The organism is Nocardia sp. JMUB6875 (assembly GCF_041154655.1).
Lineage (GTDB): Bacteria > Actinomycetota > Actinomycetes > Mycobacteriales > Mycobacteriaceae > Nocardia.
In genome coordinates this window covers 1-44,550 of the sequence record NZ_BAAFGR010000052.1, presented here as the reverse complement: position 1 = coordinate 44,550, position 44,550 = coordinate 1, and the positions used below count along the sequence as shown (strand labels likewise).

46 protein-coding genes and 2 pseudogenes are annotated in these 44,550 nt (G+C 66.5%); 25 read left to right on the top strand and 23 right to left on the bottom strand.

The genetic code is table 11. The annotated features are described in order from the left end of the window. Window positions 1-100: 100 nt before the first annotated feature. Window positions 101-331: a DUF3039 domain-containing protein gene (locus ACAM49_RS15805; protein WP_369636258.1), complete on the top strand. Its 231-nt coding sequence runs from the start codon at window positions 101-103 to the stop codon at window positions 329-331. Window positions 332-860: 529 nt separating this feature from the next. Here the strand turns inward: ACAM49_RS15805 and ACAM49_RS15800 are convergent. Beyond that, complete coding sequence (locus ACAM49_RS15800) at window positions 861-1,226, bottom strand: hypothetical protein (protein ID WP_369636256.1); 366 nt, start codon at window positions 1,224-1,226, stop codon at window positions 861-863. A 204-nt stretch (window positions 1,227-1,430) separates the two neighbouring features. Here ACAM49_RS15800 and ACAM49_RS15795 point away from each other — a divergent pair, with 204 nt between their 5' ends. Continuing rightward, window positions 1,431-1,838 (top strand): hypothetical protein, encoded by a 408-nt coding sequence (locus ACAM49_RS15795; protein ID WP_369636255.1) that lies wholly within the window; start codon window positions 1,431-1,433, stop codon window positions 1,836-1,838. Between the two features lie 47 nt (window positions 1,839-1,885). On the opposite strand, the gene ACAM49_RS15790 is transcribed toward ACAM49_RS15795, so the two are convergent. After that, window positions 1,886-2,368 carry a pyridoxamine 5'-phosphate oxidase family protein gene (locus ACAM49_RS15790; RefSeq protein WP_369636254.1) on the bottom strand — a complete coding sequence of 161 codons (483 nt, stop codon included), beginning with the start codon at window positions 2,366-2,368 and terminating at the stop codon, window positions 1,886-1,888. Between the two features lie 340 nt (window positions 2,369-2,708). Beyond that, complete coding sequence (locus ACAM49_RS15785; RefSeq protein ID WP_369636253.1) at window positions 2,709-3,512, bottom strand: transglutaminase family protein; 804 nt, start codon at window positions 3,510-3,512, stop codon at window positions 2,709-2,711. Window positions 3,513-3,761: 249 nt separating this feature from the next. Here ACAM49_RS15785 and ACAM49_RS15780 point away from each other — a divergent pair, with 249 nt between their 5' ends. Continuing rightward, on the top strand, window positions 3,762-4,151 hold the full coding sequence (locus tag ACAM49_RS15780) for a DUF5994 family protein (RefSeq protein ID WP_369636252.1): 390 nt from the start codon (window positions 3,762-3,764) through the stop codon (window positions 4,149-4,151). A gap of 52 nt (window positions 4,152-4,203) precedes the next feature. Here ACAM49_RS15780 and ACAM49_RS15775 read toward each other — a convergent pair whose 3' ends face one another. Further along, window positions 4,204-4,653 carry a DUF5994 family protein gene (locus ACAM49_RS15775; RefSeq protein ID WP_369636257.1) on the bottom strand — a complete coding sequence of 150 codons (450 nt, stop codon included), beginning with the start codon at window positions 4,651-4,653 and terminating at the stop codon, window positions 4,204-4,206. A 309-nt stretch (window positions 4,654-4,962) separates the two neighbouring features. Between ACAM49_RS15775 and ACAM49_RS15770 the strand changes: the two genes are divergently transcribed. The 4 genes and pseudogenes from ACAM49_RS15770 to ACAM49_RS15755 form a co-directional block, all read left to right on the top strand. Next, window positions 4,963-5,691, top strand: a complete 729-nt coding sequence (locus tag ACAM49_RS15770) for a TetR/AcrR family transcriptional regulator C-terminal domain-containing protein (protein WP_369636251.1) — start codon at window positions 4,963-4,965, stop codon at window positions 5,689-5,691. 282 nt (window positions 5,692-5,973) lie between these two features. Then, complete coding sequence (locus ACAM49_RS15765) at window positions 5,974-6,699, top strand: GAF and ANTAR domain-containing protein (RefSeq protein WP_369636250.1); 726 nt, start codon at window positions 5,974-5,976, stop codon at window positions 6,697-6,699. 42 nt (window positions 6,700-6,741) lie between these two features. Continuing rightward, window positions 6,742-7,476 (top strand): GAF and ANTAR domain-containing protein, encoded by a 735-nt coding sequence (locus ACAM49_RS15760; RefSeq protein ID WP_369636249.1) that lies wholly within the window; start codon window positions 6,742-6,744, stop codon window positions 7,474-7,476. Window positions 7,477-7,680: 204 nt separating this feature from the next. Further along, window positions 7,681-8,661 (top strand): annotated as a pseudogene (locus ACAM49_RS15755) (RNA polymerase sigma factor); the annotation flags it as partial. A gap of 75 nt (window positions 8,662-8,736) precedes the next feature. Here ACAM49_RS15755 and ACAM49_RS15750 read toward each other — a convergent pair. Both ACAM49_RS15750 and ACAM49_RS15745 read right to left on the bottom strand, forming a co-directional pair. Then, entirely contained in the window at window positions 8,737-8,880 is a 144-nt protein-coding gene (locus ACAM49_RS15750; RefSeq protein ID WP_369636248.1) for a hypothetical protein, read from the bottom strand. A gap of 769 nt (window positions 8,881-9,649) precedes the next feature. Beyond that, complete coding sequence (locus tag ACAM49_RS15745; RefSeq protein ID WP_040808910.1) at window positions 9,650-9,853, bottom strand: cold-shock protein; 204 nt, start codon at window positions 9,851-9,853, stop codon at window positions 9,650-9,652. Between the two features lie 1,134 nt (window positions 9,854-10,987). Here ACAM49_RS15745 and ACAM49_RS15740 point away from each other — a divergent pair. Further along, window positions 10,988-12,745 (top strand): ABC transporter ATP-binding protein, encoded by a 1,758-nt coding sequence (locus tag ACAM49_RS15740; protein WP_369636247.1) that lies wholly within the window; start codon window positions 10,988-10,990, stop codon window positions 12,743-12,745. A gap of 258 nt (window positions 12,746-13,003) precedes the next feature. Here the strand turns inward: ACAM49_RS15740 and ACAM49_RS15735 are convergent, their stop codons facing one another. Both ACAM49_RS15735 and ACAM49_RS15730 read right to left on the bottom strand, forming a co-directional pair. Beyond that, the gene (locus tag ACAM49_RS15735) at window positions 13,004-14,245 is read right to left on the bottom strand and encodes a DUF418 domain-containing protein (protein WP_369636246.1); all 1,242 of its coding nucleotides are present in this window, start codon (window positions 14,243-14,245) and stop codon (window positions 13,004-13,006) included. A 104-nt stretch (window positions 14,246-14,349) separates the two neighbouring features. After that, window positions 14,350-15,540 (bottom strand): DUF418 domain-containing protein, encoded by a 1,191-nt coding sequence (locus ACAM49_RS15730; RefSeq protein ID WP_369636245.1) that lies wholly within the window; start codon window positions 15,538-15,540, stop codon window positions 14,350-14,352. Window positions 15,541-15,933: 393 nt separating this feature from the next. On the opposite strand from ACAM49_RS15730, the gene ACAM49_RS15725 reads away from it, so the two are divergent. The 5 genes from ACAM49_RS15725 to ACAM49_RS15705 all read left to right on the top strand — a co-directional run bounded on the left by ACAM49_RS15725 (window position 15,934) and on the right by ACAM49_RS15705 (window position 20,553). Continuing rightward, entirely contained in the window at window positions 15,934-17,028 is a 1,095-nt protein-coding gene (locus ACAM49_RS15725; RefSeq protein WP_369636244.1) for a sensor histidine kinase, read from the top strand. Window positions 17,029-17,179: 151 nt separating this feature from the next. Next, the gene (locus ACAM49_RS15720) at window positions 17,180-17,809 is read left to right on the top strand and encodes an MspA family porin (protein ID WP_369636243.1); all 630 of its coding nucleotides are present in this window, start codon (window positions 17,180-17,182) and stop codon (window positions 17,807-17,809) included. Between the two features lie 79 nt (window positions 17,810-17,888). Beyond that, the gene (locus ACAM49_RS15715; RefSeq protein ID WP_369636242.1) at window positions 17,889-18,557 is read left to right on the top strand and encodes a response regulator; all 669 of its coding nucleotides are present in this window, start codon (window positions 17,889-17,891) and stop codon (window positions 18,555-18,557) included. Then, the gene (locus tag ACAM49_RS15710; protein WP_369636241.1) at window positions 18,557-19,651 is read left to right on the top strand and encodes a sensor histidine kinase; all 1,095 of its coding nucleotides are present in this window, start codon (window positions 18,557-18,559) and stop codon (window positions 19,649-19,651) included. Before ACAM49_RS15715 ends, ACAM49_RS15710 begins: the two co-directional genes overlap by 1 nt. Window positions 19,652-19,845: 194 nt before the next feature. Then, entirely contained in the window at window positions 19,846-20,553 is a 708-nt protein-coding gene (locus ACAM49_RS15705; protein WP_369636240.1) for a DUF998 domain-containing protein, read from the top strand. On the opposite strand, the gene ACAM49_RS15700 is transcribed toward ACAM49_RS15705, so the two are convergent. From ACAM49_RS15700 to ACAM49_RS15685, 4 genes are read right to left on the bottom strand one after another with little or no spacing between them, the layout of a single operon-like run. Further along, entirely contained in the window at window positions 20,543-21,043 is a 501-nt protein-coding gene (locus tag ACAM49_RS15700) for a hypothetical protein (RefSeq protein ID WP_369636239.1), read from the bottom strand. The genes ACAM49_RS15705 and ACAM49_RS15700 overlap by 11 nt on opposite strands. 18 nt (window positions 21,044-21,061) lie before the next feature. Then, complete coding sequence (locus ACAM49_RS15695; RefSeq protein ID WP_369636238.1) at window positions 21,062-22,273, bottom strand: DUF418 domain-containing protein; 1,212 nt, start codon at window positions 22,271-22,273, stop codon at window positions 21,062-21,064. Window positions 22,274-22,310: 37 nt separating this feature from the next. Beyond that, window positions 22,311-22,655 (bottom strand): hypothetical protein, encoded by a 345-nt coding sequence (locus ACAM49_RS15690; RefSeq protein ID WP_369636237.1) that lies wholly within the window; start codon window positions 22,653-22,655, stop codon window positions 22,311-22,313. A gap of 43 nt (window positions 22,656-22,698) precedes the next feature. Further along, a complete protein-coding gene (locus ACAM49_RS15685; protein ID WP_369636236.1) occupies window positions 22,699-23,286 on the bottom strand; it encodes a DUF2076 domain-containing protein in 588 nt (195 codons plus the stop codon). A 291-nt stretch (window positions 23,287-23,577) separates the two neighbouring features. Between ACAM49_RS15685 and ACAM49_RS15680 the strand changes: the two genes are divergently transcribed. Beyond that, a complete protein-coding gene (locus ACAM49_RS15680; RefSeq protein WP_369636235.1) occupies window positions 23,578-23,799 on the top strand; it encodes a hypothetical protein in 222 nt (73 codons plus the stop codon). A 708-nt stretch (window positions 23,800-24,507) separates the two neighbouring features. Here ACAM49_RS15680 and ACAM49_RS15675 read toward each other — a convergent pair. Together ACAM49_RS15675 and ACAM49_RS15670 are read right to left on the bottom strand one after the other, a co-directional pair. After that, entirely contained in the window at window positions 24,508-25,176 is a 669-nt protein-coding gene (locus ACAM49_RS15675) for an MspA family porin (RefSeq protein ID WP_369636234.1), read from the bottom strand. A 62-nt stretch (window positions 25,177-25,238) separates the two neighbouring features. Next, a complete protein-coding gene (locus tag ACAM49_RS15670; protein WP_369636233.1) occupies window positions 25,239-25,907 on the bottom strand; it encodes an MspA family porin in 669 nt (222 codons plus the stop codon). A 454-nt stretch (window positions 25,908-26,361) separates the two neighbouring features. Here ACAM49_RS15670 and ACAM49_RS15665 point away from each other — a divergent pair, with 454 nt between their 5' ends. After that, on the top strand, window positions 26,362-26,499 hold the full coding sequence (locus tag ACAM49_RS15665) for a hypothetical protein (RefSeq protein ID WP_369636232.1): 138 nt from the start codon (window positions 26,362-26,364) through the stop codon (window positions 26,497-26,499). A 192-nt stretch (window positions 26,500-26,691) separates the two neighbouring features. On the opposite strand, the gene ACAM49_RS15660 is transcribed toward ACAM49_RS15665, so the two are convergent. From ACAM49_RS15660 to ACAM49_RS15650, 3 genes are all read right to left on the bottom strand, one after another. Next, window positions 26,692-27,228, bottom strand: coding sequence for an LppA family lipoprotein (locus tag ACAM49_RS15660; protein WP_369636231.1), 537 nt, complete (start codon window positions 27,226-27,228; stop codon window positions 26,692-26,694). Between the two features lie 74 nt (window positions 27,229-27,302). Beyond that, window positions 27,303-29,075 (bottom strand): alpha/beta hydrolase, encoded by a 1,773-nt coding sequence (locus ACAM49_RS15655; RefSeq protein WP_369636230.1) that lies wholly within the window; start codon window positions 29,073-29,075, stop codon window positions 27,303-27,305. After that, window positions 29,072-29,389 carry a hypothetical protein gene (locus ACAM49_RS15650; RefSeq protein ID WP_369636229.1) on the bottom strand — a complete coding sequence of 106 codons (318 nt, stop codon included), beginning with the start codon at window positions 29,387-29,389 and terminating at the stop codon, window positions 29,072-29,074. Before ACAM49_RS15650 ends, ACAM49_RS15655 begins: the two co-directional genes overlap by 4 nt. A gap of 96 nt (window positions 29,390-29,485) precedes the next feature. Here ACAM49_RS15650 and ACAM49_RS15645 point away from each other — a divergent pair, with 96 nt between their 5' ends. After that, window positions 29,486-29,821, top strand: coding sequence for a hypothetical protein (locus ACAM49_RS15645; protein ID WP_369636228.1), 336 nt, complete (start codon window positions 29,486-29,488; stop codon window positions 29,819-29,821). A gap of 71 nt (window positions 29,822-29,892) precedes the next feature. Here the strand turns inward: ACAM49_RS15645 and ACAM49_RS15640 are convergent, their stop codons facing one another. Further along, window positions 29,893-30,552, bottom strand: a complete 660-nt coding sequence (locus tag ACAM49_RS15640) for a TetR/AcrR family transcriptional regulator (protein ID WP_369636227.1) — start codon at window positions 30,550-30,552, stop codon at window positions 29,893-29,895. Window positions 30,553-30,686: 134 nt separating this feature from the next. Between ACAM49_RS15640 and ACAM49_RS15635 the strand changes: the two genes are divergently transcribed. The 5 genes and pseudogenes from ACAM49_RS15635 to ACAM49_RS15615 all read left to right on the top strand — a co-directional run bounded on the left by ACAM49_RS15635 (window position 30,687) and on the right by ACAM49_RS15615 (window position 38,609). After that, window positions 30,687-31,820 (top strand): VOC family protein, encoded by a 1,134-nt coding sequence (locus ACAM49_RS15635; protein WP_369636226.1) that lies wholly within the window; start codon window positions 30,687-30,689, stop codon window positions 31,818-31,820. Then, window positions 31,817-32,755, top strand: a complete 939-nt coding sequence (locus tag ACAM49_RS15630; protein ID WP_369636225.1) for a fumarylacetoacetate hydrolase family protein — start codon at window positions 31,817-31,819, stop codon at window positions 32,753-32,755. Before ACAM49_RS15635 ends, ACAM49_RS15630 begins: the two co-directional genes overlap by 4 nt. Next, a pseudogene (locus tag ACAM49_RS15625) lies at window positions 32,752-34,666 on the top strand (acyl-CoA synthetase). Before ACAM49_RS15630 ends, ACAM49_RS15625 begins: the two are co-directional and overlap by 4 nt. A gap of 61 nt (window positions 34,667-34,727) precedes the next feature. Continuing rightward, the gene (locus ACAM49_RS15620) at window positions 34,728-36,287 is read left to right on the top strand and encodes a bifunctional 3-(3-hydroxy-phenyl)propionate/3-hydroxycinnamic acid hydroxylase (protein ID WP_369636224.1); all 1,560 of its coding nucleotides are present in this window, start codon (window positions 34,728-34,730) and stop codon (window positions 36,285-36,287) included. 108 nt (window positions 36,288-36,395) lie between these two features. Then, entirely contained in the window at window positions 36,396-38,609 is a 2,214-nt protein-coding gene (locus ACAM49_RS15615; protein ID WP_369636223.1) for an MMPL family transporter, read from the top strand. Between the two features lie 27 nt (window positions 38,610-38,636). Here ACAM49_RS15615 and ACAM49_RS15610 read toward each other — a convergent pair whose 3' ends face one another. The 4 genes from ACAM49_RS15610 to ACAM49_RS15595 all read right to left on the bottom strand — a co-directional run bounded on the left by ACAM49_RS15610 (window position 38,637) and on the right by ACAM49_RS15595 (window position 39,904). After that, window positions 38,637-38,933 (bottom strand): hypothetical protein, encoded by a 297-nt coding sequence (locus tag ACAM49_RS15610; protein ID WP_369636222.1) that lies wholly within the window; start codon window positions 38,931-38,933, stop codon window positions 38,637-38,639. 165 nt (window positions 38,934-39,098) lie between these two features. Then, window positions 39,099-39,470 (bottom strand): hypothetical protein, encoded by a 372-nt coding sequence (locus ACAM49_RS15605; protein WP_369636221.1) that lies wholly within the window; start codon window positions 39,468-39,470, stop codon window positions 39,099-39,101. Then, a complete protein-coding gene (locus tag ACAM49_RS15600; protein ID WP_369636220.1) occupies window positions 39,467-39,724 on the bottom strand; it encodes a helix-turn-helix domain-containing protein in 258 nt (85 codons plus the stop codon). The genes ACAM49_RS15605 and ACAM49_RS15600 overlap by 4 nt, the downstream gene beginning before the upstream one ends. Window positions 39,725-39,727: 3 nt before the next feature. After that, the gene (locus ACAM49_RS15595; protein ID WP_369636219.1) at window positions 39,728-39,904 is read right to left on the bottom strand and encodes a hypothetical protein; all 177 of its coding nucleotides are present in this window, start codon (window positions 39,902-39,904) and stop codon (window positions 39,728-39,730) included. A 193-nt stretch (window positions 39,905-40,097) separates the two neighbouring features. Between ACAM49_RS15595 and ACAM49_RS15590 the strand changes: the two genes are divergently transcribed. The 4 genes from ACAM49_RS15590 to ACAM49_RS15575 all read left to right on the top strand — a co-directional run bounded on the left by ACAM49_RS15590 (window position 40,098) and on the right by ACAM49_RS15575 (window position 43,502). Then, window positions 40,098-41,285, top strand: coding sequence for a helix-turn-helix domain-containing protein (locus ACAM49_RS15590; protein ID WP_369636218.1), 1,188 nt, complete (start codon window positions 40,098-40,100; stop codon window positions 41,283-41,285). Window positions 41,286-41,467: 182 nt separating this feature from the next. Then, window positions 41,468-43,048, top strand: a complete 1,581-nt coding sequence (locus ACAM49_RS15585; RefSeq protein ID WP_369636217.1) for a YncE family protein — start codon at window positions 41,468-41,470, stop codon at window positions 43,046-43,048. Window positions 43,049-43,233: 185 nt separating this feature from the next. After that, window positions 43,234-43,356, top strand: a complete 123-nt coding sequence (locus ACAM49_RS15580; RefSeq protein ID WP_369636216.1) for a hypothetical protein — start codon at window positions 43,234-43,236, stop codon at window positions 43,354-43,356. Then, complete coding sequence (locus ACAM49_RS15575; protein ID WP_369636215.1) at window positions 43,353-43,502, top strand: hypothetical protein; 150 nt, start codon at window positions 43,353-43,355, stop codon at window positions 43,500-43,502. The genes ACAM49_RS15580 and ACAM49_RS15575 overlap by 4 nt, the downstream gene beginning before the upstream one ends. A 195-nt stretch (window positions 43,503-43,697) precedes the next feature. Here the strand turns inward: ACAM49_RS15575 and ACAM49_RS15570 are convergent, their stop codons facing one another. Further along, a complete protein-coding gene (locus ACAM49_RS15570) occupies window positions 43,698-44,198 on the bottom strand; it encodes a hypothetical protein (RefSeq protein WP_369636214.1) in 501 nt (166 codons plus the stop codon). Window positions 44,199-44,550: the final 352 nt, after the last annotated feature.

Here is a 44,550-nt window from a genome sequence, read left to right as displayed (position 1 = left end):
GTCTTCCACTACGCAGCGTCGGATGCACACGCCCGCCCTCGTCGAGCCCCGCCCCGACCTTCCGCTGAGCGCCCGACCCGACCCTGGCATCATGGATCAGGTGAGCGCAGACACCCTGGTACGTCCCGACGAGACCGTGGACGAGTCGACCGACAACGACACTCCCAAGGTCTTCCACTACGTCAAGAAGAACAAGATCGCCGAGAGCGCCGTCATGGGCACCCACGTCGTAGCCCTCTGCGGCGAGGTCTTCCCGGTGACCCGCTCCGCCAAGCCCGGCTCCCCGGTCTGCCCGGACTGCAAGCGGATCTACGAGATGATGAAGAAGTGATGCTCTAGGACCAGGCATTTTGGCTGCTCTGTGGGCGTTTTATGGCTGTGAAGTGCCACTTTGGGTGCAACTTTCAGCCGGTTCGAGAGTGGCCCGTTGGTGTTGAGTCCTTCTTCATCGGTGGGTGGATGACTAAGGAATGACTGTTTCTGCTGGTCAGGATGCTTGTGCACTGCTGGGTGGGTCGCAAAGTGTCAGTTTGGTGCTGTTTTGACGGGTCGGCGGCCCCGACTGTGGTCGACCAGCCTTCCGCTCACCTGCGGATGGCTGCGACGACGCCTTCACCGTCGTAGGCCCCGACAACGATCGCCTCGACACCGATGGTGTGAGGACCAGCCGACAGAGGCGGAAACTCGTGATCGGTCACCCGTCTGCGGGATTCGCGGCGCGCCGGACCGAGCACCTACCCCCTCAACATGGGCGCAGCGTTGGCGGCGACCTTCCGGGCCAGGTTGCAGCCGAGTTTTGTTCTGGCCGTGGCGGAATCATGGCATGGCCGGTGGCCTGGAGGCAGGAGTGACGGCGGTCGTCAGTGGGGTACGGACCGGATCGTGAGGGGCCCGCGGCGCGTCGCGGAGGACATGAGCCAATTGCTGGCGATGGCGAGCATGCTGGTATTGGCGCTACGGAGGTCGGTTTCCAGTGTGGCGACCAGCTCGCGCACATCGACGGTGGCCGAATCGACTTGCAGCAGTGTGGATTTGGTGTCCTCGAGAATGCCACGTAGCCGGTCGAGGCGCTGCAGTACGTCCAGCAGGTTTCGTACGAGATCATCTCCGAGCGTCAGAAAGGTCGTCACACCGACGTCATCGTCGGTGAGTTCGCTTACGGTGACTGCCCGCGCCATGCTCGGCCGTGCCCGCCATGGGGCGCCGGTCTCGTTGGGGGTGCTCATCTTCCATCTCCGGGGGTCGGGGGAGTGGACAGACAGCGAACCTTGTGGAGCAGCGTCATGGCGACGCTCCCGTCTGACCGCGTGACCGGTCGGGTTAGCTGGGTGAGGGGCGTCGCCGGATTGGCGGCGTGAAGGCAATCACCACTGTGTCCACGCTATACCCGGTGTCACCCTCAGCGGTGTAGGCGCAAACACTTCGTGCCAATGATTTTCATCTACGATGGGATGAATAGCTTCACCGCTGCCGAACCCAGTCCACACATCTACGGGCCGTCTTCCCCAGTGGCCGCCGAGAAGGGCAGACGGGTAATGGGCTGCTGGCATACCACCGACGCTGTGGTCGTGACTATTTCCGCGGCGGCGATCACGGAAACGGGATTGGATTGGGCCACCGCCGTGACGACCTTACCCAGCCTCGATTCGCCCGACATGCATGCCTGGATCGCCGGCCATCATGACCCCGCAGGCGAACTCCACTGCGCTGTTGTCACCCCCAATGATCGACATCCCGATGGGCTACTTCCCTTGCCGCACAGGCAGATCTGCGTTCCCCCGCATGAGTACGCCGCATTCACGACGATGCTGGCCGACCGGTCATGCGAAGCTACCTGACCTTCCGTGGAATCACTTCGTCCGGGTCCGGGCGGCGGGCAAGCTGCTCATTGTGATGGCCAGTGATCGGGGGCTGGGAGGTATTCGACGCCGGTGATGACTTCGGGGTGTATGCAGAGGACCTTTTCCTGGCCGCCGGGCAGTCGTGGCTGCAGCAGTTGGTGATAGTGCGCGAGTTGGTTTGGGTCGGTGATCTGTTCGGCGGTGCCGGTGACGATCACACACCAGCCCTGTTGGGAGTCGGGGTCGAGGGAATCGGCCTCGTAGGCGACGACTTGCTGATACTGCGGAATGCCGACGCCCGCACCGGTGCCGACAATGATCATTTCCTCGTCGATGAGATGGTTGACCGGCCGGATGGCCGGTAATGCGTACCGCGAGTACGCGATCCGGCCGAACCTGGCCTGCGCCAGCAGTCGCAGGCATTCGGCGTCGGGCAGCGCACGCGCCTCCAACGGCTCCGGCTCTCTCACCCCGGACCTGCGCACCATCAGATTGCTGTTGGATTCGGGCTCAGGCTTGTAGATCATCGTGGACGCCCTCCGATAGTCACGAAATCGTGACGTGCGGCTGATGGCGTCGGGGTTCCCTACCTTCCGGGGCAGCAAACCACAACCACGCCCTTCGGTCCATTTCGTCCGGAAGCGCACGGACAGAGCGAGATTCGTAGCGCATCACTCATCTATCGGCGGCGGCTGGGGTTGGGCTTACAAAGGTGGTCGGGCAGCGAATCGCCGACCGGGCCAGTTGGCGTGGGTGACGCGATGACACAGGGCGTCGGCGTCGGCGACGACGGGTCTGGTGCCGCCGTTGGCGAGCCTTTTCGGCGTCCAGGTTCCGCTGAGCTGGGCGGTCGGCCGGTGGTTGAGCTCAGTTGATCGTGGTCGGTTGCCCGATGTCGTCGGTCGGGAGAGGGCCGTCCACGGTTGCGCTGACCCAAACGGTGTTGAGGTTGATGTCGCCTCCACGATGGGAGAGGAAGGCGATGTCGGAGGCGTCGCGGCCGGTGGCGATGCGGACGAGGGTCGAGCGTGGGGCGAGCATGGTCGGATCGAATGCTTGCCAGGTTCCGTCCACCCACGCTTCGGTCACCGAATGGAAGTCCATGGGGAAGCAGCCGGGCGCGTACACCGAGGCGACCCGGGCCGGTATCCCCACGGCCCGCACGAGTGCGACCGCCAGATGCGAGTAATCACGGCACACCCCGGTGCCGGACAACAATGTCTCCACGGCGCCGTCGACGGGGGTGCTGCTGCCCGCGACATAGCGGATGCGGCGGGCGACCCACGATGAGATCCGGGCGGGCATGGCAGGATCATTTATCCCGCAACCGAATTCGGATGAGGCGAAGCCGAGCAGCCGGTCCGACTCGGCGAATCGGCTAGGCCGCAGATATGCCGTGCGGTCGTAGTCCGAGGCATCTTGCGGCGGTGCCGTGCCCAGGACGGTGGCGCGATAATCCACCAGCAGATTGCCCGCGCCGGAATCGAATACGTGGATTCGGCTGCCGTGGGGGCCGTTGACCTCGCGGGGCATGATCGCTTGTCCGTCGAGCGTGAGGACCATCGATTCGGCCAGGTCGATCCCTGGCTGCCAGGCGACGGCGATCTGCAGCTCGAGCGTTGCGGGGGACAGGACTGCGACGTCGAGATGGGCGGAGACGTCACGCTTCATCCCCTGATCCTCGCAGAATACGCAGCAGTCCAGGGTATCCGGGAGATCCCGCTGTGTTGAGGGCACGCAAGTGTAGGCTGGCATCCGCGGAGCGAACCTCATGTCGGGTCATTCGGGTCGGCGGTGGCTCCGCGGAATCGGGGCGAATACGGGACCCGAGACGGGAGCGTCGACGGTGACGCGACAGGATTCGGCAACTTTCTCTCCGGTTTTCGCGCGACGGTGCACGCACGGGCGCGGTACGTCCTCGTGATCGTCGCTTCCGCCCCGATGCCCGCCGCCGCGCAATGCCCGCCGCGGCTGCTGCTGCGCGCGAACGATGCCGGGGCCGGACCCATCGAGGGCGCCTGGTGGCCGCGAACCGCGGATCCCATGACCGAGCTGCACGAGGTGATCGAGGCGATCGGTCCGGTGCTGGGGCAGCTGGTTCGGGTCGGATTCGATTGGGCTGCTGTGGGATCGGCCTTCGACGCCCTCGGTGCGTACCGAGACCCCGGCGGGTGCGTGGGCGGCATCATGCACCTGCTCGGATCGCGGGGCACACGGATAGCTCTGCTCGTGGTCGCGGCGGATACCGAGCCCACTCTTGCCGCGACCCATATGCGTTGGGCAGCAGGGCAACCGCTGCCCAACGATTAGTTGGCCTGCGCGGTGTTCACGACGGGACCGATGAGTCCAGGTCCGGGCCGAGTCAGTTGGGGGTTGTGGTGCGATCGGCCCAGCGGCGCGCGGCCGTCCGCCGCTCCGTGCGTTCGCGCCGGCACCGATTACCGGTTCGCAACAGGTCGTTCACCGTCGGTGTGCCGTTGGTCGTGGCGGCGGCGGTTATCGCCGAGCACGCATCGGTCGCGGAGGTCTCGGGTGGTACCACCAGGACTACGAGCCTGTGGCCACGCAATCCGCTCAGTTCGACGGTGTGTGCGGGAGAGTACCCGCGCCAATCGAGCCGTACCGGCTTTCCGGCCACGCTGAGCGCACGGGTCGGCGTGTCCCAATCGGTCAGGTAGTACGCGACCCGCAGGACCGGCCCGAAGTGCGCAGCGACAGTGGTGATCAGGCCGGGAAGCTCGGTCATGAGGTCATTGGAATAGGGCCACCAGCCGCCGTCTACGTAACCGGTTTTCGGAGCCCACCGCTTCATCAGCACTCGCGGCATCGGCATCCTCCGCGCGGGTTGGGCGTCGAGGCCGGCGCGGGTCGAGTGCGGTGTGGGTATCGGTTGCGTCGTCATGATGCGCGGTTTGTCCTGTCTCGGCCGTCAGCGGCCGGATCTCCGGGCAGGTTGCGCCTACGCTGACCGAACGAGACGTTGACCTACACTGTAGACATCCTACTCGCGCCTCATGACGACCGGACGCGCAAACAGGCGACGGGTGCGGCCGCCCGTCAACGCTGTAGCTCTGCACTCGGGCGACCATTGGGGATCTCATTCGGACGGAGGGCATTCGGAATGGCCGAACAGCCTGCCAATCACAGAAATTCGCGATCGGCGAACCGGCGGTCAGGGCCCGGCGCACGCCGGGACGCGCCGATCACCCGGGCGGTGGTGCTGAATACCGCCCTCGAGATCGTCGATCGAGACGGGGTCGACGGGTTGTCGATGCGGCGGCTGGCCGAGGCGGTCGGGCGGGATCCGATGGTGATCTATCGGCATGTGTCGAACAAGGCGGCGGTGCTGGACGGAGTGGCCGAGATCGTCTTCGATCGACTATCCGTCGACACTGCCGCCGCGGACTGGGCCGCGCAATTGCGGGTGGTCGCCCGCGAATTCCGCGAGCTGGCGCTGGCGCATCCCCGAGTGGTGCCGCTGTTGGTGACGCGGCCGCTGGCCACGCCGTTGGGACAGCGGCCTCCCGCGGTGGTTCGCCCGCTGGAGGGGATCCTGGAATTGCTCACTCGCGCAGGGTTTTCCGGTGCCGATGCGCTGCATGTCTACCGTGCGCTGTTCGGGTTTCTCTACGGGCACGTGCTCAACGAGCTGCAGGAGATCGTGGAGCGGCCCGAGGAAACCGATGAGGTGCTGCGCCTGGGGTTGTATCGACTCTCGATCGAGGAGTTCCCTCTGGTACGCGAGCTGGCGCCGGTGCTGGCGGCCTACGACGGCGCCACCGAACTCGAACGTGGCCTCGACATTCTGCTCACCGGTCTGGCAGCGACCCTGCCCAGCTTGGAAGAATGACCGCTGCTTCCACCGGTTCGCCTCGAGGCCGAGCCGCTGGACGTCAGCGGGTGCGGATATGCGAATTTCCTTTCCATAGTGGGATGTTCACGGGTTGGAAGCCATCATGTCGATGGACCTGGAAATCCATCCGGTTGATCTCCCGTCCCGAACTACCGTTAACGTGGAGGCGCGGCTCCATCTCCGGGGTCGGCTCCGCAAGAACAGGCGGGCGTCGGATATGAAGGCCGGCCAGGCTGATGCTCGAAATCTCTGTCGGCGTACAGCGAGTGGCCGATCGTCGTGAGCGGCTTCGATCCGGTCGGTTCGGAGCGGTTCCTCGCCGCGTTGTCGGTGGTGTCACGCGCGGTCGTCGGTCCGTCGCGCATTGTGATGGCGTGTGTGGATGTGCTGGCGGTGCAGCGCGCCGCGATCGCGGTGGGCGTCACCGAGATCGGCTGGGAAGTGTTGTGCGCCAGCGATTCGGTCGCCGACCGGTTCGAGGCGTTGCAGGTCACCGCGGGGCAGGGGCCCGGAATCGACGCGGCGGTGCGTGGCGAGGTGGTCGTGGTCGAGGATCTGGCGCTGATTCATAACCGGTGGCCGCTGTTGGCCGCTGCGATGCCCCCCGGTGAAACCGGGGCGGTGTATTCGATTCCGCTGCAGGCGGGGGCCGTCCGGCTGGGAGTACTGGATCTGTTTCGCGAAAAGCCGGGGCTCCTCGATGGTATCGAGTGGGCGGCGGCGTCCTCGGTCGCCATGATGGTGACGATGATTCTGCTGTCGGATCAAAGCGCCGACGCCGAGAGTGCCGAGTTCGTGCTGGGGCAGTGGTGGAGTTCTGCTCCTCGCACCCGAGAGATCCATCAGGCTAGTGGGATGGTCGCTGTGCAGCTGGGGGTGCCGGTCCGCGATGCCTATTCCCGGCTGCAGGCCCATGCCTTTGCTCGCGGGTTCACCTTGGCCGAGGTCGCCGCCGATGTGGTGGCACGCCGGTTGCGCTTCGGTCCCGGTCCCGAGACATCTTGACCCACAACGGATATGGAATCAGACATGTAGGAGGAGTCGGTCGTGAACGAGCGAGAAGGCCCGCTGGTGCAGGCGTTCGTGGAGCTGGCGGACACACTCGTCGCGGACTATGACCTGATCGAACTGGCGCAACGCCTGGTCGACGACTGCGCGCGGCTGCTCGCCGTCGACGCCGCCGGAATCCTGGTGGCCGCTCCCGGCGACGGACTGCAGGTGCTCGCCTCGACCACCGAGCAGGCTCGTCTGCTGGAGCTGTTCCAGGTGCAGTCGGAGGCGGGTCCGTGTCTGCTCGCCTACCGCACCGGTGTCAGCGTTCTGGTCCAGGACCTGGCGGTGGAGCCCGACAGGTGGCCCGCGTTCGCGCGCCGTGCCCTCTCGGACGGGTTCCGCGCGGTGTGTGCGCTGCCGCTCCGGCTGCGCGACGAACGCATCGGCGCGCTGAACCTGTTCTCCCGCACCGCCGGAGCGCTGTCCGCGAAGGACGTTCTCGTCGGTCAAGCCCTGGCCGATATCGCCACCATCGGGATTCTGCACCAACGCGCGGCCACCCGATCGGAAACAATCAACCGGCAACTGCAGACGGCATTGAACACCCGAATCATCATCGAACAGGCCAAAGGCATGCTCGCGGAACGCAGCGGCATCGACATGGACACCGCCTTCGGACAATTGCGTGGCTACGCCCGCGCCAATAATCGGCGCCTGACCGACCTCGCCCGCGCCGTCGTGGAGGGCACGGCCGAGGTCGGGACCTTCCTCGACGGATCCGCCCCCTGACCCCCGAATCCGCTGTCCAGTAGGCTTTGGCAACGGTCTCGGCATTCGCCGAGTTCGTTCGAGGCCTCTCTGCGGTCCCTGCTTTCGAATCGCGATGCCACCCGAATTTTCGGAGAGGCGAATGTGGTGACGACCGCAGGCGGTATGGACGATCGAGAATCCATGGGCGACCCGGTCGAACGGACCGATGACCCGGGTGCGGATGTGTGGGACGAGGAGGAGTCCCCCGTGCTGCGTCGGGCGCGGAAGGAAGCCGAACTCAGTGCCGCCGGGGATTCGACGCGAGCGTATCTGAAGCAGATCGGGCGAGTTCCGTTGCTGTCCGCGGCCGAGGAGGTGGATCTGTCGGTTCGGATCGAGGTCGGACTGTACGCGGCGGAGAAACTGCGAGCCGACGCGGAGATGCCGCCGGGTCTGGATGAGGTGTTGCGCCGGGACCTGGCTTGGATCGTGCTGGACGGTGCCCGGGCGAAAGATCATCTGCTGGAGGCAAATCTGCGATTGGTGGTGTCGATCGCCAAGCGGTACGCCGGGTACGGTTTGGCGTTTCTCGATCTGATCCAAGAGGGCAATCTGGGCTTGGTGCGAGCTGTCGAAAAGTTCGACTACAGCAAGGGATTCAAATTCTCGACGTATGCCACGTGGTGGATCCGCCAGGCGATTTCACGTGCGCTGGCCGATCGGTCCCGGACCATCCGCATCCCCGCGCCAATGGTGGAGATCATCAACAAGCTCGGGCGGATGCAGCGGGAGTTGTTCCGGCAGCTGGGCCGGGAGGCCACCGTGGACGAGCTCGCCGACGAGCCGGACATCACGGTCGAGCGGGTCATGGAAATCAAGCAGATCTCTCGGGAGCCGATCTCGCTGGATCAGACGATAGGTGACGACGGCAGCACTCAGATCGGTGATTTCATCGAGGATTCCGAGGCTGTCGTCGCGGTCGACGCGGTGGCGTTCACTCTGTTGCAGGAGCAGTTGGGGGCGGTGTTGGACACGCTCAGCGAATGCGAAGCCAGTATCATGCGCCTGCGCTACGGACTGGGTGATGGTCGGCCCCGGACGCTCGAGGACATCGGTGCGATCTACGGCGTCACCCGGGAGCGGATTCGGCAGATCGAGCAGAAGACGATGTCGAAACTGCGCCACCCCTCGCGTTCGCGATTGCTGCACGACTACCTCGATTGATCGACCGCGGCGAGGACGGATCGGATTCCCACCCCTGGGAACTGCAGGGCTGTCCTCGCTCGGTCCACCGCGACTCTAGCCGCGCTTCTTGCCCTTGCGCTCGAAGCCGTCGACCTCGGACCGCGGTTCGGTCGACTTGGCTTTCTTCTCCGCTCGTTTTTCCTTCAGGGACTTGCCCTGAGCCTTGGACATCTTGCTACGCGGAGATTTGTCGGACAACTGGTTGGTCCTTTGTTTGGAAGGCCTCGACGGCCTCGATACCCGCGACCCTACGCCACCACGGCGGCTGCGAGTTCCTCTTCAGCGCAGGGCGTATCGGTTCCGGGCGTGTCGTCTGCACGGATTCCTCGCGTGCTACGAAAAATGAGGGTGTTCCGAGATCGATTGCTGCCCATATGGTTTCCCGCTGATGGTTTCGGTACGCAGCTCCGTGGCGTCTTGCGGAGTCGGGTGGCCACTCGTTTCGGTGCTGACCCGTAGGGGCAAACCTCGAATATGAGTACGGGGAGCGATCACATCGATTACGACGGGAAACCGGGTGTCGAATTCGTGAGCGATCTACGGCGGCGTCTCGCGTCGATTGCTCGTAGGCTCGCAACGATCGAGGCCGAGGCGGCGGTGCTGTGGGAGGAATACGCTTTCAGGCACCCGGATAAAGCGTTGCACGCTAACCAACTCGTCCGCCACAGGTTCGATGATGGCACCGTCCGAGCCGACAAATTTCTGTCTTCCGGCGATGACAGCGCGGCGAGCGAGCCACGAATTCGGTAGAGCAGCGTCATGATGACGCTCCCGCCTGACCGCGACCGGCCGGGTAGGGTTGCCGACACCGCTCGGTTGGCGGCAAACGCGGAATCGCCAGTGCCTCAACGCTATACCCGCGATGGTTTCGGCGCAGCAGCGTCGACCGGGCCGACGGCTCGGCACCGATGAAAAAAGCTTCGCACCGATCTCGGTGCGAAGCTCTTCACGAACCTATCGCGCGGAATCAGATAGCGCGGACGTCGGTGGCTTGGGGGCCCTTCTGGCCCTGCTCGACCGAGAACTCGACACGCTGGCCCTCGTCGAGGGACTTGTAACCCGCGCCGCTCACGGCCGAGTAATGCACGAAGACGTCCGGGCCGCCTTCGTCCTGGGCGATGAAGCCGAAGCCTTTTTCACCGTTGAACCACTTCACACTGCCTTGAGCCATGTTGAAAGCAACTTCTTTTCTGTAGTGAGCCGGGCGAATTCGTAGTGAGAAGCCCGTTCTCGAGTGCTGACTATGCCACAGGGGATCTCGATCGCCTGCATCGCGTGTCGAGGGCGACCCCGCTGGACGTGCTGTCGTGGCGGGATCGGACCCGTCCGCTCTTGCTTCCGTCCTGACGTGCCGCATGCCGCGCTGACCCAACCGGCGTGACCCGCGCGACTCGGAAGGGGCAGCGGTTCTGGCAGTTTGGTCGTCTCTCCAGGCGTGGAGGTGTGCTTGGACTTCCAACGGCCCGGAATGTCGGGATGTAGTGGGAACCGCAGTGCCATTTTGAGTGCCACTTTGCGGTCGAAACGGTGGGAATTCTTGGGTTTCAGTGGGGTGTTGTCGGAAGCATTGGGATCGGAAAATACCAGGTCAGAATGGTAGACCCGCCAGGATCGCCCGGTCAGCGGCCGATCTTGGTGGATCTACGAGATGATGAAAAAGTGATGCTCTAGGACCAGGCATTTTGGCCGCTCGGTGGGCGTTTTGTGCCTCTGAAGTGCCACTTTGAGTGCCACTTTCGGCGGGTTCGAGAGGGGTCCTCTACGGTCGAGTCCTTCTTCATCGGTGGGTGGATGACGCAGGGCTGGCTGTTTCTGCTGTTCAGGGGGTTGTGCAGTGCTGAATTGGGCCGCAGGGTGCCATCTTGATGTCATTTTGAAGGGAATCGGCGGCTCGGGGGCTCGGAGTTGCCGATAGTGGCACTCCCGCGAACGAGGTCTGCATGCCGCGCAGGCTGCGGTCGTACCCGCCACAGGACGGGGAGGAAACCGCCGCTCGGCGGGTTCCTCCGGGAACCCCGGGTCCGCAGGATCAGGAGTGCGCTGTGAGTCAGGCACAGTTCGGGGTCGCCGCAAACCGGACAGCGGTGATCCGGCCGCGCTCGGCAGAGCGCCGGAGAAGACGGGCGTCCGTGGATCCTCCCCCTGCGGACGCCCGTCGACACCGGTGCGATCTCGGCGGTGGTCGGTACATACCCGACCGGGTGGCCGGGTCCGCACCGCCGGGTGGCCGGAAAACCCCGGTCGAATGGCTGGGAATTCGCTGGTGGCATTGGTGTGTGGCCATCGGAAATTTACGGTCGAGAATATGAAGGAATCGCCGCCGCGTTTCGCGCGGCTTCGTCTGCTGTGGTCGTTTATTGCCCCGCATCGTGGCGTGCTCGTCATCGGCTGTGTGCTCGCGGTGCTGAGCGCGGCTGCGGGTCTGGCGACGCCCATGATCGCGAAGTGGGTGCTCGATGCGGTGGGGGCGCGTGCCTCGCTGGTGACGCCTGTCGCGACATTGCTGGTGCTGTCGGTGTTCGCTGCACTGGTGCGGTGTCTGGAATGGATTCTGCTGGGCACGGTCGGCGAGCGGGTCGTGCTTGATGCCCGGAAGTCCTTGGTGCGCCGATATTTTCGGGCGACGGTGCCCTCGCTGCAGCGACGACCGGTGGGTGAGCTGGTTACCCGTGTCACCTCTGACACGGTGCTGTTGCACGAGGCGACCTCGTCGAGTCTGATCGGTTTGGTCAACGGCACCGTGATGCTGGTCGGCACGCTGGTGATGATGGCGGCGCTGGATGTGGCGCTGTTCGCGGCCACGATCGCGGCGGTGGCCGTCGTGGGCGTGCTGTTCCTGGCATTGATGCCGGGTGTGGCCGCCGAACGTCAGCGGGCACAGCAGCGCCTGGGTCTGGTCGGCGGCGCCCTGGAAGGGGCGTTGCACGCGATTCGCACGGTGAAGTCCAGCCGTGCCGAGCAGCGCCAGTCCGAGCGAATCATCGCCGATGCCGAGGCATCGACCGGGCACGCCCTGCGGGCGGTGCGCCGCGAGGCGATCGCCGCGGGGTTCACCTGGACGGGTGTGGAGGTCGCGATCATCGTGATCCTGGCCTTCGGCGCGTGGCGGGTCGGGCACGGCGCGCTCGCGTTGTCGAGCCTGATCGCGTTCCTGCTGTATGCGTTCGCGCTGATCGAACCGGTGACCGGGCTGGGACAACATGTGATGGAGTTGCAGAGCGGCATCGCGGCGGCCGGACGGATCCGGGAGATGGAGCAGTTGGAGATCGAAACCGACTCCGACGCAACCGGAATCGCTCGGCCGATCGGTTCCGGTACGGGTGCGGCGCTCGAATTGTGCGGTGTCACAGCCGGTTACGTAGGAAGGGAAGCGCCCGTACTGCGCGATATCGATCTGGTCGTGCCGAGTCGCGGGCACATCGCGATCGTGGGGCCGTCCGGCTCGGGCAAGACCACGCTGCTGTCGCTGATCCTGCGTTTCCTGGAACCGCGACAAGGGGCACTGCTGCTGCACGGTCGGCCCTACTCCGAATACGGGCATGCCGGAGTGCGGGCGCGGCTGGCCTACGTGGAACAGGACACCCCGGTGGTTCCCGGAACCATCCGGGAGAACCTGCTCTACTCCTGCCCCGAAGCCTCCGAACAGGACCTCCTCGCGGTCGTTCGGGCCACCCGGCTGGAGGAGGTGATCGCCGCGCAGGAACACGGTCTGGACACACCGCTGAGCTCGTCGTCGGTGTCCAGCGGTCAACGCCAGCGCATCGCTGTCGCCCGGGCACTACTCGGCGCACCCGATGTGCTGCTGCTCGATGAGGCGACCGCCCACGCCGACGGTCTCACCGAAGCCGCGATCCACGAGTGCATCCGCGAACGAGCACAGGTGAGCACGGTTATCACTGTGGCGCACCGGCTTTCGACGGTCGTCGACGCCGACCACATCGTGGTGCTGCAAGACGGCCGTATTCGCGCCCAGGGCTCGCACGCCGAGCTGGTCGACACCGATGAGCTGTACGGCGAACTGGTGAGCGCGCTTCGAATCGAGGAACAGGCCGGAATGCACTGACGTAGCGGTGGGCACCCGCGCCGGACTGAATTCACCCGGTGCCCACCGTATCCGGTGGCACGGGCACCGGTCTGCCGCCATCCGATTAGCCCGCCTCTCGGCGGGGTTCGCCGATGTGCGCCGGGTCAGTGGCGGTCGGCTGGCTGGGGCGAGGGGATGATACCGATCATGTTGGGGCTGTTGGCTTTCAACGTAATAGGAGGAGGGGTGTCATGCCGGGCGTCCGGGCGAGATGCGAGTCTCGCCCGGACGAGGATCTCAGCGGATGTACTTGGCGGGCTTGGTGGCCGCGTTGAGCAGGTATTCGAGTGGGCCGCGCCGGAAGAATCGGGACCAGATCGTCGCGAACACCATGGCTCCGAGGATCAACAGCAGCAGCGGTGTCCAGGAAGGCTGGGGCGGGCCGTAGGATCCGTTGGGCGCCAGGGTGAAGGCGGACATCGCGACGAAATGGCCGACGTAGGCGGTCAGGGACATGGTGCCGACGGCGATGATCGGGGTGGCCAGGCGGCGCAGTCGCGGGAGGCGGGCCATGGCGGCGGTGGCGGCCACGATCACCAGGATCGCGAAGCCGACGCTGCCGACGATGTCGAAGGTGGTGCCGCTGTGCGGTCCGGCCAGCAACAGCGACGAAGCCGAGCCCTGAGGGAGGAACGCCTCGCTGCCCGCGCCCGGCGGCATCTTCCCGCCGGCCCCGGGAGGCGGCCCGGATTCGGCGGTGCTGCCCAGCGCGTTCGGTCCGCCGAGCAGCCGGGACAGGCCGTATCCGAGCAGGGTGAGGCCGGCGCCGAGGGTGGCCACGCGCGCCTGCACCGCGGGGAAGGCCAGGTCGAGGCGGGCTAGCGCCATGCCGGCGATGATGAACGGCAGCCAGGTGATGGTCGGGTACATGCCGGTGAGCAGCAGGTCGAGAACGCCTACGCTGCTGAGCTTTTCGAGCGGGTCGTGGGCGTTGATGGCGTGCCGGACCGGCTCGGTGAGCAGTGATCGCAGGACGAACGCCAGCTGCGGGGTGATCAGCGCGAGCGCGGCCGCGATGATCGCGAGCGTCTTGGCGCTGTACTTGGCCAGCGGCAGGGCGAGCAGGAAGTACACGCCGTAGAAGGCGAGGATCACCACATCCCCGTAGAACATCGTCATCACCGTGCCCAGTGCGATGAGGACCAAGGCGCGAATCGCGATGCGGGCCTTGGCCTGTCGGCCCGCCCGACCGGTCTTCGGCTGTCGGCGTCCGGCGATCAGCACCAGCGAGAACCCGGCCAGGGTGGCGAACAGGATCGAGGAGCGGCCGTCGACCAAGTATCGGATCCAGCTGCCGACACCGTGCGTGGACGACAATTCTGGGCCGACGTGGACGGTGTACATGCCGAAGACGGCCAGCGCCCGAGCCAGATCGATCCCGACCAGCCGCCCCGTCGAGGGACCGGGCGGAGCCGATTCGGTGTGTCCGGGCGGGGTCGGAGGAGGCGATGTCTCCTGTGGCGGCTGTGTCGAGGTCATTAATCCAGCGTCACGGCCGTGGCGGGGGGAACACCATCCGGCAGGTTTCGGTTTCCGCCCCGCCGATCGGCGGGCCGTGCGGCCGATGCCGACGGGTTCGCGCGTTACCGAAGGCGCGGCGCAGGCCGACGCCACGGCGGGACCGCGAGATTGGTCGCGGCGCGCAGTACCCATTCGACCGGGCCGTAGAGGTGGCGGCGCAGCCACCATGCGCTGAACCAGACTTGTGCGGCGAAGGTCGCCGTGGCGATCGCGATGATGCCCGCGGTCGGTACCTGGCCTGCCAGGGCCAGACCGTATCCGGAGTAGATGAGCATGCACACCACCGATTGCCCGATGTAGTTGGACGCCGCCATTCGCCCGGCCGGGGCCAAGCGGGCCACCGTGTCGGCGTACGCGGAGCGGGTCAGCCACACCAGGCCCGCTATATAACCGAGGGTCAGCAAGGGGCTCGACAGCGACTGCAGTGTCGGCCAGAACGCGGGCAGCCGGACACCGGCCAGCGACGTGACGAACGACACCAGCGAAACCGTTCCGCCGACACCTAATCCCAGGGCCAGCGCGCGAGGTATCCAGGGGCGCAGCAGTTCTGGATTCTCGAAGACCCGCTGTTTGCCCGCCGCGAGTCCGATGAGGAACATGCCCAGCGCGGGTACGCCCTGGTACTGCCAGATCTGCAGCATGAAATGCGGGGCCGCGGACACCTGCGAGGCGAGGGTTTCGGCGACGCCACCGGTGAAGCCGACGTCGGTGCGGGGGGCGTTCGCCGCGCCGCTCTTGACGATCAGCTCGGGAGGCAGCAGCGTGAACGCGGCGTACAGCAGCAAGCCGGTCAGGAACGCGGTGCGGGCACGAATCTTGCGTACCGCCACCAGGATTACGCACAACACGGCGTACAGGGTGAGGATGTCGCCCAGCCAGAGCAGCGTCAGATGCGCGACGCCGACCAGGAACAGTGCGGCGCTGCGGCGCAGCAGTCGCGGCACCGGCCGCACTCCGGCCCGCTCGGCAGCGGCTATCTGCAAGGTGAACGAGTAGCCGAACAGGAACGCGAACAGCAGGTAGAACTTGCCCTCGAACAGTGCCTGTTCCAATCCGCCGCAGATGCGGTCCACGACGCTGCCCGACCCCGTCGGCCGCTGGCCGATTCCGTCCCCGGGAGCGAACATCGCCGACACGACGAGCGTATTGACCACGACGATCCCGTACAGCGCGAACCCGCGCAGGATGTCGAGCTCGTCGATGCGGCGGGCGGTATCGGGCGCGGCAATCGGCGAATCCGCCTTGTCCGGCATGAAATATCGCTCCCTTGAATCGAATTAACCACCCGCCGGAATCGAATTCGTGATCCGCGGCGGGCGGTGGTCGGCACGGCCCACTGATCGGCCGGGTTCCCGGATGGACAAACTTCCGGGTCAACCTACGAGCGGCCCGCCACCTCAGCCACCCGCCGAGGGGCCGGAATCGGCCCGTCGAGTGGCTGGCGCGGACGCGTTGGCTACCTGCGCGGCGAACCGGCGCACTGCCGGACTCTGGACGGGTCGGTTCCCGCCGATCGGCGGATGGTCGCCTCGTCGGCTGGCCCATACCGTCGCCAGGGTGAACGACAAGAATTCCGTGCCTGCGGGCACCCGGCCGCGTCCCGGAGTGAACGACCCGTGGTGAGCCTCGGCGGCGGAACACGGCTGTTGGCGCGGGCTGAGCCGCGGCGGTGGGCCGTTGATTCGGTCGCGGTAGCCGTCGCGGTAGCCGACGCGGTGTTCGGGAAGGCCTATCTGGATCGTGGCGCGTTGGCGATCGCGGTGATCGCCTGTGCCGCACTGCTATTGCGGCGCCAATGGCCGGTCGCGGTGTTTCTGTTCACCTTGCCGGTGGCGTTGACCGGGCTGATCGTCGCCCCCGCCATCGCCCTGTACACCGTCGGCAGGCAGTCTCCCGATCGGCGGGTGGTCTTCGGGTGCGCGGCCGCGGTCGCACTGGCGTCGACGGTGGCGTCATCGTGGCCGCTCGAAGGGTTCGGTTCGCACGCCGATGCCGTGGTGTATCTCGCGTTCACCGCCGCGTGGGCCGCCGCGCCGGTGCTGTTCGGTCTGTTGATGCGCACCCGCGACGAGCTCGCGCGGCGTTTGGTCGAAATCGAGGAGGCACGCGATCACGAGCGCGACCTGCACGCGCAGGCGGTGCTGGCGCGGGAACGGGCACAGATCGGCCGGGAGATGCACGATGTGGTGTCGCATCAGGTCAGCCTGATCGCGGTGCGGGCCGGGGCGTTGGCCGTCGCGACGACCGATGCGCAGACCCGCGAGGCCGCGCGTCAGATTCGGGGATTGAGTGTCTCGACGCTGGACGAATTGCGAAATCTGGTGACGCTGTTGCGAGCTTCGGGTGGCCGGGCCACGGAATTGACGCCCCAGCCGACCCTGGCGGATCTGCGGGCGCTGATCGACGCCAGCGGTATCGCCGTCGTGTTCGCGGGGACGTTGCCCGACGACGTTTCCGGTGCGGCGCAGCGTGCGATCTATCGGACGGTGCAGGAGGCGTTGACCAATGTCCGCAAGCACGCCCCGGGTGCGAGCGCTGATGTCCGGCTGTGGTCGGACGCTGAGTGGTTCGGTGTGGTCGTCACCAATGCGCCGCCGACTCGTGGCGCGTTGTCGTTGCCAGGGTCCGGGCACGGTCTGCTCGGATTGGCCGAGCGAGCCGAGCTGCTGAAGGGGCAGTTGCGCTGCGGCAGTACCGAAGCGGGTGGCTTCCGTGTCGAACTGCGGCTGCCCCGCACCTGAGTGACGGTCGTTCGGCGGGCCTGCGTCCCGCCACCGGGCGGGGCGTGAGCATCCATCCGGTGGATTCCCGAACAACCACGGGCACAACAGAATTGACGACGTCCGGTGCATACCACCGAGGCGAAACCCTGGTGAAAGCGAATGGATCGAAGTGGCGATAAACGCACGAACAGCGCACATCTGTGTCGGCACCCTGCTGATCGCACTGGTGGTGGGCGCCGGCACCGCCGGTGCCCAGGCAGTGACCGACAAATCCCGTCAGACGGTGACCGACGACGGCTGGACCCTGACGATCACCAAATCCGGTGAGAACCTCGACCGCTGGCCGAGCCTGGCCAATTCTCCGGTCAGCCGTGAGGGTTTCGTCTCGGTGAAAGCCACCGCGGAGCTCACCGGCAACGGCGCGCAGCGCCCCACCTCCGGCACCGTCACCCTGGGCTATCAGATCGGCTGCGCGGTGGACGTTTCCAGCGGTGTCGTGCTGGGTGTCGGCGCCACGCTCGGTGCGAGCGTCGGCATCTCGTTCACCAAGCCGCCCGGCGTCTCGGCCTCGGTGACTCCGAACGTCTCCACCACGATCAAGCCCGGAACCATCGAGACCGTCACCCTCGGCACCAAACCCCTGACCGAGGCCCGGGCGTCGATCACCGCCGAGCAGGTCCAGGTCAAGGTCGACGCCTGCGCGGGCCCGGTCAGCCTGCGCTCGTTCGCCACCGCGGCGATCTCCACGCCGACCGCCGACAACAACATCACCGTTTACGGTGACGCCATGCAGCTGTGATGATCCCGATCCCGGTACCGTCATGCCTGTTCTGGCACGTGGTGAGCAATTCCGAACGCGACAGTGAAGCAGGTCTTCTGTGATTCGAGTGGTGATCGTCGATGACGAGGCGTTGGTGCGCTCGGGGTTCGAGCTCATCCTGGGCGCGTCTCCCGATGTCGAGGTGGTGGGGACGAGCTCCGGCGGCGGGGCAGTCGAGCTGATCGCCGAGCAGCGCCCGGATGTGGTGCTGCTGGACATCCGCATGCCCGACGTGGACGGGCTGACGGTACTGGGTCAGCTGCGGGCAATGCCCGAGCCGCCGGTGGTGGCGATGCTCACCACCTTCGACACCGACGAGTACATCGTCACCGCATTGCGTTCCGGCGCAGCGGGATTCCTGCTCAAGGACACCGAACCCGAACAGTTGCCACAATTGGTGCGCACGCTGGCCGCCGGGGGAGTGGTCATGTCGCCGAAAGCGGCCGCGACGCTGCTGCACGCGGACAACGCGCTGGGCCGGGTGGCGGCCACCGACGCCGAGGTCGCGCGGGTCGGGGCGCTCACCGACCGGGAACGTGACGTGCTCGTGCTGCTGGCCGAGGGGCTGTCCAACGCGGAGATCGGACAACGGATCTTTCTCAGTGTCGGCACGGTCAAGGATCATGTCAGTGCCATCTTGACCAAGCTGCGCGTCGGTAGTCGGGTGCAGGCGGCGCTCGTGGCGCAGCGCGCGGGCCTGCTCACCGAGTGCGATCCGGAGCGGTAATGCCGCGCACGTGGCGGCCGCCGCAGCGGGTGATCGATATCGCGTTGGTCGTGCTCGCGGCGTTGGACGCCTGGCTCGGCAGCGGGCACCTCGAGCCCGAGGACGTGATCATGGCCGTGATCGCCTGTGCCGCACTGCTGTTGCGGCGGCGCTGGCCGCTGGCGGTGTTCGTGCTGACGCTGCCCGCGGCCGCGCTGACCGACCTGGTCGTGGCCCCGGCCGTCGCGCTGTACACGGTGGCGAAGCAGTCCGGCAACCGTTGGGTGCCCATTGTGTGCGCGGTGGTGACCGCGACTGCCGCCGCGTTCGCGTTTCCGTTCATGGAGTACGTGTCGAGCACCGACACCGTGGTGTCCGCGGCGTACCTGATCGCGTGGGCGGCCGCGCCGGTGCTGTTCGGCCAATTGGTGCGCACCCGTGACGAACTCGCGCGGCGGCTGGTCGAGATCGAGGAGGCGCGTGACCACGAACGCCGGTTGCACGCCCAAGCGGTGCTGGCCCGCGAACGCGCCCAGATCGGGCGTGAGATGCACGATGTGGTTTCCCATCAGGTCAGCCTGATCGCGGTGCGTGCCGGGGCGCTGATGGTCTCGGCTCCCGACACCGATACCCGGGAGGCGGCCCGCACCATCCGTGGCCTGAGCGTGACCACCCTCGAGGAACTGCGGCATCTGGTGACGCTGCTGCGCGCCTCCGGCAGTCGCGCTACCGAACTGACACCTCAGCCGACGCTGGCGGATCTGCGCAAGCTGGTCGAATCCAGCGGCATCGCAGTCGAATTCGACGGCACCCTGCCCGCCGACGTCACCGGCGCGGCCCAGCGCGCCCTCTACCGCACGGTCCAGGAAGCCCTGACCAACGTCCGCAAGCATGCCCCGGGCGCCACCGCCGAGGTCCGGCTGTGGTCGGACGCGGACCTGCTGGGCGTGGTCATCACCAATACGCCGCCCACCCGCAGCGCGCTGCCGCTGCCCGGCTCGGGCCACGGTCTGGTCGGATTGACCGAACGAGCGGAACTGCTGAACGGCCAATTTCTCAGCGGCCCAACCGCGGACGGCGGCTTCTGTGTCGAATTGCGGTTGCCGCGTTCGTGACCGGCTCGGCCACCGGCGATGCCCGACTCCTTCGCGGACCTGAAATTCCCGCCGGGTGGCGGGTTCGGACCAGCCGTGTGGCGGATACCGGAGGCAACAGGTCCCGACCCACGCTGGATCGATAACTGTCGACTCGGCCGATGGCCTGGAGCCGCGGGAGTGGTTGATGCGCAAGGTGATCGGACTCGTTCGGTATGTCCGCTGACCAGGACGCCACCGGTGTCGAGACCGGCCGCCACCCCTCGATCGCCATGCGGCTGGCGGCCGCGGCATTGCTCGTCGCCGGAATCTGCTACAGCTCCTGGGTACTCGAGAACGTCCTGAACGCCGGTGTGGATCCGGCGAACTCGTTCCTGAGCGAGCTCTATGCCGAGGGCAAGCCACACCGCCGCGTCTTCGCGACGGCAGAGCAGATCGCCGGGGCGATGGTCGCGTTCGCCGCGGTGTGCGGGCTGGTGCGCGGGCCGTGGCGGTCGTGGACCACGGTCGGCTGGCTGGCGCTGCTGTGCTTCGGCGCCGCCACGATCGCCGATGCGCTGTTGCCGCTGCGCGCCTGCCCGCCGGGACGGATCTGCGGCGCGGGTCGCGAGTTGTTTCCGCAGCTGCATCAGCCGCACGCGTTAACCAGCACCCTCGCCGTCACCTCGATCGCGGTCGCCGCTTTCGTCCTCACCGGATTCGCTCGTCGATCCGGATGCTGGCCCGTGGTCCGGACGGCCGGGTTCGCCGCACTGGTGGTCGGCATACTGGCGACGCTGTGGATGCTGGTGGGCGACAACCTGTCCGGGCAGTTCGCGCTCGGTATTGCCCAGCGCGTGCAGGTTGGCTCGATCTCGCTGTGGATGATCGCCTTCGCTGTCGCGCTCTTCTCCGATAACACGTGGGGCGGCGCTACCGAATGAGAATGTTGACCATGAATACGGCCAGGCCGAGCGCGGTGTTGCCCACGCCGATCGCGGCGGCTCGCCAGCGGGTGTAGCCACCGCTGCGGGCGGCCAGAACGCCCCAGACGAAGAGCAGGATCATGTTCAAAACCATGGTCCAGGTGGTGAAGCCGGAGGTCACCGAGCCGTCGGGCTGGACGATGTCGTCGGGCCACTGCCGCAGGTGAGCCAGGACCAGCAGGAGAATCGTGGGGACACAGGCGATCACGAGGGGGATGCCGGTGAGAAGATTGCGGCCCAGGTCCAGCCAGAAGCCCGACTGCGAGTCGATGCTGTGGGTGGAGACGTGCTGGCCGTAGCTGCGGGTGATCGCGGCGATGGCCACGCTGACGCCCACCCACAGCGCGGAGTGGAGAGGGCTCTGGCCCAGCGGCATCGCCGCGACGATGACGCTGGCCAGCACCGTCCCGACGACGCCGCCATAGATGTCGTTTGCCTGTAGCTGCACGGTCGCGGAGTGTAGTGCCTACCGTGCCGGCGAGCCGGTGGCCGACGTCGATGGCTTGCGCCATGCCGGAATCGACAGATACGTCGCCGCCCGCAGCAGCCACTCGACCCGGCCGTAGGTGTGGCGGCGCAGCCACCACGCGCTGAGCCACACCTGGGCGGCGAAGGTCGCCGTGGCGATCGCGACGACCCCCGCGACGGGCACCTTTCCGGCCAGGGCCAGACCGTAGCCGGTATAGAGGAACATCATCACGACCGATTGCCCGATGTAATTGGACGCCGCCATCCGACCGGCCGGGGCCAAACGGGCGACAGCCGCGGCCCACGGGGAGCGGGTCAGCGCGACCACTCCCGCGATGTAGCCCAGAGTCATGAACGGGTTGGCTAGTTCCTGCACGAGAGACCAATAGGCGGGTGTGCCATCGCGTTCCACCGAGTAAGCGAACGTGAGTAGCGAAACCGGTGTGCCCACACCGAAGCCCAGCGCCATGGCGCGGGATGTCCAGCGCCGCAGCAGCTCCGGATTTTCGAACAGGCGGCGCTTGCCGGCCGCCAGGCCGAGCAGGAACATGCCCAGCGCGGGCACACCCTGGGTGAGCCAGGTCAGCAGCATGAAGTGCGGGGCGCTGGTCAGCTGTGTATGCAGGGTTTCGGTGAAACTGCCGGTGAAGCCGTTGTTGCCGGCGAGGCCGGAGTCCTTTCGGAACATGGCGTCGCCGCCGAGGGTGAACATCAGCAGTAGATAGCCGAGGTACAGCAGCAGCCCCGTGACGAGGGCGGTCAGCGGTCGAATCTTGCGCAGCGCCACCAGGATCACGCACAGCACCGCGTACAGGGTGAGAATCTCGCCGACCCACAGTGCCATTACGTGGGCCAGGCCGAGCAGGAACAGCGCCAGACTGCGGCGCAGCAGTCGTGGCACCGCGGGGACTCCGGCGCGCTCGGCCGCGGCCATCTGCAGGGTGAACGAGTAGCCGAACAGGAACGCGAACAGCAGGTAGAACTTGCCGGTGAACAACGCGTCCACCAAGCCTTGGCAAATGCGATCCAAATCGCTGCCGCCCATGAAGCTCTGATCGCCTGCGCCCCAGCCGGGCGCGAACAATACCGTGGCCGCGATGGTGGTATTGACCACGAGGATCCCGTACAGCGCGAACCCACGCAGGATGTCGAGCTCGCCGATGCGCCGGCCGCCGGGCGCGGCGACCGGCGCATTCATCGTGTCCACCATGGGTTCTCGGCTCCTGTTGATCGGTCCCTGGACCGGCTCACCGGGTGATCGGCGCGGGGCGGTGGTCGGCCAGCACCTGCTTGCTGCCGTCGGGCGCGGTGCAGGTGAGATTGACCGCATGGGGGCCGAGGCGCATCTTGGTCAGCACCAGCGTGACCGTGCCGTCCGCCGCGGCCTTACCGGATACCGATTTCCCGGTCGAGACATCGTGTAGCGTGCACGCCGAGTTGGGGTGCGCGCCGGTCGCGCGTGCGGTGATCGTATTGTCCTTGGCGCCCTTGATGGTCACCGCCGGCGAGGCCGTGGCCGGGGCGGTGGCGAGCGCCACGGCGGTTGCGGCCGTGGCGAATCCGGTGGCGAGCAGCAGAATCTTCTTGGTCATCATCGTCATTCCTCGTGAAGCGTCGGGACCGAGCGTGCGGGGGTCACCAGCTGTCGTCGTCGAATCCGCCGAATCCGCTCTGCTCGTGGGTGTCGTTGGTCCCATGGGCGTCGGTGGAGGCGGTGTGGTTGTTGTGTCCGCCGAAGGCATTGCTGATTCCTTGGAAAAGCAGCGCTCCGCCCGCGACGCCCACCGCGGCTGAGCCCGCGGTGGCCAGAAATCCGCCGCCCAGTCCTCGACGACCGGACTGCTCGGGCGCGGCACCCCCGAATCCGCCGGCCTGCCCGGGTGCACCGCCGAACCCGGCGGCTGCGCCCGCCGGAGCCGCCCCATTGCCAGGGCCGTGCTGTGCGGACTTTCCGAACAGGTTCGCCAGGAAGCCGCCGCCAGGGCGGTCGGCGGGCGCGTGCTGCTGCGCGAGTTGCCCGTTCAACTCCGCGAGCTGTGCCTGGGCCTGCTGCAAGGCCTGCTCCTGCAGGATCACGGCCTGCGCCAGCACGTACAGCGCGTCGGGCTGGGAGGCGATGAGCCGCTGCACGGCCTCGGCGGCCTGCGGGTCCTTGGCCACCGGCTGCGCGGCGCGAATGCGCTCGGCCAGATTGCCGATGAGCTGCTGTTCAGTGTGGTCCATGCGATCTCCAATCCGTGGAAGGTCTGGAAACCAACGTATGAATCCCACGCTCCGGCAACCATCCGCCGAGAGTCCGGAACCGGCCCGTCGGGTGGCTGATCGTGACCTCTCGGCTCGGGCTACGCAACGTCGCCGACCGCCGGGAGGCAACCCGCCAGTCGGCTGGATGTCGGACCGATCGGATCCAGCCGATCGGCTGGACGACTTCGGTCGTGCGAGCGAAGTGGCCACGGGGACAGCGCCATACGGTTGATCCAGTTCACAAATGGATTCCTGGAGGAGACCTCAACGATGAAGAAACGCTTGCTCGGTGCGCTGGTGGTCGGTGCCGGCCTCACCGCGGTCGCGGTCGGCCTCGCCGCGCCGGCTTCGGCCTGGCCGGACGAGTACCACATCGGCGATGCGTGTTATGAACCCGGTGCGCGCGCGGAGGACCCCTGGGGCACTCCGATCGTGTGTGTCGACCCGGATCCGTATGACCAGAGCGCCGACCTGTTCTGGGCGCACGGCTGATTCGACGCTCGACCAGGGAGTTGGGCCTGTCCGGACGTTCGGACAGGCCCAACTCGCGTATCTACCCTTGTCTCGCAACGGAATCGACGGAAGCGTCATCGACGACGTCATTCCGGAACAGGCCCCACCCAACGGCGAAGCCCCGCCATCGGCGGCATCGCGGTCTTCGACGACGGACTCGGATCCGGGTATCGGCCCGGTGCCCGCGACCGAAAAGGCACTCGCCCGACTGGATCTCAGTTCGAACGATCGGACTGACCGGTGGTGGGGTGGCGAGTACCCGGGTGAGGGGGTGCCGGGTACTCGCCGCATCCGGGCGGCCTGCCGGGGCCACCGCGTGGTCACCGTTGCATTCGCTTCAGTCGATCCTGAGCGATTGGTCCCGTGGGGCCGCCGTACGACTGACGGCGGTGGTCCTACCCTGCGGGCGGTGAACCGATCACGGCTTGCGGGGTTGGTGGCAACGCCGCGATCACAACGATCGTAGGCAGGCACGGTGGCGGTCGACCATCCGCCGACCGGCCGGAACGACCAGTCTTTCAGCGGGTTTCGCATCGACCCGGAGCGCGATGGGACGCAAATAGATGGGCGGCGAGTACCCGGGCGAGGGAATGGGATGCCGGGTACTCGCCGCCACCGGTGGACTGGGGAGGCCACCGGGTGCCGGTGGCTCCGGATGCCACCGGGTCTGTCAACGCCGGATTCCGGTCAGCCGAGGCTGAAGGGCTGACCCCACAGGGTCACCACGGAATTGACGTTGGTGGTCGAGACTTTCACCCGCACGAAAGCGCGGGCCTGGGCGTACCCGCCGCAGCCGTTGACGCCGATCGTCGAGTCGGCCCAGGTGACGCTGCCGCTGGTGCCTTTGAACTTGTTGCGGGTGTTGTGCGACTCCTTGCCGAAGTCGTCGGCTTCTTCCTCGTCGAGCAGGTACACGGCCCGGGCTTGGCCGGGGCCGAGGGACAGGTTGCCGCCGGCCTTGCCGCCGATCTCCGGTTTCTTGCCTTCCCAGTCGGTCTTGGCGTCGACGCCGCCGTTCACGCCGCCGCCGTTGATGGTGACCTGGCAGCCGACGACATAGCCGGGATAGATCTTGCCGCCGTTGGCATTCGGGCCCGACAGCTCGACCTGCGCCGAGGCGGACACCCAGGCGTTGCGGTGCACCGGGGTGGCGCCCATGGACGGGCTGATGGTGGCGGACTCACCGACCAGGCGGACGGTCACCACGGTGCCGTCGGACAGGGTCTGGGTGAGCTCGGCGCCGGGCAGCGGGACGAAGGTGTCGGCGTTGGCGGCGCCGGTGGACAACAGGCCCAGGGCGGCGGTAGCCGCGGCGCCCGCGCCGACGGCCCGCACCATGGTCTTACGGATGTTCATGGCTTCCTCTAGGGGATCGAATTCGCTTACACGAGAGATGAATTGGCTTCTCTTGCCGAAAGTCAGCCGATGCTGAACGGCTGCCCGTAGAGGCTGGTCTTGGAGTAGTTGTCGCCGACGATCTCCACCACGGCATAGGAGCGTGCCTGCGCATAGCCCGCACAGCCCTGAATCTGGAGTTCGACATCGCGGTACTCGAGGGAGTACGTGCCCGCCTTGGGAATGTCCTTGCCCTCGACCCCGACGAAAGCCACCTGACCCGGCCCGAGCTTGAGCCCGAGCGACCCGCCCGCACCCACGGAGTTGAGGCTGACACTGCCCGAAACCCCGGCCGAGATGGCATCCTCACCGATGCTGACCTGACAGCCCACGATGTAGCCGGCGCTGACCCGCGAAATCCCGTGGGTGGAGGAGTTGTTGGTGCCCGGCGCGTTGGTGGCGCCGTTGTTCGGTCCGGCCGTGCCCTCCGGGGTCGCGGTGACCTCGGCGGCCACGATGCCAGAGAGCCAGGCCACGCGCCCGGCGCCATTGGCCGAGAGCGACGGCGAGATCACCGCGTGCTCGCCGGTGCGGGTGATCGTCACCCCGGGACCGACCCGCTGCCCGTCCGGCAGCGGCACGAAGGTGTCGGCGTGTGCCGCGCCCGTGGACGACAGACCCATGGCCACGGCTGCGGCGGCACCGAGCCCGGCAGCTCGTAGACCGCACTTGTCCGTGCGAAAACTATTCATTTCTACCCTCATCAGATACCGAGAGCGGTGCGGGGACTGTGCACCGCTGGGACGAATCGCGGCCCGTCGAAGATGGCGTGCGGACCGCGATTCGCAGCGAGCCTAGGACCGTGCTCGAAGGCCCGGACACCCGCCGATCGGCCGGAACAATCCGCCGACCGGGGGGAATCATCGACCCATGGGATGAATCCGGGGTGAAGTGCCATCCCGCGCATCGGTATCGGTGTAGAAGTCGAAGACTTCGGTGATGCTATCCGTCAAGCGGTTGGAGAATCCGTCGAACGACGGGTGCCTCCCGTCGGTCGGCGGATGGGCAGGGCGGCTCCGGCCCTCCCGGCGCCGGTGGTGAAGGACATCGCCAGCCAGGCCGACCAGGATGCCGCGTTCTCCGCCGCAGTCAACCAGTTCGGGATCGTCACCTCGATGGGCACGATGCTCGGCACACTGATCGGTGGTGTCGCGGGCGCGGCCATCGGCATTCCGCTCGGTGCCGCCGGGTGGTCTGGTGCTGGTGGGTGCGCCCGCCGCCATCGCGGTCGGCCTCGGCCTGGCCCAGCGTCTGACCGCGCCGGACTCCACCCCGGGGAAGTAACGGGTGACATGTTCGCGTCGGTGCGAAACTCGCACCGACTCGGACGAGGTCCTGGCGCACATCTGGACGGTTGATTACGCGGAACCTACGGGATGTGGTGGGAATTTCAGTGCCATTTTGCGTGCCATCTTGCGGCCCGAATGGTGGGAATCCAAGAGTTTCGGCCGGACATGATGGGAAGGTCTGAACTCGTCAGGTTGTAGGGCGAATCGGGTTGTCGAACTTGTCCTTCGGCAAGTAGCAGCCCACGGAGCCGCGCACGAACGTCGCCTTGTCGGTGCCCAGGCGAATCGTGGTACCGGTTTCGGGGTTGAAGAAGTTGACGTCGTGGCGACCGTATTCGGGAACCGGATCGGGCGTCGATGAGGTTGTCGTGCCAGGCTCTTCGCGCACCTTCTGCGTCCAGGTGGCGCCGACCGTGCCCGCCAGTTCCGTGGCCTTCGCCAGGAAAGCGGGCCACTTGTCCTCTGGTATGGGGCCACCCGAGTGACCCTGCAGGGTGACCTTGCGGCCGAACGTGTCATCGAACGGTGGGTCGCACAGGGACGTGCTCCGATCGTAGACCGTTTCGAAGTGGATACCGGGAACCAATTCCGTAGCGGCAGCGATAATTTGGTCGACTACCGAGGTCAGTTGCGCTTCGGCCTCTTCCAGGGTGGGCCGCTTCAGTAGTTTCTGCGCGGCGTCCTCGGTCTCCTGTCGCGTGGTCTTCGGGTTGTTGTCGCCCAAGACATCACATCCTGTCGTGAGGATTGTCGTGGTCACTGTGGCGGCCACCAGTAGGGGCAGTGCTCGGCTGATTGTCATCGCATCGCATTCTGAGGTAGGCCTGCCACCACCGCGGCCAGGTTGTAGCCCGATCGGTGCAGGATGCCATTGCTACCGGTGCGCGGGTATTCCGAATGTCCTTCGGCCCCGGTGTAGGTGCGGTCATTGCCGTGACCATCGCTGACGGTCAGTTCATCGGTGCTCAGGTGAGTCACCCACGGCAGATGGGCAGGACTCCGGCCGAACCGATTGAATTGCGCGACCGGATCGTTCTTCTCCGTCATCTCGTACACGTGTCCCGGGCGCAGCCCGAGATCATCGGGTGAGTCGACCGCATCATTCAGACCGCCGAGCGGCGTATCGACGATGAGTGGACTGGGCATGAGCAGCGGGCTGTGGCCGCCCAGGCCCGGTGATCCGTAAAAGACGACATCGTCGACCGCCCGGCCGTTCTGCTGGAGCGCCAGGCTTGTCGTCAGCGAGCCGTAGGAGTGTCCGAGAGCGGTGATGTGCGGGTCGTTCTTGGTGCTGGCGGTGTCCAGTCCCTCGTAGAACTTGGCGAGGTTCGGTGCCGCGCTGTCCGCGCGCGCCTCCAGTCCGACCCCGACGATGTCCCCGTCCAGGTAGCTCTTCTGCGGTGGGTCGTAGCCGATCCAGGCGATGGTCGCGACTGTCTCGCCGCTTCGTCCGGCAATGCCCAGTTGGCTTTCAACCTCGGACTTGAGTGTTTTGGCTTCGCTCACCATGCCGCCCAGCGACTCTCGAACATTTGTCCCAAGTCCCGGGGTGGTGATGGAGATGTTGTCCGCCGAATCAGGATCGCCGACCGCGATCGCGGCGCGACCCTGAAGTCCCGACTTCATGTCCAGCACCAGCAGCTTCAGGTCCGGGTCGCCGCTCACCTGCTTATCGACCTCGTTCAGATCGGCGAGCCGCTCGCGCAGGTCGTCCCGCTTGTTCCGCGCAGTGGTGTCGGTCGGATTGCCCTTCACGAGTGCTTCGTAGGTGGACAGTTCCTGTTCGAGCCGGGTGCGTTCGAGCGGGATCAGGTTCCGATTGGCTTGGTCGCGGACACCGTCCGGTAGGCCGTCGAGGCTGCCGACGCTCGCCGGCTGCGTCTTGATCAGGGACTGCTGTTCGGAGTCGCTGAGCGAATCCCACCAGGCCCGATTCTCGGCGGGCGAGCCGTTCTCGGGTGGCGGCGTGAGTGGGCCGGAGGTGACGGTCCCGGCATTGCCGAAGGAGTTCGGGTCCGGGAGGTCGGCGAAGGCGGATTTGATCGCGGTCTTGGCGGTGTTGTCCATGTCCGCGGCCAGTTCCAGCGCCTTCTTGACCGCCGCGGTGCAGGCGTCGCAGGACAAGCTCAGAGCGGCGATGGCCGCGCTGTACTGCTCGCCGCTGCGGTCGTTGCTCGCCACCGAGGCGTAGACCGATTGCTTGGTCTTCTCGCTGATGATGCAGGTGCCGTCGGGTTGGACCTCGAAGCCCTTGCGCACCGCGTCGTCGACGGCGTTCTTCAACACCACCTTGGCGGTGGTGAAGTTCAGATCGGCGACTTTCGCGGCGTCCCGGGCATTTTCGAGGGCCGCGAGGACCTGCCGGGCCTTGGTCTGGACGGCGTCGAAGCGGGTGCGCAGGGCCGTGCCGGAGGGCCCCTGCCAGGACTCGTGGGTGCTGTCGACCGAACGCCACTGGGTGTCCATACGGGTGCGCAGTTCCGTGGCCTGGCGGTCCCATTCATTGGCCTGGGTGCCGAAGGCCTCGGGCTTCCAGCTCAGCACCTGGGGGACGGTGAGATGTTTGCTCATCGGACGCTGTCCGAGGCGGCGTCGATGCCCCGCGCTCGTTCGGCGTCGAGCTGCTTGTGCGCGATGATCGCCGCCACCGCCTTGCCACCCATTTCCGCCAGTGCGGTGCCGACCGCGCCCATGGCCTTGTCGGCCCTGCGCGAGACCGAGTGATAGGCGTTGGGGGTGTCCGCGCCCGGCAGCGCGTCGAGCAGTCCGTCCACCACAGCACCGCCGCGGCCGATGATCCCGATCTCCTGACCTGCGGTGCCGAGGCCGTCGGCCAGTGCGCGCACGGCCGCCCGGTCGAAGGTGAAATTGTCCTCAGCGCCCACGTGTGAACCCCTGGGAGTGATCCGGTGAATACCGATCCGTCTAGTTTGCCAACTATAAGCTGATGATCTCCGACGGCAGGAAGGGCAGGCGCGCCAATGAGCGATATCGACCCGTTGAGCGGGCTCATCGGAGCATTGGAGAGCGCCGTCGGCGAGCCGGGAGCGGCCGCCACCGGGGACGCGGCGACCGTCGAGGTGGGCCCGGACGGCACCCTGCGGGCCATCCGGCTCACCGAGGCCGGGCGGCGCATGGACCCGGAACTGTTGGTGGAGGCGATCGTTCGACTGCACGCGGACGCGCTGGCGCAGAGCCGTGCCGGTGTCGCCGCCGCCATCGACGCCATCGAGAACGATCCGCGACTGCGCGCCTACCGCGAGGGCCTCGTGGGCGCGCTGCAACAGCCGTACACGTGGAATCCCAAGCCGCGGTAGGGGATCAGACCCGGTTCCAGGTGCGCTCCAGGGTCTGGTTCCCTGCGCATTCGTGTTGTCGACTGCTGCGTCTAGGAAGTCGAGTCGACGCGCGGCAGGTCCAGTGGGGGCAGTGGGCGTTGGCAGATTTCGTGGGCTTCTTCGGGGGAGAGGCCGAACATGCGGAGTAGGTCTTCGGCTACCTGGTCGGCGGCTTCGGCGTCGTCGCGGTCGGGGTGGTCGTGCAGGAGGCGGCCGAGGCAGAGGGCGGCGCCGGCGACGATGGTCATCGACAGTTCCGGGTCGCGGATGTCGAAGCGGCCGGCTTTGATCGCGGCTTCGATGTCGCGGCGGGCGCGGGGGGCGAGGCCGCGGTCCGAATTCACAAGGCTGAGGCCGTCATTGAGCAGGACCTTGCTGAGGGTGGGGTGTCGGCGGTGGAGGCGGCCGGTGAGGCGGAAGCTCTGGGCGAAGACCTGAGCTGGGTCTTCGACGTCTTCGCACAGTAGGTCGAGCAGGGCGCCGTGGCGGTCGAGCGCCTCTTCGACGGCGGCCTGGTACAGGTCCTCGCGGCTCTGGAAATGGTTGTAGAACGAGCCCATGCCGACGTCGGCGGCCTGCGTGATCTCCAGGATCGGCACGTTGATCTTGCCCTCGGCCAGCAGTGATTGCGCCGCGCCGACCAGGGCGGCGCGGGTGCGGGCCTTGCGGCGTTCCAGGCGGTTGGGTCCCGACCCGTTGCTCGCGGTCATCGATACACCTCTCCTGCTGTCCGGACTCACCATCGTAGCCGATTGTCTCAATATTGACGGAATCGTCAGATAGTTCTTGACTGACTCCCTACTCGTAAGTGACGATATCGTCAGTACTTGGAAGGGAGTGGTCGATGAGCGGCCATCACGATGTACACACCGGTTTGCACAGCGAGCAGGGGGCGCGCGCGGGCGAGCATCCGGGCCGGGCGCGCAATCCCGTGGTCAAGGTGCTGGATCTGGCTTGGCTGGAGTTCGAGAAGCCCGACCTGGATCGGGCGGAGACTTTCGCTCACGCCTTCGGATTCGCGACGGCTTCGCGCACGGCCGAGGAGTTGCAGTTGCGCGGGACCGATCCGGGCGCGCCATGTGTCCTCATTCGGCGTGGTGGTCGCTCGCGGTTCGTCGGTCCGGCCTTTCGGGCCGCCGATTCCGCCGATCTGCTGCGATTGGCCGACGCGACCGGTACGCGAGCGGTGCCGTTGCCGGATTCGCTGGGGGGACTGACCGTCGACCTGGTCGATCCGAGCCGCCTGCGGGTGCGAGTGGTCGCCGAGACCCACGAACTAGAGGCTTTGCCGACGCAACAGCCTCACGTCTTCAACTTCGGGGACGAGGTGGCCCGGGTGAATGCCACGCAGCGGCCGCTGCGCGCACCGGCACGCGTGCGCAGGCTCGGACATGTGGTGATTCAGTCGACGAGATATCGCGAGACCCTCGACTGGTATCTGGGGAATCTGGGCCTGATCGTCAGCGACTTCCTCTATTACCCGGGCCAGCGGGAGCGCGGGCCGGTCATGAGTTTCATTCGCTGCGACCGGGGTTCGGTGCCGGCCGACCATCACACGCTCGCGTTGACGCTCGGGCCGTCGAACCGGTATGTGCACTCGGCGTATCAGGTCGCCGATCTGGACGCGCTCGCGGCGGGTGGAGAGTACTTGCGCGAGCAGGGTTATCGCCGATCGTGGGGGATCGGCCGCCATATCCAGGGCAGTCAGATCTTCGACTACTGGCGCGATCCCGACGGGTTCATGGTCGAACACTTCAGTGACGGAGACATGTTCGATTGCACCCTCGAGCCGGGCTGGGCGCCGATGAGCGCTTCGGGTCTGGCGCAATGGGGTCCGCCCGTGACCAAGGACTTCCTCGGCATCAAGCCCGGTGCCGAATCGCTGCGCGAACTGCGCTCGATCGTCGACGCGCTGCGCGAGGACAACGAATTCGATATCCGCCGCCTGCGCGGCCTGATGAAAGTGGCCAATTCATGAGCACATCCGTCCTCCGCACCGCCGACGCCTGGTGGGTGCAGACCGCCGCCGGTGCCGCCCGCATCGATACCGCCGCGACGACCACAAGGGAACTGCTCGCCGATCGTGAGGCGATCGCAGCGGCCGCATCCGGCGCGGAAACCGTGGCGGTGGAGAGTCTTTCGCTGATCTCGCCGGTGACCGCGCCGTGCCGGGTGGTGGCGCAGATGACGAATTTCGCCTCCCACGTGAAGGATTCGGGGATGGATCCGGAGACGGTGCCACTCACGTTCTTCCGCAAGTCCTCCGGATCGATCAGCGGACCCCACGACGACGTCATACGACCCGCGCATGTGCAGTTGCTCGACTACGAGGTGGAGATCGGTCTCGTGTTCGGCCGTGAGATGCCGGTGGGCTCCGAGGTCTCGGCGGAGAATCTCGCGGATTACGTCGCGGGCCTGGTGGTCACGAACGACATCTCGGCGCGCGATGTGCAGCTGCCGAAAACCCAGTTCTACGAGGCGAAGTCGTATCCGACCTTCACGCCCGTCGGCCCGGCGCTGGTGCTGCTGGACGCCGATGAGCTGCAGCGGTTCGGGGATCTGCGGTTGCGGCTGTGGGTCAACGGTCAGGTTCGGCAGGACATGACGGTGGCGGACATGATCTATCGGCCGGTCGAGACGCTGCGCGCGCTGACCCGTTTCCAGCGCATGGACGCCGGGGATCTGCTGCTGACCGGAACTCCGATCGGCACCGCGCTCAGCGCACCGCCCAAGCCGGTGCAGTTCATCGCCTCGCTGCTGCCGCCGAAGGTCAAGTGGAAGATGTTCTTCCAGGGCCAGGCCAAGAATCCGAAGTACCTGAAGGACGGGGACGTCGTCGAGGCCGCGATCGGCACCGATGACGGCGCCCTGGACCTGGGCCGCCAGCGGACGGTCGTGAGGTACGCCCGATGACCGACAACGCGACCCTGGAGACCTCGGCCGAGGATTTGCTCTGGCCCCTGTACACCTCTCCGGAGGACCTGGCCGCCATCGAAGCGGTGCCGCTCGAAGCGCGCGGCCTGCCTGAATCGACCTACGCCCTGCTCACCCGGGCGGCGACGCGGTGGCCGGGGCGCACCGCGATCACCGTGCTGCCGGATGCGGCGCGGTGGCGAGAGCCGTTGCGGCGCAGCTACTCCGAGCTGCTCACCGACGTGCACCGGTACGCGAACCTGCTGCATGAGCTGGGTGTGCGCCGCACCGATGCGGTCGCGTTGATCGCGCCCAATTGTGCCGAGCTGATCCCGGCCACCCTCGCCGCGCAGTTGGCGGGCATCGCCGCACCGATCAATGGCGGCCTGTCGCACGAGCACATCGCCGAACTGCTGCGCCGGTCGGGTGCGCGGGTCCTGATCGCCGCCGGTCCGGAACTCGCGCCCGACACCTGGACTGCCGCAGGCGAACTCGCGGGGTGTGGTCTGTTGGATGCCCTGCTGGTGTTGCGTCCGACGGCGGCCCCGGAGCCGCCGCCGACCCTGCCCGGCATCGACGGCGTCCGTATCGGCTACCTCGATGCCCTTGCCGCCGAAGCAGATTCGAGCCGGTTTCACGGAGAGCCGCCGAGCGCATCGGATCTGGCGGCGCTGTTCCACACCGGCGGCACGACGGGCGTGCCGAAGCTGGCGGCGCACCGCCATTCCGGTGAGGTCGCCAACGCGTGGATGATCGCGGCCAACTCGCTGCTCGACGAGGAGTCGGTGGTCTTCGCCGCGCTGCCGCTGTTCCACGTCAACGCGCTCGTCGTCACCCTGCTCGCGCCGCTCTTCCGCGGTCAGCCGGTGGTATGGGCCGGTCCGCTGGGCTACCGGGACTTCACGCTCTACGCGGAGTTCTGGACGATCGTGGCGCACTATCGAATTGCCACGATGAGCGCGGTGCCGACGGTGTACGCGGTACTGGCGCAATGCCCGATCGACGCCGACATCTCGAGCCTGCGCTACGCGATGGTCGGCGCGTCCCCGCTGCCGCTCGCGGTGCGCGAGAACTTCCAGCTGCACACCGGGGTCACGCTGGTGGAGGGATGGCCTCACCGAGGCGACGTGCGCCTCCGCACGCAGCTTCCCGGATGCTCCCCGGCCCGGCGCGGTCGGACAGCGCATGCCCTATCAGCAGGTCGCCGTGGTCCGTACGGCTGAAGACGGGGTGTGGGAGACACTGCCCGCCGGGGAGACGGGCGTCCTGGTCATCAGTGGCCCCACGGTTTTCGCCGGATACGTGACCGGCCGCGACGAACACGGTCACCACCTCGATGGACTGGGTACCGTGGTCGACGGCTGGCTGAGCACCGGCGACCTGGCCCACATCGACGATGCGGGATTCATCCATTTACACGGCCGTGCAAAGGATCTCATCATTCGCGGCGGCCACAATATCGATCCCGCGAGCATCGAGGACGCGCTGCTGAGCCACCCGCAAGTGAGCGCGGCCGGAGCGGTGGGCCGTCCGGACGTACACGCCGGCGAGGTTCCTGTCGCGTATGTGTCCCTGACTGCCGGTGCTGACGTCACCGAGGACGAGCTGGTGGCGTGGGCGGCCGAGCGGGTGCACGAGCGCGCCGCCGCCCCCAAGACGGTCACGATCCTCGACGCGCTGCCCGTCACCGATGTCGGAAAGCCGTACAAGCTGGGTCTGCGCGCCGATGCCACGCGCCGCGAACTGCTCGACGCGTTCGCCGAGACCGCCGGTGTGGCCGGTATCGCCGCGGCGGTCGAGGATGGCGCGATCGTCGCAACCGTCGTGCTGGACCCCGATGCCGACCCGGCCGCGGCCGAGGCGATTCTGGGCCGCTACGCGATCGACGCGAAAATCGAGGTGCGGCAATGAAAACCGTGGCACCGGTGCTCGGTGGCGTGCCGGACGTGGCCACGGTGAGCGGTAGGTCCCGATGACTTCGCCGACGGTTCCGGTGGTGATCGTCGGGGCGGGCCCGTCCGGGCTCACCGCGGCCACGCTGCTCGCCCAGTACGGCATCGAATCGCTGGTGCTGGAGCGGTGGGAGGGCGTCTACCCGCAGCCGCGCGCGGTCCATCTCGACGGTGAGATCCGGCGGATCGTGGAACGTCTCGGCATCGGCGCGGGATTCGACGCGATCACCCGGCCCGCCCTGGGATTGCGCCTGGTGGATCCGCGGCATCGGGTGCTGGCGCAATTCGATCGCGATCCGGCCGGGGGCCGCAACGGATTCCCCGAAGCCAACCTGTTCGACCAGCCGGACCTGGAGGCGCTGTTGCGCGCCAATCTGGCTCTGCATCCGGCCGTCTCGCTGCGCGGCGGCGTGGAGGTCACCGGGCTGACAGTCGAGAAGGACCGTGTCCGAGTGGATTTCGAGAACCGTGCGACCGGCGGGACCGAATCGGTGCGCGCCCGCTACCTGCTGGGTTGCGACGGCGCGAACAGCCTGGTGCGCACCGCGATCGGCGCGCGCATGCGCGACTTGCGGTTCGAGCAGCGCTGGCTGGTCGTCGACCTCGCGACCACGATCGAACCCGGGCACTGGGGCGGCGTGCATCAGGTGTGCGACCCGAGCCGAGCCGCGACATACATGCGCATCGGCACCACCCGCCATCGATGGGAATTCCGTTTGCGGCCAGGTGAATCCGCCGACGACTACCGTGATCTCGACCGCCTGTGGCCGCTGCTGTCCCCGTGGCTGGCCGACGTCGACCGCGAGGGCTTGGAGCTGGTCCGGGTGGCGGAGTACACCTTCCGCGCGCAACTGGCCGACCGATGGCGTGCCGGGCGGGTGTTCCTGCTCGGCGACGCCGCCCACCTCACCCCGCCGTTCATCGGACAGGGCATGGGCGCGGGCATGCGCGATGCCGCCAACCTCAGCTGGAAGCTGGCCGGGGTACTGCGCGGCGAGCTGCCGGAGTCGGTGCTCGGCACCTACGAGACCGAGCGGAAACCGCACGCGCACATGATGATCCGGCTGGCCAAGCTCATGGGCCTGACCATGACCGAGGGCGGCGAATTCGGCAATCGACTGCGCAGCCTGCTCGCTCCACGACTGCACCGGCTGCCCGGGCTGACCGAGACGATCATCAGCGGAGAGTCACCGCCGCTGCACCGCTCTGCGCTGGTGACGGCGCCACCGCTGCGGCGAGGTCTGGCCGGACGATTGGTCCCGAACGACCGGCTGGCCGACGGGCGTCGGGTCGACGATCTCATCGCCGGGCGCTACGCCATCATCACGACATCGGCCCCCTCGCCGGTCGAGGCGGCGACCATCGAACAGCGCGGCGGCGTGGTGCTGCGTGCCGTGCCGGGCACCGCGCTGCACCGCTGGCTCCGGGGCGTCCGCGCCGCCGCCGTGCTCGTCCGCCCCGATGGCACTGTGCAGACCTGCGGGAGAACCGTGTCGGATCTGGATTCGTCACTGCCGAGTTTCGCGCCGAGTACGCATCCGGCACAGACCGACTCGCCGACCCCGAAAGCCGCTGATTGATGCGAATGACACTCATGACGATGCCGTCAGAGTCGAGGTTAAGGTAGCGGAATTATGCGTGATCGCTACCGCTAGACCCCTTGTCGAAGTCTGGGTAGGAGGAATCGCATGTCTCGTTATCTGTTCGCTCTCGGCCAATTCGTCGCCCGTCGCCGCTGGTGGATGGTGGCGGTCTGGGTCGTCCTGTTGATCGGCGCGATCACGTTCGCCGCGAGCACCGGCGGCAAGACCAACGACAACTTCACCGTCCCCGGCACCGAGTCACAGAACGCGGTGTCGCTGCTGCAGGACCGGCTACCCGCCTTCAGCGGCGCGCAGATGCAGGTGGTCTTCGGCGCGCCGGGCATGGTGAAGGTGACCGATCAGCGGGTCACCGCCGAGATCGAGCAGGTGATGACCGGCCTGAAGGGGCTGCCGCAGGTCGCGGCGGTGGTCGACCCGTTCCAGGCGCAGGCCGTGTCACCGGATCAGCGGGTGGCGCTGGGCAGCGTGCAGTTCGCGGTCTCGGCCGGAGAGGTCGAGCAGAGCACCCTCGACGCGGTGACCCGGTTCGCGGATCAGGCGCGCGACAACGGGCTGCAGGTGGAGTTCGCCGGTGGCGTCTACCCGGGGTTCTCTGCCGAAATCCCGCACACCCCTGAGATTCTCGGCATCATCGCGGCCTTCGTCATTCTGTTGATCACCTTCGGCGCGGTCGTCGCCGCGGGCCTGCCGATCGTCACCGCACTGGTCGGGGTGGGCATCGGGCTCACCGGCATCCTCGGCATCGCCGCCTTCGTTGACGTCCCCTCGGCCGCCACCTCGCTGGCGCTGATGCTCGGCCTGTCGTGCGGCATCGACTACGCCCTGTTCATCCTGTCGCGCCACCGCCACCACATCGTGCTGGGAATGACTGCGGCGGAATCGATTCCGCTCGCCGTGGGCACCGCGGGCAGTTCGGTGGTCTTCGCGGCGGTCACCGTCATCATCGCGCTGTGCGGGCTGGCGGTCGCGGGCATCCCGTTCCTCACGGTCATGGGCCTGACCGCGGCGGGCGCGGTCCTGGTGGCCCTGCTCGTCGCCCTGACCCTGCTGCCCGCGCTGCTGTCGTTCGCGGGTGGCCTGGTCGCCAAGTTCATTTCTCCGCCGTTGCAGCCGGGCAAGCCTGAACAGGTGGCGCGTCTGGCCGCCTACGAGCCCGAACGCACCTGCGGGCACGCCTGGGGCCGGTTCGTCACCCGATTCCGTATCCCGCTGCTGGTGGCCGGTGTCGCGGTGCTGGCGGTGCTGGCCGTTCCGGCCACACGCATGGATCTCGGCCTGCCCAGCGGTGCCACGCAAGCCGAATCGAGCACGGCGCGTAAGGCTTACGACCTGGTGAGCGAATCGTTCGGGGCGGGCTTCAACGGCCCGTTGTTGGTGGTGGCCGACGTCTCCCATGCCACGTCCGGCGACGTGGTGCAGACCCTGATCGGGCGCTTGCAGCACGAACCCGGCGTCGCGGTCGTGCAGCCCGCGGCCTCGGGCAACGGGATCGTGCTGATCCAGGTCGTCCCCACCACCGGCCCCGCCGATTCCGCGACCGACGACCTGGTGAACCGACTGCGCGACGACCGGGATGCCATCGAGAACGGCACGGGCGCAACCTATCTGGTAGGCGGCACCACCGCCGCCAACATCGACACCTCCAAGCGGCTCGGCGAAGCGCTGCCGGTCTTCCTGGTAGTGGTCGTCGGCCTGGCGCTGGTGCTTTTGACCATCGCCTTCCGCACCATCCTGGTGCCGCTCACCTCGATCGCCGGATTCATCCTGTCGGTCTTCGCCTCCCTCGGCGTCCAGGTGGCCGTCTTCCAATGGGGCTGGGGCGCAAGCCTTCTCCACATCACCAAGGGCCAGACCCTGAGCTTCCTGCCGATCATCACCCTGGCCATCATTTTCGGCCTCTCCAGCGACTACCAGATCTTCGTCGTCTCCCGCATCAAAGAGGAATTCACCCGCACCGGCGACGCCATCACCTCGGTCCAGAACGGCATCGCCCACTCCGCCCGCGTCGTCACGGCGGCCGCGCTGATCATGTTCGCCGTCTTCGTAGCCTTCGCCACCGTCGACAGCCCGATCGTGCGCCCCCTCGCCTTCACCCTCGCCATCGGCGTCCTCCTCGACGCCTTCATAGTCCGCCTCACCCTCGTCCCCGCGATCACCGCCCTCATCGGCACCCGCATGTGGTACCACCCCCGCTGGTTCGCCCGCTACGTCCCCGACCTCGACATCGAAGGCGTCGAACTCGAAAACCGATTCACCCCCGAACCCTCTGCGCCACAGCAGGTCCCCGACTACTCATAACGGCGAAAGGACCGATCGCCAGGGCGCTCAGTTGCCAGGCCTGCGGATGGCTGCGACGACGCCTTCACCGTCGTAGGCCCCGACAACGATCGCCTCGACACCGATGCTTCGAGCGTCGGCCGACAGTGGCGGAAACTCATGATCGATCACGAACGCGCGATATGAGAACGACGGATCATGTTGCAGCAGTATCCATCGCGCCCGCTCTGGCCCTTCATCGAGGCAGCACACCGCATACACGCTCTTGTGCCAGACGACGAGTCCCTGGTCTTCGGAGCTCTCGACGAAACGATCGGTCGGGTGGGCAAGTGGCATCTCCACCACGAGCCAACGCGTAGGAAACCGAGCGCACAACTCGGCCGCCAAACGCGCTCCGATCACGGTCGGTCGGGCTGTGCCCACAGCGAACTGCGTGAGGTCGCCGGAATCGAGCGTCTTCGCCTCTCGTCATTCAGGTTTCGGTTCCACGCGCCCATCAGGGAATATTCTCTACTTGGGGAGTTTGCCACGCCACTCCATCCCGACTCCGGTGTCCGTGGTGGGCCGGGATCGCTCGTAGTCGGCCCGGGTGGTCGTGCGGCCGGTGTCTGCGCAGATCACGTCGGCGATCTTGACCAGCGACGGGATGTCGTCGGGGTCGAAGTGAGCGGCGGTGGGGGCGATGACCTCGGTGATGTATTTGTCGTAGGCGAGGGTCATTAGGCGGTTGATGATCTCGCCGGGGGCATCGGGGTCGCCGAAATACGCCAGCACCATCGACCATCCGCGGTCATTCGCGAAGGCATGGATCCGGGTCAGGTCTTGCCGCCACGATTCGCCCGAGACGTCTTTTCGGAGAAACCCGATCACGTAGTGGGTCATGTTCGTACTCCGACGAATTCGCGGTAGACCGGGCGGGTGATGGCGATGCGGCCTCGGGCCGTGCAAAGCCAGCGAGCCGGGCTCTGGGGGGCGACGGTCACCAGTCCGGTTCGTGACAGCCGCAGCAGTGCCCGATGAATTGATGAATCGGGCAGTCGAGTCGCACGGCCTAACTGCCGGACCGTCAAGCCTTGGTCTTTGGCGCGGACTACCAGCGCACCAAGAACTTTCGCTTCGGATTCCGTGAATGCCATCGACTACACTCCCCGGCTGATCGGTGCGTGAAGGCGTGGGGTTTCGGCTTCGAGCCGAGCTTGAATATCGGCGACGGTCAGCCGTTTCGGTTGGTGGTTTCGGTCCGCGTGTAGCAGCGCGCGACAGGGGAGGAGGAACAGCGCAAGTGTGATGATGGCAGCGACCATGATGATTGCCACGTCGAACTCCTTCCGGATGTTCTCGCTGATTCGGCTAGGCTGATGCGGAATTCGCTCGAGTGAACTACGCGGCACCAGGTCCCGAGATGAACGTTAAGGTCGCTGACCTTGGCCGACGTATCACCAAGGGTGTTACTCCGTGCTCGATGTCTGGGTACGCTCGAAATCGGGGGTACGGCCGGAGGAACCAGCAATGGAAGAAACGCTCGGCGAACAGATCAAGCGTCGTCGCGGTAAGGCTCTCACTCAGAGGCAGCTCGCTGATCTGGTCGGGATCAGCAAGTCGATGGTGTCGCAGATCGAACAGGACAAGAAGACGCCGTCGATTCCTGTGCTGCAGCGAATCGCGCGGGCATTGGATGTCGATATGCGCGATCTGCTCGGCACCAGGAGCAGCCTTCCCTCTGCGGATCCCGATGCCGGCATCGTGGCGATCCGGCGTGCGTTGACGCCGGTCGACGACCTGGTGGACGGCTCCGAGGAGGACCTGCACGTCTCCTTGTCGGATGCTCGACGCACAGTCGACCGAGCCTGGGGGGCTTACTCTTTCGGCCGTTTCGAAGTTCTGGCCGGGCTGCTGCCCTCGGGGATCGCTCAGGTACGTGCGACCGCCCATGCCGCGCAAGGCAACGAAGTCGCACCCGCGCACGAGCATCTCGCACGCATCAACTGGGTCGCCGGATGCGCATTGGTGCACTTCGGACAGCCCGACCTGGCGTCTATCGCGATCCGCCACGCGTTGAGCGCGGCCGAAAAGGGCAACGACGAGTTGCTGATGGCGGCCTTGCGCGGCAGCGTCTCCTGGCAGTTGCTCGTCTCAGGTCGCTACGAGGAAGCTCATGCGGTCGCGCTGAAAGCCGCGGCATCGGTCGAGCCTCGCGGCGAAGTGTCGGAACAGAAGCTGGCAGTCCACGGTGCGCTGCTGTTGCAGGGCGCGACCGCCGCAGGGCGAGGACAACGAGTGCATGAGGCACTGGCGTTGGCACAGGAGGCGGGTACGGTCGCCGGTCGAGTCGGCCGCGACACCAAATGGTACGAGTCGGATTTCGGGCCCAGTCAGCAAGTGATGCAGACGGTGGACATCAATATCTCCAACGAACGATTCGTCGAGGCTTTGACGGTCGCGAAAGCGATGCCCAACCGCGGAATCGCTTTGACCCCGGTAGCTCAGGGCCGACACCTCGTCGACAAAGCCGCAGCCGCAGTTCAATTGGGGCAATACCAGCTCGCCCTGGACATGCTGCTGACGGCGGAGCGTGTCGTGGGCAAAGAGTGGGTGCGCTACCAGACCCTGCTCCGGACGGTGGTCGGCGTGCTGCTGCAGCACGACCGGCGAAATGCCCTTCGGGAGTTCGCGCAACGTGTCGGAGTGTCGGTTTGATGGTTGCTCAGCTGCCGAGCTGACCAGATCGTGTCGCCCCCGGTAGTCTCCATGCCTTCAGGCCGAGATCGATGTGGGGGAAGCTTATGTACCAGCCGGACCAGAGTGCTCCATACCCGCCGTATCAGCCGTTGCAACAGCCGATACCACCGTCCGCGCCGAACTTTCCGACCGATGTGACGATGGTCGCCGACTCACAAACCGCGCTGCGACTGAGCCGGGTCGCAGACCTGTCGATCTGGCGCGCCCCGGCGACCTGGCTGTTCGTTGCGGCGATCCCGTTGATCCTCATGTCCCGGCACATTGTCGACATCGTCCGCAACGCAGTGCGATACGGCGGTTCACCGCTCGAATTGGTCGGGGTGTACTTCGGACTGCTCGCGGCCACCGTGGTCATCGTCGCGCTGATGACCGCCGTGCGAATGCTGTGGCCCAACAAGCGGGTCAAGGCGTATGCGGCGGCGGGGATGCCGATTTGGGTTCGGTATCACCGGGATTCGTTGGAGGTGCCGCCCGCGACCGGACACACCCGCATCGCGTACGACCGGATCGCGGAAGTGGTCGTCGGCAAGACAGCGGTGTTCGTTCGACCGAGGGAAGGCGATGGGTTCGCGCTGCCGCGGGAACTGGTGCCCGAGTTCGCTGTTCAGTTCCTGAGGTCGAACCGGGCGAGCCCGGCTCGGATACCGCGCCGGGGTTTGCGCGCGTCGCTGGTGGCGGCCGGGTCGGTGATCGTCGCGGTGGCGGTGGTGGCCGGGATCGGTTTCTTCGCGCAGTCCAGCAAGGGCTACCAGACTATCGCCATCGATTCCCCGAACCCGTTCGGCGCGGTGATCGCCGTGGATTCGGCAGCACATACCCTATACGTCGCGAACAAGGTGAATTCCTACGACAATTCGCAGCGGAGCTCATTGTCGATCATCGACCTGGCGACGAACTCGGTCATCGGGAACCTCCCACTGCCTTACGTTCCCCGCGGCATCGCCGTGGATTCGGGTACCCAGACCGTTTACGTCGTGAGCGGTAAGGACAAGGGCGACGACACGGGAACCGTCACGGTGATCGACCGCGCGAGCGGAACGGTCACCGCCACCATCCGCACCGGACTCGATTCGTGGCAGGTCGCGGTGGACGAAAGCACTCACACCGCCTACATTCTCAACCTCGACAACGACGGCTATTCGACCCCGCAGACCCACGTCTACAGCACGCTGTCGGTGCTATCGCGCGGTGCCAGCGCCGTGAGTCCGCCCAAGACCATCGGGAAGTCCGGCGACATCGACCACATATTCATCGACTCGAGCACTCATCGCGCTTATGCCACGGGCACGGCCCGCCTGGACACCATCGACCTGTCGACCCTCGCCACCATCGCGTCGACCGACGCGCCGCTCAGCATCGAAAGCGTCTTCTTCGACCAGCCGACGCGCACCGCGGTTCTGGTTGGAGGATCGGGTGACGTAGCGGTCGGCGATATCGGTCGGGAGTCGCGACTGCGGCTGCTCGACCACTACTTACTCGAGAACACCTGCAAGGACCGAATGCTGCAGGAGGAGAATATCGATGCCGCCGCGCACCGGCTCTACGTCGCGTGCCGTCAAGAGGGACGGATCACCGTATTCGACACCGATTCCGGGGCGGTCACCGACACCTTGTCCCTGCACGAACCCGATGCGATGGCGGTCGACCCCGCGACGCACACCCTGTACGTCTTCACTCTGCGGCAGGGCGGCGCCGACATCGCTGTCGTCCCGCGCGGCTGAGCCGAGCCTGAGCGGGCCGGTTGGGGACTCGACGAGCGTCCCGAATGGCATTGGCAGCAGCCGTAATTCAGCTACTCCGCGAAGGAGACCCCGCCTAGATTCGAATAATGGGCCTATTCCTACACAAATCGCTGTCGGAAGGCGGATTTCTGCCAATTCGGCCGCCATAATGGAGGTCTAGGCCCATGATCAACTCGAGCGCCTTCTCGCCGATGCGGGTGCGGCTGGAAGCAGTCCATCGGCTGAGCGCATCCCGTGAGATGGTGTGGTCGTGGGAACTCCGCAGACACGGCATGATCGAGTCATGACGGCGTTGCGTTTGCCACGTCGTGGTGAGGACGGTGACGCCGAGCGAACTCGGCCGATGTCGTTTCCCCATGATCAGGACATGATCGTCATCGGTCACTATTGGTTTGAGCCCAAGCTCAGCGTCGAGCGCTTCCTGGCTGTTTGACTAGCGGCCACGGCGGGCCACTGCCACCGTATTCCTTCCACGTAAGAGTCAGTGCTGATGCTCTACGCCGGCTGGGGCTACATCCACACCAGCGCAACGGGTTTGCCATCGCCGAGCTCCGCGGTGGTCGGCCATGGCATGGCGGCCACCGGGAATGGGACCGAATCGAGATGAGTAACGCCATGAGCGCCGGTATCAGACGGATTCGTCGAGCAGGTGAGTGTTCCACACTGCCGCGCCTTGTTCATGGGAGTCCACGCCCGCGAAGAAGGCTGCCCCCAACGCATCGAAGTCAGGCTCGGTAAACCCGTTGGTCTCCAGGAATTTGGGCCTGTACACCGCGAAACCCTGCGCTGCCGTATGGGGTCGGTACGGGACAGCGATCTGTATCGACCGGCGTTGCGGGACATACTCGACGACATCGATGATCAGCCCATCGGTCCGTCCTGTCGGCAGGTGCAGGAATGCGTCGACGACCAGCGCGGCGCGTAACCAGCTCGGTTGGCCCGCATGCAATCTCTCGCCCCCTGTCCGGACGGCCTCGGCAACATCATCGAATGCGAAACGCACCAGACCCTTCGCGTCATCGGCATCGACGTAGCCGAGCAGCGGAATCAACCCTTCGGAATCGGACACACTCCAGATCGCATGTGCACCATAGAAACCCGCGGTCTCGGCAATCTCATACACGATCACCGAGACTATCGTTGCGCACCGACACTCGATCTCTCGAACGTCGAGAGGCCGTGCGTGTCTGTGTCGGCAAGTGTCGCGGTTGTCCGGGTTGTCGGGGGCGTGCTGACATGAGGCGACATGGTTTGACAGTTCAGGTCGGGCGCGGCTTCGGGTGGGGTGGAGATTAAAACATCACTGTAATATTCGGGGTGCGGGCGGCCGCGGACTGTGCGAGGAGGCATGGCATGAGCGATATCGACGTGCACCGGCGGTGGCGGCGAAGCGATTGGCCGCGAGCCGAATTGGCGCGGGCCGCGGCCGTTGGGCCGGTGGCGTGGATGGCATCTCGGGTTGGTGGGGCGGTGACCGGGGG

Excerpts from the sequence above, each read along its gene's own strand:
- ACAM49_RS15695 (WP_369636238.1), bottom strand. The coding sequence starts at position 22,273 with ATGGTGGACACGATGAATGCGCCGGTCGCCGCGCCCGGCGGCCGGCGC.
- ACAM49_RS15705 (WP_369636240.1), top strand. The coding sequence starts at position 19,846 with ATGTCCGCTGACCAGGACGCCACCGGTGTCGAGACCGGCCGCCACCCC.
- ACAM49_RS15785 (WP_369636253.1), bottom strand. The coding sequence starts at position 3,512 with ATGAAGCGTGACGTCTCCGCCCATCTCGACGTCGCAGTCCTGTCCCCC.
- ACAM49_RS15575 (WP_369636215.1), top strand. The coding sequence starts at position 43,353 with ATGACGGCGTTGCGTTTGCCACGTCGTGGTGAGGACGGTGACGCCGAG.
- ACAM49_RS15685 (WP_369636236.1), bottom strand. The coding sequence starts at position 23,286 with ATGGACCACACTGAACAGCAGCTCATCGGCAATCTGGCCGAGCGCATT.
- ACAM49_RS15645 (WP_369636228.1), top strand. The coding sequence starts at position 29,486 with ATGAGCGATATCGACCCGTTGAGCGGGCTCATCGGAGCATTGGAGAGC.
- ACAM49_RS15675 (WP_369636234.1), bottom strand. The coding sequence starts at position 25,176 with ATGAACATCCGTAAGACCATGGTGCGGGCCGTCGGCGCGGGCGCCGCG.
- ACAM49_RS15800 (WP_369636256.1), bottom strand. The coding sequence starts at position 1,226 with ATGAGCACCCCCAACGAGACCGGCGCCCCATGGCGGGCACGGCCGAGC.
- ACAM49_RS15640 (WP_369636227.1), bottom strand. The coding sequence starts at position 30,552 with ATGACCGCGAGCAACGGGTCGGGACCCAACCGCCTGGAACGCCGCAAG.
- ACAM49_RS15710 (WP_369636241.1), top strand. The coding sequence starts at position 18,557 with ATGCCGCGCACGTGGCGGCCGCCGCAGCGGGTGATCGATATCGCGTTG.
- ACAM49_RS15670 (WP_369636233.1), bottom strand. The coding sequence starts at position 25,907 with ATGAATAGTTTTCGCACGGACAAGTGCGGTCTACGAGCTGCCGGGCTC.
- ACAM49_RS15630 (WP_369636225.1), top strand. The coding sequence starts at position 31,817 with ATGAGCACATCCGTCCTCCGCACCGCCGACGCCTGGTGGGTGCAGACC.
- ACAM49_RS15730 (WP_369636245.1), bottom strand. The coding sequence starts at position 15,540 with ATGCCGGACAAGGCGGATTCGCCGATTGCCGCGCCCGATACCGCCCGC.
- ACAM49_RS15790 (WP_369636254.1), bottom strand. The coding sequence starts at position 2,368 with ATGATCTACAAGCCTGAGCCCGAATCCAACAGCAATCTGATGGTGCGC.
- ACAM49_RS15620 (WP_369636224.1), top strand. The coding sequence starts at position 34,728 with ATGACTTCGCCGACGGTTCCGGTGGTGATCGTCGGGGCGGGCCCGTCC.
- ACAM49_RS15795 (WP_369636255.1), top strand. The coding sequence starts at position 1,431 with ATGATTTTCATCTACGATGGGATGAATAGCTTCACCGCTGCCGAACCC.
- ACAM49_RS15775 (WP_369636257.1), bottom strand. The coding sequence starts at position 4,653 with ATGAAGCGGTGGGCTCCGAAAACCGGTTACGTAGACGGCGGCTGGTGG.
- ACAM49_RS15655 (WP_369636230.1), bottom strand. The coding sequence starts at position 29,075 with ATGAGCAAACATCTCACCGTCCCCCAGGTGCTGAGCTGGAAGCCCGAG.
- ACAM49_RS15635 (WP_369636226.1), top strand. The coding sequence starts at position 30,687 with ATGAGCGGCCATCACGATGTACACACCGGTTTGCACAGCGAGCAGGGG.
- ACAM49_RS15600 (WP_369636220.1), bottom strand. The coding sequence starts at position 39,724 with ATGGCATTCACGGAATCCGAAGCGAAAGTTCTTGGTGCGCTGGTAGTC.
- ACAM49_RS15580 (WP_369636216.1), top strand. The coding sequence starts at position 43,234 with ATGATCAACTCGAGCGCCTTCTCGCCGATGCGGGTGCGGCTGGAAGCA.
- ACAM49_RS15590 (WP_369636218.1), top strand. The coding sequence starts at position 40,098 with ATGGAAGAAACGCTCGGCGAACAGATCAAGCGTCGTCGCGGTAAGGCT.
- ACAM49_RS15605 (WP_369636221.1), bottom strand. The coding sequence starts at position 39,470 with ATGACCCACTACGTGATCGGGTTTCTCCGAAAAGACGTCTCGGGCGAA.
- ACAM49_RS15690 (WP_369636237.1), bottom strand. The coding sequence starts at position 22,655 with ATGACCAAGAAGATTCTGCTGCTCGCCACCGGATTCGCCACGGCCGCA.
- ACAM49_RS15735 (WP_369636246.1), bottom strand. The coding sequence starts at position 14,245 with ATGACCTCGACACAGCCGCCACAGGAGACATCGCCTCCTCCGACCCCG.
- ACAM49_RS15770 (WP_369636251.1), top strand. The coding sequence starts at position 4,963 with ATGGCCGAACAGCCTGCCAATCACAGAAATTCGCGATCGGCGAACCGG.
- ACAM49_RS15615 (WP_369636223.1), top strand. The coding sequence starts at position 36,396 with ATGTCTCGTTATCTGTTCGCTCTCGGCCAATTCGTCGCCCGTCGCCGC.
- ACAM49_RS15740 (WP_369636247.1), top strand. The coding sequence starts at position 10,988 with ATGAAGGAATCGCCGCCGCGTTTCGCGCGGCTTCGTCTGCTGTGGTCG.
- ACAM49_RS15745 (WP_040808910.1), bottom strand. The coding sequence starts at position 9,853 with ATGGCTCAAGGCAGTGTGAAGTGGTTCAACGGTGAAAAAGGCTTCGGC.
- ACAM49_RS15680 (WP_369636235.1), top strand. The coding sequence starts at position 23,578 with ATGAAGAAACGCTTGCTCGGTGCGCTGGTGGTCGGTGCCGGCCTCACC.
- ACAM49_RS15585 (WP_369636217.1), top strand. The coding sequence starts at position 41,468 with ATGGTCGCCGACTCACAAACCGCGCTGCGACTGAGCCGGGTCGCAGAC.